Genomic DNA, 57,671 nt, shown 5'->3' with positions numbered 1-57,671 from the left:
CCAATTATACTAATAATATCTTTTGTTTCTGCGAAGTTCATGAAAAACTGTTATGTAAAAGAATTTATTAGTATAATAGGGAAATTCTAAAGGATAATAATGGAGGAAATATTATGAATAAAGAGATACCACTAATCGTACCCATTGCAGCAAGTTATTTTAAAAAGGCGATGAATTCACAAAATGATTTGTATTATAGAACTATAGATATTAGATTATGTCTTGAGAGAATTGCTGATTCGATGATATATGAATTTGTTGCGTCAGATATTAAAGAGAAATGGAATGGATATACGTTACATAAAAAGTTATTGATAGCCACAGAGTTTCTCGATAACAAAGTTGTATCCGACCTAATTGATGCAAAGAAAATTGGAAATATGGGTGCTCATGAAGGTTCGGAAGCCAATATTACTGAAAATAATATTGAGTTTTCATTAGAGGCTGTATCGAATTTCTCAGTGGAGATGTTCGTATCATATTTCAAGGTATATGGTTTTCATAATAATGGACCAAGTAAATGGGCGCCAACAATATTAAGTGTATTACCACCTAAATATCGAATACAAATACTGAATAAATATTTAGAATATGATAAATCATACTTAGTTATAAGAAAGCTAACAATGGCATACTTGAAGAATGGTCAAAACAATGAGTGCTTTCAGGTTATAGAAAGAAGTTATAGTGATAATTTGATTTCTAGAGAGGAAGCAGAATTACTTAATGATGATATGGAACTGTTAATGCGTAATATTAGATTATTACCTATATCAGAAAATCTAGAGATGGCAAAAGATAGTTTTAAGGAGTTAGTGTCTGCGATTCCAGATAATGAGATTAATAAATTTGCTCTATTGGTTTCTATGATATTGGGAAGTGAGTTGGTTGCTTCCACAGATTCGATCGCATAACACCACATTCACTCTGCGGGCTGCCCGATGGTTCTCAAGGAAGAGGAACTAGGCGGACAACCCTTCACTCCCTAACCGCATCGTGGCTGTTCCCTTCGGTCACTTAAGATCATTGCGCTAACGGGAAACGATACTTGAATACCACACATTGATGAGCAGGCACTGAGGTTGCCTGCTCATTTTATTAAGTTAAAGGATAGGCTTGCGGAAATTTGTCTTGAGTAGCCCAGCTTCCTACATAAAAATCTCCAGCATGGAAATGTTAACCAGAGAGGTGATTGTGTATGAATATGAAAAAATTGCTAATTTTTCTAGTGGTGTTTGCTGGAATATTTTCCTCGCTACCATTAGTAATGGCTTATGACGATTCAGATACTTCAGTAAAATTTGTACAAGCTATTGTAAGAAAGGAAAATGCTCTAGCTCAAAAATACCTTGCGAAAGGAGTCACAATACCAGAGATTAGTGAAAATTCCCTAATAAAGAGTTATCAATTGGTCACATCTCCGACTGAAAATATAAAGGTCTTTTTGGGATGAAGTGTTGGGTGGTGAACGACTCGCACTAATTTGGGAACTAACGGTCGAAGATAATAAAATCACAAAAATAAGAACTCTGTTTGATGGTGCAAACCCATTAATGGACGAAGTGAGGCTTCTCAAAGATTATCATAATTTGTATCAAAGAAAAGTGCTTGTACCAACAGAATATCCGTTTGAAATTACCCATTTTGATGGACATATTGAGTATGAACATGAGCGGTTGGTACTATTATATCGAAACGAGTCTATAAAGGGTTTCCTTCAGATTCAAATCAAACCTGTAACTTGGGGGTTGGAGAGGTACAAAGGGACAAACGGCCAATTTCATACACTGAAAGATGGAACAAAAATTCTATATAGAACAAAGTTCGACTTAGGTTATGAAATAAGATTTCAAAAAGAAGGAATGCACTACACTGTGGCAATCGGTAATAAGAAATATTTAAAGAAAAAATTTACAGTTAACGATTTAATTAAAATTGCGGAATCCATGAAATGAAGTGATTAAACTAACWGGTACATTAGTTCAGTGAGCTATGCAGCAGTACTATATTTCTAACATGAGAATGCACTGAGAAAAAATTCTGTATATAAAGGGGGGCGATCCCCCTCGCCTCCACCAATACCATGAAGAAACCCGACCTCGTGAGGTCGGGTTTTTTGATTTTTTAGTTATGTTAAGAGCACGTCTTTTATTAAACTAACCGGTAGAATAACACAATGGGACTAGGGACCACAGTTGCAATAAAGGACAGAATTGCTAGATTAACGACACCAATGGCCATCAAGTGGGAGACCTTGCATTGCTTCATCTGGCCAGGTTATAGTCCGATTCAGTTGGCATTTTCGATTTTTTCGCGTGGTTCGCCGGAGATGAATTCATCGTACTGGCATGAGATTGTGCCCAGGCTAGCAGTCTCATCACGATCCTGCTTCGGCTTGAATCGGATGTAGAAAGATGCTATGCCGAATACGTAAAAAAAGGTCGACCATCGCGTGGTCGACCTCTAATTATTCTATTGTGCGGTCAGGATTTGTGGACCTTCAGCCGTGATGGCGATCGTATGCTCGTATTGGGCGGCGAGCTTGCGGTCCAGCGTCCGTGCGGTCCAGTTGTCCGAATCGATTGTCATGTGGTAGGTGCCTTCGGTGATCATTGGCTCGATCGTGAACACCATGCCTTCCTTGATGCGGAGGCCTTTGCCGGGCTTGCCGACATGCATATAGTTCGGCTCCTCGTGCAGATCCCGGCCGATGCCATGCGCGAGAAGGTCGCGCACGACGCCGAAGCCGTTCGATTCGGCATGCCGCTGGATGGCGCTCGTCACGTCGCCGAGCCGATTGCCGGGCTGCGCCTGCGAGATGCCGATGTCAAGGCATTCCTTCGTGACACGCATCAGCTTCTCGGCCGTCGGCGAGATGTTCCCGACTGCATAGCTCCAGGCCGAATCGCCGAGCCAGCCGTCGAGCTCTGCGACCGTGTCGATCGTCACGATATCGCCCTCCTCAAGAGGCTTATCGCTAGGGAAGCCATGCGCGATCACGTCGTTGACGGATGCACAGGTCGCATATTGATAGCCCTTGTAGCCCTTTGTGTAGGGCTTGGCGCCATGCTTCAAGATAATGTCCTCGAAGATGCGCTCAATCTCGTTTGTTGTGATTCCCGGTTTGATGAGCGAGGCGATCGTGCGATGGCATTCGGCCACCACTTGGCATGCCTTGCGGATGGCCTCGATTTCATGTTTGCTTTTTAATATGACCATGTTCGTATCAGGACTCCTTCGTAATAGCTTGCATCGCTAGCTTGGCGATTCGATCGACGTCCAGCTCGGAAGTGCCCGCATAGTAGTGCAGTCCACAGCAGCCGACCAGCACGGCAAGCATATGGTCGACGCTGTCGTCTTCACGCTGGGCGATCGATTGGAGCGGAACATACAGCCGTTCCATGAATCGTCTCTTTGTGGGGTGCTGATCCTTCGCGGGCAAACCTGTATAATGTTCCGCCGCCATTTTGTAGACAAGATATGCGCGGGCGTCCGACTGCCACAGCCGGAGCAGTGCCTTGCAATAAGTCAACAGCTRCCTATTATCCGGGCTGTCGACACAGGTGTTTGCCCATTCTGTCAGGGCTTGCTCGCATCGCTCGAAGCCGCTGCCCAACACATCTTCTATTAATAAATGCCGGTTGGGGTAATAATGGTATACCGTGCCGTAACCGAGCTCGGCTTCGCGGGCRACGTCGCGAATATCAAAGCTGCCACCCGTGTGGAAGTAGGTGCGCGCGGCGGCGTCCAGGATTTGTTCCTTGCGCTGCATGCGGATGAGCTCGTTTTGTTCTTTGGTGCGGGGGCACATGGGTGTGTGAACCTCCTTGTATAGACCTGCAAATTTGTCGATATAAACATAGTAACGCAATTGGCACTTATTCGCAACATTTTTATATTCATAACGTCCATATACTTACAGTTAAAAAAATTCGGTTTTTTGATTTTTTAGTCATGTTAACGGCAAGTCTTTTATTAAACTAATGGGAACGTTAGTGCAACAAAAGAGATTTACAAGCCGTATACTTAGTGAGTCAGCGAAATGAGATTAAGAGGAAAGAATAAAATATTTCACTAAAGAATTGTACGAAGAAATGCAGATAAGAGGATATATGGAGTATTGTACAAGGATAAGGTGTGATGCGGATGACTGATTTTGCAATGATTAAAAAGCTGTTTCATATTACGAAACGAAATGGGTTTAGTCATGGCGAGATACAAACGATTAACAATAATTTTGGTGAATTGCCTCAGGTGTTAATTGATTATTATTTGGAACTCGGTAAAGACGAGCGGCTGAGTCATACGCAAGATCATTTGATCAAACCCGAGCAACTTCAATACTTCAAACATAGCGAATATTTAATTTTTTATTACGAGAATCAACGTGTCTGTGTTTGGGGAATCCATAAGAACGATTTATTCAAGTCCAATCCCCCTGTTTATATGAGTTACGATGAAAAGGTATGGGAAAAGGATTTTGAAACATTGACCGATTTTTTTCATGCTATGGCCTATTTGCAAAGCGTATTCGCTCTTGAATACGGCTGTGAATCGTTCTATTCTATTGAACAAACCGACTTGGATTTTATTCGTGAACATTTTAATAATAAAGKTATTTCCTTTCGGCATTGGATTGGCATCGAATTTTATGGGAATGACAATGACAGCATAATAACAGTGTTGAAAAATAACGATAGTTTTGATTTGATTTATGCTTCAAGCGACAAAGAACATTTTGATGAAATGGATCGGGTTCTCTCAAAACTGGCAGTAGAAAAATAATTTGTTGGGATTGTGATGAGGATATGGTTAAAGCAGTGGATCAAACCTCCTAAAACGAAAAAAGTAATCATTTTAGGAGGTTATAATAAATGAAATTCAATCCGATTGTCATTGATAACTGGAGTAGAAAACCCTATTTTGAGCATTATTTAAACAATGTCAGATGCACTTTTAGCATGACGGCAAATATCGACATTTCCCGGCTGCTGAAAGAACTTAAGAGTCGGGAGATTAAGCTGTATCCAGCACTAATCCACATGATAACTACGGTGGTAAACCGCCACGATGAATTTCGCACATGTTTTCATGCAGATGGGACTTTAGGTTATTGGGATAGTTTATCTCCTAGCTTTACAATTTTCCATGATGGTGATAAGACTTTTTCAAGCATATGGACTTTGTACAGTGAAGATTTTAATGATTTCTACAGTCGTTATCTTGATGATATGAAAAAGTATGGAAGTGTTAAACAATTTGCCGCTAAAACAAACGAACCACCGGGCACTTTCCCTATTTCCAGCATTCCTTGGGTCAGTTTCACTGGATTTAACCTGAACATCTATAATGAGGGAACCTATTTACTACCCATCTTTACAATGGGGAAATATTTTCAGTTTGACGAAAAAATACTGTTGCCATTATCAGGACAATTCCACCATGCCGTTTGTGACGGTTACCATGCCGGGATACTGTATAATGAGCTACAATTACGTGCAGATGCTTGTACGGAATGGTTGCCAAACTATACCGCATTCAGCTAACGGGTAACTATAGCTTATTTTTTTACTTGCAAGTGGTGGTGGAAATATTCTGTATAAGAGGTATCCAGTGCCGGTAGCCTTTCCGGTCAGTTGTGCGGTTGTGAAGCTCTTGTTTTTGGAGCGGCGCATTAAAATCGTTGGGGTAATCGTAACCGACTACAGCGAGCTAAAAGCCCATTAGGTAAAATTTACCTAATGGGCTTTTTAGGGTTCGAATTTTTAATAATAAAAAATAGTGTTTTATGTAATTTTTTGCTGCGGCAATATATGTTTTTACAACTTCATCTGCTAACATAAGAGAAACATAACGAGAGAGTACATAAAGCACGGGGGCTAACATCTATGAGCTACAATTTATATTTATCAGCATTGCTGATGGCGGCTACCTGCTGCTCGCTAATGCTGTGTTATCTCTCTTGGAAAAGAAGAGAGCTGCCTATTGCAATTAGTTATGGGCTAGGCATGTTGACGGGTTCATTGTACACTTTCGGATATGCTTTTGAAATTGTTAGCACCGATTTAGAGCATATACGCTTCTGGCTTCGAATTGAATATCTAGGCATCCCATTCGGCACTATTCTATGGATTATAATGGTGCTGCAATATACGGGAAGGCAAGCGCTCGTTCGAAAATGGGTAGTAGCGCTGCTGATGATTGTTCCTTCCATTACCTTTGTAGCTCATTATACGAACGATTGGCATCATTTATTTTATAAAAGCATGACTTTGAATTACTCAGAGGGCTTTCCGCTGGTAACGACGGAGAAAGGACCTTTATACAAGCTGCATGTCTACTATTCGTATTCCTTCTTTGTAGTAGGCATGGGATTAATGGTTGAAATGTTTCTAAAAGCGACATCTCGCATGAAGAAACAAATCGCTTTTATGATCATTGGATCATGGGGGCCTTTTGGATTTACGCTTATTTATTTAAGCAATGTCATTTATATGCCAATTGATATCTCCCCATTTGGTTTTATTTTCTCAGGAATCTTCTACATGTGGGGGATTTATCAATTTAACATGCTTAGACTAGCGCCCTTAGCGCTGCAAAAGGTGTTCGCATCCATGCAGGATGCGGTAATTATTTTTGATTTGGAAAATACACTAACTAGCTTTAACCAATCCAGCAAGCAGGTTATTAAAGGGATAAATAATAAGTGGATCGGGTTGCCGGCAACGCAAGTCTTTTTGCAATATCCATTGCTGTTGGAGAAAATCATGCAAGGGCCTTCTTTGAACAGCAAGGTTCAAATTTCGGGTCAAGCGGATGAACCCTATTATAATGTGCATATGTCCTTGATTAGTGATAAGAACCAGAAGCCTGCCGGCAAAATGTTTTTGTTAAGCGATGTTACGGAAATGGTGCGTTCAGAGGAGCGGCTGCTTGATAATGCCCGTCAGCTAAGCGAGCTAAACATGTTCAAGGATCGAATGTTTAACGTAGTCGCTCATGATATTCGTGATCCGCTGGCGGTGCTCATCAATTTGATGGAGCTCATGGAGGACGAGTTGCAAGGCTACGGCGGAGAGCATGAGGAAATCGTCCATGAAATGGGACAGCAAATTGAAAATACTTTTGCACTGGTAGAGAGCTTGCTGGAATGGTTCCGAAGCCAACGCGAAGGCATGGTATTTAACCCAGTGGAGAGAGACATAAACCATACCGTACAGGTCTGCATCCGGTTATTGGCGGTTCGCTGCGAGAGTAAAAAAATCCAATTGATATCGGAAATACCGAAGGATACGTTTGTGCTAGCCGACAAAGAAATGCTGGATTTGATCGTCCGAAATTTATTGTCCAATGCCGTTAAATTTACCAACATCGGCGGCACGATCCGGTTAAAAGCAGAACATCAAGCCGATAAACTAATTATTTCTGTAAGTGATTCTGGAGACGGCATATCGCCACAACAGGCCAGCTCACTGCTACTAGAAGGTTATCCGGTGTCATCAACAGGAACAGCAGGAGAACGGGGCGTCGGTTTGGGACTTACGTTATGCAGGGAATTTGTTCGTTTAAATGGTGGAGACATTTGGTTCGATAGTTCTGAGCAAGGAAGTACCTTCTACTTCTCCGTTCCTACGCCATCTGCACATGCATTCAGACGAAGCAGCTTGGAGGCGAGCGCAGGTTGAAGGTTATCCTTATTGATGACGAGAAGGCGATGCATTTAATTATGAAACGGATGCTTGCAAAGACATCTGTGGAAGTGGAAATTACAGGCAGCTTCACGGAGACAGAAACAGCATTTTCTTACCTGATGAATCATGATGTAGACTTGGTGTTTCTGGATATAAGCATGCCGAGGGAAACTGGGCTCGAGCTTGCCGAACGATTAAGAGAGGTCGGAAGAGAGATAAAGATCGTGTTCCTGACCTCCCACAAAGAATATGCTTTGCCTGCCTTTGATGTTTATGCCTTCGACTACATCGTAAAGCCGGTTGTGCTGGAAAGACTTAAAAAAACGCTGCAAAGAGCGTTTGCTGAGTTGCGTAAAGAGCACTTGCGACAAGGGGAGTGGGCGGCGCCTTTAAATGAGACGAGGTTTAACTGCTTAGGTGTTATAGATATTCAAAGCACGCAGGGTATAAGGGCGAAATGGAAATCAAGCAAAAGCGCGGAACTGTTTGGCTATTTGCTTATGCATAAAGGAAGGCTGATATCCAGAGCAAGACTGATCGAAGAGCTGTTTGGCGACATGCCACAAAAGAATGCTGAGGTTTACTTGAATACGACCGTCTATCAGCTGCGGAAGGTATTAGATCCATTTGGCCTGAGAGAGAATTTGCATTCTGACAGCAACCACTACGCCCTTAGTCTGAGTGAGGTGAGTGTAGACCTTGTAAGCTTTGAAGAAGGCTGTAGAAAAATGTCAGTCGTGGATGAGACGAATCTGGAAGAGGCGATTGCACTAGAGCAGTTGTACGCAGGGGACTTATTTGGGGATCACACTTTTGCATGGGCTTGGAACGAGATTGAGCGTCTTTCGTTGCTGTACACCTCCTTTACCCAGCGATTATGCATGGCTTTGTTAAATAAGAGCGAGACGAATGCTGCTATTAGGTTGTTAATGAAGCTCGTGTCGCGCAATGAACTAGACGAACAATCCTTTTTGCTGCTTATGAAAGCTTTGGCTTTGCAAGAGAACAAGGAAGCGTTGACCCGGCAATATAGGCAATACGAAGACACGCTGCATAGAGAGATCGGTATAAAACCCTCCCGCGAGGTTGCTGATTTATATTTCAGTCTGCTGTCCGAGCTGGATAAATAAGAATGAGTAGATATGAAAGGCTCCTAAAATAATAGGGGCTTTTTTTGCTTTTGTCGAAGTTTGTCATTTTGCCGTCATTGGGCTTGGATATAATGGATCTAACTATAGAGATGAGGAGATAAGTTAACATGAAACGATTTTCAATACGCAATTTATTTTTAGTTTCGGTTTTAATTCTGAGTCTGTTAAGCGGATGTGTGATCAAAACAAGCCAAGTCACCATTAATTTTAACTCGGAAAGGTTAAGTGAGGCAGAGTATGCATACATCAGATATTCGAATGGCGATGTCGTTCAGGCACCCAACCTATTGCCGAACCAAAACGACGTTACTGTTGCTACGAATAGCACGCAATCCATTGTAGGTGGATACGTAAGCGACGGTGTGGTGAGCTGGGTTCCAAACATGAGTTATGGCGGAGGAGGTTATGTTACTGTTAGTGGTATTTCGGCAAGTAAACCCAAGCTTCCCGTAGGCTATGTCAAGTTAAATAATTCACCAGTAGTTGTTCAGAGTCAACCCGAGTATATAAGCGTAACCTTTGCTGTTTATGATACCGATGGCAAGCCTGTGGATGATCGCACGGAAATTTTTGCATATTCCGCAGATACAGCTTTAACCTTCTATAACATAGACCCAAGCGACCAGAATAATGGTAATTTTTATACGAGGACGAATACGGTAGACGAGGGTTACTCGTGGTACACCGTTAACGGATTGGTCACTTTCCAAATTAAATCGGGCATTAGTGAAATTTATAATGCACCTCTTTCTTTATATTCAGGTTCTCAATTCATAACGAATGATCCTTTTCACAAAAAATCTACACCTGTGGCAGCAATCAATGTAGGCAGCGCAGGGGATGCTTCTTCCTTACTTATTGGCGATACTTTGGCTATGCACGCGGATATATTGCCAGTAGACGCCTCTTACAAAAAGGTGAAATGGTCAGTTGAGAACGGAACAGGCTCAGCGACAATCAGCACTAGCGGTGTATTGGCGGGTATTTCGGCAGGTACGGTTACCGTTAAAGCTACGGCTATTGACGGCAACACCGTTTATGGAACAACAACGATTAAAATCCATGGACCTGTCATACCTGTTCAAAAAATATCTGTAACAGCGGAAGATGAGGTTTCTACAATCGAATCAGGCAAGACACTTCAAATGTATGCTGTTGTAGCCCCAAGCGATGCAACATACCGAGAGGTTGCTTGGTCTGTTATTGATGGGACGGGTACAGCTGTTATTGACGAAGAAACGGGTGAGCTTACTGCAGGCAATCCAGGTACAGTAACGGTTCAAGCAACAGCTACCGATGAAAGTGAAGTTGTTGGCAGTACTATTGTTACGATAACAGCCGCCCAAGTCCCTGTATCCTCGATTACGTTAACAGGTGATTCCAGCGTGCTGGTTGGTCAGACGTTAACGGTTGACGCGACCGTTGCTCCTGCAAATGCAACGGACAAATCAATCGAGTGGTCTGTTGAAAACGGAACAGGCAYAGCAACAATCAGCAAAAGCGGAGTATTGACGGGTGTTTCAGCAGGTACAGTTACCGTTAAAGCAACGGCTGCTGACGGCAGTGCCGTATTTGGAACCAAAACGATTGAAATTAATGAGCCTGCCATCCCTGTTCAAGTGATTTCCGTAACGGCGGATGGTGAAGTTACTACAATCGAATCAGGTAAGAAGCTGCAAATGAATGCTGTGGCTGCTCCTAGCAACGCAACAAACAAAGCGGTCGCTTGGTCCGTAATAGATGGAACAGGTACGGCTGTTATTGATAAAACAACGGGTGAGCTTACTGCCGGCAATCCAGGYACAGTAACRGTCCAAGCAACAGCTGCCGATGAAAGCGGAGTTGTAGGCAGCACGATYCTTACGATTACGGCAGTCCAAGTCCCTGTTGCTTCGATTACGTTAACAGGTGATTCCAGCGTGCTGGTTGGTCAGACGTTAACCGTTGACGCGACCGTTGCTCCTACTAATGCGACGGACAAATCAATCGAGTGGTCTGTTGAAAACGCAACAGGCACAGCGACAATTAGCAAAAGCGGAGTATTGACGGGTGTTTCAGCAGGAACGGTTACCGTTAAAGCAACGGCTGCTGACGGCAGTACCGTTTTTGGAACAAAAATAGTTGAGGTTAAAGTAAGCTCTGGCAGCGGTGGCGATCATGGTAATCCGACACCTACTCCAGCGCCAACAACAAAGCCTGAAAAAACACCTGAACCAAAACCGACAGCAACGCCTGAAGTGAAATTTGATCAAAATGTGATTCAAGTGGAAAAAGTGATATCCAGCTTAAACAAGAAAGTAGAGGAAGCGAAAGCTAATCCTACTGATGTTGAGTTCAAAGACACAAAATCTCACTGGGCTGGGGCAACCGTTCATATTTTCGTGAAATTGGGGATTGTAAACGGATATGAGGATGGTTCCTTCCAACCTAACGCAAGTATTACCCGCGCCGAATTTGCTACCATTATTGCAAAGGTATTTGACCTCTCTGCGATGGGTGATAAAAATAAGCTAAGTGACGTTTCCGACCACTGGGCTTCAGCATCAATTGCTGCTTTAACTGAAAGCGGCATTATCTCAGGGTACGAAGATGGCACATTTAAACCAAACAAAGAAATCAGCCGTGCAGAAATTATTTCCATTATTTCTAAAATCATTGATCTTAAAGCTGTAAACACAGCTTCAGTGCCTGCTTTCACAGATATTGATGGAGCTTGGAACAAAGAGCAAATCAAGCAAGCAGCAGCGGCAGGAATTATTAACGGAGCGGGTAATGGACAATTTGCGCCAAACAAACCATCATCCCGCGCTGAAGCATTAACGATTATTTTACACACGCTTCAAACCAATGCGGACCTAAAAGCAATATTGGAAGCTTTAAAATAATAAATGCATAGTGCTTTCATACAAAAAGCCTGCCGTATGGCAGGCTCAGGCTGTCGAGAAAGTCTCGACAGCTCTTTTTATGTTGAGTTAATTTAATTCGACACAGATCTCGTTAAATTACTGACTGAAAGAATGATAAAGAATTGCTTTGTTTTATGGAAAATTATTCTCTTTTTCATTGGCTTTCCATAGCTGCAGACCAATCATATTTACATCAATAAAATCACTTTGCGCAATTCTTTGAACGCATCAAAGGACCCCTAAAATTTATAGGAACCTCATCAACTAAAAAGATTAACATTTGATGGGTTTTCTGTCGATAGAATAGGAGGGTATTATATAATAATTTGGAGGAATGTATCATGGATAAAAGTCCTAAATCATTTGTAGCTGCATTACTATTTTGTTTTTTCTTGGGAGGATTTTCCATACATCGGTTTTATGTCGGGAAAATAGGCACAGCTATCTTACAAATTATCACTTTAGGTGGATTGGGAATTTGGTTGCTGATTGACCTAATTATGATTATTGTAGGAAAGTTTACGGATAGTGAAGGCAGAAGAATCTCGGCATAATTTAATTACATAAAAAACTAGAGGGCTCCACCTGTTAAGGTAGAGCCTTTTTTTTCACTCAGTCGTTTGGGTGAAATTGAATATAAGAGGTATCCATTCCCCTCGTCTCCGCCATCATTAACACCATCCGCATGAGGATGGTTTTTTTTACATACATAAATAAAACATCGCAGCTGTATTTTGTTAATTTTGATATGAGCTTCGCAATTCATAACTGCAAATTCTTTCTMCCTATTCACTTTACTCAAATGCGATGCGGCCATAATATATGTATTGGAGTTTCAATTGCAAGCTAAGCGGGGATGCTAACGCTATTGAAATTATCGTAAAATAGTGGTTAGTGATACCATAGAAGTAGATTGGAAATAAAGAGGACGCGATTTTAATRTGGGTAAAGACAGGAGATGATCGATTGAACGCTTCTTATTGGTTAACGAATGTAAGATTAGAACAGGGTTATGATATGGAAGATGGACAGGTCTCTGGTACGAAAACGAAAATTTGTCATTTACGAATTGAAAACGGTATTATTGCTGAAATTATAGGAACAGAACGGGATATTCAAAGTGAAACTGTTAAATATGATTGTAAAGAGTTATTGATGCTGCCTTCGTTCGAAGAGGCTCATATTCATTTGGATAAAACGTATTTCGATGGACCGTGGAAAGCGGTAAAGCCTGTATCAAGCATCTTCGAGAGGATTGAGGAAGAGAAAGTATTATTGCCTAAGCTCCTTCCAACGGCAAGACAACAAGCCGAAAGCATCTTAACTCTTATACAGGGATATGGGGCTACTCATGTTCGTACCCATTGTAATATCGAGCCTACCAGTGGACTGCAACGGTTAGAGGCGACTAAGCAGGCGCTAGATACATTTTCAGGTAAAATTTCATCGGAAATTGTCGCTTTCCCTCAGCATGGGCTTCTGCTATCGGATTCTGTTCAACTCGTAAAGCAATCTTTGGCAGAGGGAGCAACTCATGTTGGTGGAGTAGATCCATTCTCAGTGGATGGAAATATAGAGAAGTCACTGCAGACCATTGTAGAATTAGCGGTTTTGAATAATGCTGGTATCGATATTCACTTACATGATAGGAACGAAGCGGGCAAGCAAGCTCTGATGCGTTTAGTTGATCTGACCGAAGAGGCTGGTTTGCAAGGAAAAGTAACGGTTAGTCATGCGTTCTGGTTTGCAGGTGCGCAGCCACAAGAGGCGGAGGAAGTTGCTAAACGGATGGGATCGCTTGGCATGTCCGTTGCTTCGACGGTTCCGATTGGCAAGATGACGATGCCGCTCCCGATGTTAACTAAAAATGGAGTAGCGGTAAAATTGGCAACGGATAGCCTTACAGATCACTGGTCTCCCTTCGGGAATGGAGATCAATTAGATAAAGCAGGGCGATTCGCAGAATTGTATGGGTATAACGATGAATTATCACTATCTCAAGCCATCAGTTTCATTACTGGGGGGATAACGCCACTTGATTCAAAAGGTCAGCAGGTGTGGCCTAAGATCGGAGACGACGCGAGTTTTGTACTGTTGCACGCAAGCTGCACGGCTGAAGCGGTAGCGCGAAGAGCGGCGCGTCAAGCGGTATGGTACCAAGGGCGGCTTGTGAGTGGATCGTTGTAGGCATATTGTAGAGATATACGACGGCGAATTGTGATTTGCAAAATCGCAGTTTACCTCCACCATGCAAACCCACAACCTCAGCAGGTTGTGGGTTTTTGCTTTTTCTCAGATCGCTATGTGTCTGTGCAACACAGCGCTCTCCCTACAAGGAAGGATAAACCTGTAAAACAGCGAATATTGATTCATACTTGTTGTGAGGTGATGGAGGTGGACGGTAATCGCTCTATGAAGTCTACAAGTAGGAAAATAAGCTTCGTGTCTATGCTGCGCAATCGGTTTGTTTTCACCTCTCTTCGCAAACGAATCATGGTGTTTCTGACCGTTGGATTTGTAGGATATGCCATCCTAATGGCGTCTGTTTCCTATAATGCGATCTACACGATGCAGCGCGATAAAATCAAGACCTCTATGGCTTTTGATCTATACCAGCAAACGACAAAGTTGAATCAGATGTACAGTAACTTGCTTCAGGTTACACAGCAGATGACGCCGGAAGGTACGGTGGGCAACCTGATGGAGACGTATATCTCCACCGCGGACACGTATAGTCAGCGTCTTCTCTCTCGCGATATCGCCTACAACATTGGATTAATTACTTTTTCGAATCCGGCTATGGAGCTGGTGATGTATTATAATCCCGCAAGCGGAAATGCTTCTTATTCGAATTTGCCGCTGCGCGGTGACTTTACGCTGCAATCTTTGCCGAGTGTCGCCGGTACCGGGGAGCTGAAATACCAGTCCCCGCATAAATCCCTATGCCGATTCAGCGATGATTTGGTTATGTCGGTGACAAGAGAGGTTGAATTTTCAGACGGAACGAAATTAGTTGTTTATGTGGAAGCAAAGTCGGATATCTCCACCGTTATGAATTCGCTTACAGAAAGTTTGAGTATGCCCTATATGCTTGTTTTCACTGATACGGCGGGCTTGGTGACTTATAGCAGCAATTCAACTGCTTTTAGTGCTGGCCAGCGTCTCAGTCTAAGCGGGCAATCGGGAGTGACGGGCGGGTATGTATGGAACCGAATGACAGGTGACTATGGCTACGGCATCACGTTGCTGCTTCCTGTCTCCTTCTACAATCACGAGCTCTATACGTGGAAAAATCATATGTACTGGATTCTCGCTATTGCTCTTCTAATGATGTTTATGCTCACACTATTATTGCGGAGGATCATTAACAAGCCATTTCGACTAATCGAGAAGGAAATGAGGACGTTTGGCAAGGGATATATGGGTACCAGCCAATATCATACGGGGATCGATGAATTCGACCGGCTACTCGATCAATTTAATATTATGAAGCGTCAAATTCAGCAGCTGATTATGGATGTGGAGCAAAAGGAAAAGCGCCGTCATCAGCTGGAGATAGAGAAGCTAGCCTACCAAATCAACCCGCATTTTCTGATGAATACGCTCAATTCGGTACGGTGGCTGGCGGTTATGCATAAGCAGGCGGAGATTGAGAAGTTTGTTTCCTCGTTAATTTTTTTGCTGAACTATAACTTGGGTAAATCAGAGGATACGGCTACCTTCAGGTCGGAAATAGAGGTCATGCGAACCTATCTGGAACTGCAGCAGATGAGGCATGATTTTGAGGTGAAGCTGGATATTGCGGAAGGGGTTTATCTCGATAGTCCTGTCGCGAGGTTCATTCTGCAGCCCATTGTGGAAAATGCCGTCTGTCATGGCCTTGACGATAACGGCAAGCTGGAGATCAACATCTCGGCTGATGAAAAGGCGCAGATGGTGCGCATTATAATCCGTGATGATGGCAAAGGGCTGAGTCTTGAGACGCTTGCTTTGCTGCAGCGCGACACGCCGGATCAGCAGCAGACGGGTTGGGGAATTGGACTTCGTTATGTCAGGTCTATGCTGGAATCATCTTATGGCTATAAAGCTCGTATGAGTATAGAAAGCACTCCAAATCAAGGCACAACGGTTACTTTAACCCTTCCTTTTCTCCATCATAGAAAGGAGAGAGCGATTTGATTCGTGTATTAATTGTTGATGATGACAAGCTAGCGCGCAAAGGTTTGATTTCGATTATGCCTTGGTCCAATCACGATATGGTTGTTGTTGGAGAAGCGGCGAACGGCGCGAAGGCGCTGGAGTTTATGGAAAGTTATGAGGTGGACCTCATATTCGTAGATCTCTCGATGCCTGTCATGTCAGGTATGGAGCTGCTTCAAGTCACACGGCAAAGATTTCCGGAGCTGCGTTCTGTTATTTTATCTTTTCACGAGGAGTTTGAGATTGTGCAAACGGCTTATCGCATGGGTGTGCTCGATTATATTTCCAAGGTGCGCCTGGAATCAGAGGATGATGAGCAAATATTGAAACGAATCCAGCAGAAAATGACAGGAGAAATGATACCTCTTTCTGCCAAGACTCCTGCGCAACCAGCGCCTACGCATGGCCCTGAGCAAAACCTGGAGGAAGAAGAGTGGTGCAGGCTGGAGCAGGAGTGGCGCTCACACTACTGGCTCTATAATGAATCGGTTTTTCAGCGGTTATGTAAACAGACCATAGAAGCTAAGGTTTCTTTTCGCCGTCTGGAAGGGTTATTTATGCGTGTGCTGTCTCAAATTGAGCCCGTTATTCTACTCGCTGCAGAGCTCCGGTCTGATGCAGATGACGTCCGGTCTGCGGTTGAATGGATGCGCGATTACAGGAAACGTGTTTATGCGCAGGTTGCTTCATCCTCCGATTTTACCAATACGACAACCAGCATCCTAAAGGCTGTGTTATTCATTTGCGAGAAGGCTTCAAATACGCTGCATGCCGAGGACGTCGCTGATCATGTGCACATGAGCCGAAGTTATTTTAGTCAATGCTTTAAGAAGCTGACGGGTTCAACGTTTAATGAATACTTAAGACAAGAGCGGATAAGAGCGGCAGAGCGTCTGCTGTGCGAAACCAATCAGTCGATTGCCTGGGTTGCTCATGCCGTAGGCTATAACGACTCCAAATATTTCTCCCAGCTGTTCCATGAACAGACCCGTCTTTTACCCTCCGAATTTCGGGCCCAGTTCCACAAGGGGGAGGAATGACTACAACGGATCGAACAAATATCTACCTTGGCCTTGTACCTGGCGCAAAACACGGCACATCTGTCTGACTTTTTTTCCTAACTTCCAATGTACAATGAGAAGGCAAGAAACTAAGCAGTTGCTTACGAAGTAAGAATTGCTTGGCCATTCTTTTGAGGAGGGATTAGATGAAAAAGAATATGGCATTGATGCTTTCCGTCGTATTACTTGCTCTAAGTTTGACAGCATGTTCTTCTTCCAACAATTCATCGAATAATTTGAAAGCGTCTTCAAATCCAGACTCAAACGCTGCAAGCCCAGCACTATCGGGAGATGACCTGGCCTTCTCCAAATTTCCGAACCCTGTTGATGTCCACATCGGCATGGTGGTGGATCCGACAGACAAAACGCTGCCGGAAGGCGACAGTGTAAGCAACAACCAGTACACGCGCTATCTTAAGGAAAAGTACAACATCAATGTAATTGTGGATTGGACTGCGGCCACCGGCAACGATTTTAAGCAGAAGGTCAGCTTGACGATCGCATCGGGTAAGCTGCCGGACGGTATGGTCGTCGACGACCGCTCCTTCATGACCAAAGCGGCTAGCTCGGGACTGTTGTATGATATCACCGACATCTTCCAGCAATATCAGTCTTCACAGGTGAAGGATATTATGGCAAGCACTGATGGCCGTGCATTGGAAAATGCCAGCTACAAGGGCAAGATGGTTTCGCTCCCGAACATTACGGTGGATACCGACGGCGTTCATGTCTTATGGATTCGCAAGGACTGGCTTGATAAGCTGCAGCTGCCGGTGCCGAAGACGGTGTCCGATGTCGAAAAAACGGCAAAAGCGTTTGTTGATAGCAAGCTTGGCGGGGACAAAATGATTGGTATTGCCGGTCCTTCCAAAAATACGTTCCCTTATTCTACCTTCCTCGTCTCCTCTAACAATATGGGAGGATTCGATCCGATTTTTGGCGCGATGGATGCGTATCCGGGTTACTGGCTTGACAATGGTGACGGATCGGTAACATACGGAACGACGACGGACAATACGAAAAAAACGTTGGCTTTGCTGGCTGACTGGTACAAAAAAGGGCTTATTGATCCTGAAGTAGGTACCCGTGACAACGTAGGGGATCCGATTAATGCCAATCAGGCGGGGATTTTCTTCGGTCCATGGTGGAATGGCGGCTATGGCAACGGGGACTCCTTCAAAAACGATCCGACGGCTAACTGGCAGGCCTATCCGGTCTATTCTGACGATAACAAATGGAATGTGCATATGAAAACGACGGGCAGCACCTACACTGTTATTAGCAAAAATGCCAAACCGGATGTCGTCAAAGCCATTATGATCATGAATAATGCGCTTGTACGTGATGAAGCGACCTTTGATTTGTCGGTTAATGTGGCTTGGTATCCGCTTCGCAACGTTATGGCCGCGGCCAATGAGACGGAATATGAGTATGCAGAGCTTCTGAAAGTACTGAAAGGCGAGACCAATCCAGAGGATTATAATAAGCCGAACAGCTTGTACAAGCTGATGTATGCGGATGCGAAAAAGGTAAAAGACGTCATTAAGCCTCCGTACGACGATCTAAATGTCAGCAATTTCAGTACAGCTAACTTCGGAGATTTCCAGCGCTTGTACTCCATCATGATTGGTGATCGTCCGTTCACAACAATTCCAATTGATAAAAAGATCTTTAGCGTTACCTATAACCAAACTTCAACGATGGAAACGAAATGGGCTAACCTGAAGAAGATGGAGGATGAGACCGTTATGAAAATCATCCTTGGCCAAGCGTCCATCGACTCTTTCGATAAATTCGTGAAGGACTGGAAGTCTCAAGGCGGAGATGAGATCACAGCGGAAGTCGCCGAGCTCTTGAAGAAGTAACCGAGCATACTCTTGCAGAAGGCGCTGTCGGTTTTAAGTGCCTTTTGCAAGCTTTGTTATCCTGATAGGGAGACGGGAGGCTAGCCTTAGTGAGAAAATTAGGCCATCAGAAACACTATTATTTGATGCTGTTGCCGGGTATGGTCTGGCTTGTGATGTTCAGTATTGTGCCTATGTTTGGAATTCTGATGGCCTTTCAGGATTTCAATCCGGGAGCGGGGCTGCTTAAATCCGAGTGGGTGGGGCTCGAAAACTTCAAGTATATGTTTCAGCTTAATGACAGCAAGACGGTTATTGTTAATACCTTTATCATCGCAATCGGCAAAATCGTGCTTAATCTGCTCATTCCGCTCATCTTTGCCATATTGCTGAACGAGCTTCGCAGCATGCGCTACAAAAAGCTGGTGCAGACTGTCGTTTACCTGCCGCACTTTCTATCGTGGGTTATTATGTCAACGATTGTAATCGGAATTTTTGGCTATTATGGCGTTGTTAATACGGTTTTTGGAATGTTCGGCTTCGATCCTAAACTATTTATGGCGGATGCGGGGATATTCCGGCAGCTCATCATCGGTACTGATGTGTGGAAGGAATTTGGCTTTAACGCAATTATATATCTTGCGGCGTTAACAGGCATTAATCTCAATCTATATGAGGCGGCCGCCATTGACGGTGCCAATCGCTGGCAGTTGATTAGGCACGTCACGCTGCCTGCACTGTCAACCACGGTTGTCTTGCTGGGCGTCTTAAGTCTAGGCAACGTGCTGAACGCCGGATTCGATCAAGTGTATAACCTTTATAACCCGCTTGTGTATTCAACTGGAGATATTTTGGATACATGGGTGTACCGACTGGGTTTGCAAAATCTTCAATTCTCGCTCGCGACGGCGGCAGGTTTGTTCAAGTCGGTCATTAGCTTTGTGCTGATATTCATATCCTATCGTCTGGCGTATCGCTATGCCGATTACACGGTATTCTGAGGGAGGGCGCTGCATTGGTCAGAAATACAACGTTAGGCTCACGGACGTTTGAAATTGCCAATATCGTCGTCCTCGGCCTTTTGCTTATTAGCTGTATTTACCCGCTTTGGTACACCTTCTGTGTATCGATTTCCGAAAAATCCGCTGCTAATGCAGGCTTGGTTACGCTTTATCCCATTGGCTTCTCCTTGACGCCGTATAAGGAAATTATTAATGACGCCCTCTTCTTTAACGCGTTCTGGATTTCCATTCAGCGCACCGTGCTCGGTACAGGTTTTGCCTTGCTGATGACGGTATTAATGGCTTACCCACTGGCAAGGCCTAAGAGGGATTTTAAAATGCGCAATACCTTTATGTGGATTCTTGTCTTTTGCATGCTGTTTAACGGGGGCTTGATTCCGTGGTATCTCACTATTCAAAACTATCATTTGATCGATTCGATTTGGGCGTTAGTACTTGGCGGAGGAGTGCCGGTATTCGACGTGATCCTGATTATGAACTTCTTCCGCAATTTGCCGAAGGAGCTGAATGAGGCGGCGGTAGTCGACGGTGCTGGTCCTTGGTCAGTGCTGTTTCGGGTATATATTCCATGCTCCTTTCCTGTACTTGCTGCAGTAGCGTTATTCCTTAGCGTTTATCATTGGAACGAGTTTTTTAATGGGTTAGTGCTAATGAACACTGCGGCTAAATATCCGCTTCAAACCTATATCCAGCAGCTGGTCGTAAACATTCCAGTTGGCACCAATCTGACTCCTGAACAATATAAGAAGCTGTCCGAGCTGTCTAATCGAACGCTAAATGCGGCCAAGGTTTTTATAGCTATGGTACCAATGCTGATCGTATATCCTTTCCTGCAAAAGTACTTTGTTTCCGGTATTATGCTGGGCGCGGTAAAAGAGTAAGGCTGTGCCTGTGAGGAGGACGTGCCACTGGTCATTCCACTCATCAAACAGTTTTAGCAGCACACTTCGGCGAATTATGGCTTTGCACAGTCATGGCTCGCCACCATTACCATGAAAAAATCCGACCTCGTGAGGTCGGATTTTTTGATTTTTCTGTTCATGCTAGTAGGGTAAATCTGTTATTATAAGCTCTGCTTGCGCAGCTTGAGCACGTGAAACCCGACGACCAAAAGCCACCCAAGGTAGGATACGATTAAGATTCGTCCGAATAAACCTGCAAGTACGTCAGGAGTGAACTGTCCATCTTGCGGAATTTGAATTATAAATAGCGCCATTAAAACAAACATAATTCCGCTGGTGGTTAACAGTCGTCCGCGAATGGGTCTCCAAGCTTCATTGCGTGCCAATGCAAAGCTGATCAAGAGGGCGGCGACAGGCGAATAGTCGAGCGTGGCGCCAATGGCATGTATTTTACCGCTGAACGTTGCAGCATCCGGACTCACCGATATAGGGTCGGTCACAAAAATGCCTGCTATTAAGATACCTGAGACACTTAGTCCAAGGATAACGAGCCCGATATACCCCAAGACGCTACGAATTTGTGAGAAGATTGCAATTCCGGCGCTTATAATACTTGCAGCGAGCAATATAAATGCAAAATGCATCATCCAGCCGAAGTTACCTAATGCATACTCGCTGATAAAACGCCAAGTCGGATCGAATTCAGGCTCTAAGAGGTGTAGACAACCCAAGATCAAGATGAAGAGTGATCCAGAGACGATAGACAATCGTGCGGCATTAGATGACATCGAGGAAATAGGTTTTGCAATCAATAGTGGTTTAGCTGATTTCGTATTCTCTAATGGCAATAATCTCGTCATTTTTCTTCTCGGACGATGTCATAATCGACAATCGTCTTCACTAGAATGCTCGGAGCCATCACGACTGCCGAATGATCCTGTCCGGGCAGCGTTTGGGATTCAACAAAAGGCAGCAGTTCGGTAAGTGCTTTGGCTGACTCGTGAAAGAGCGGCTCGCTGTTCTCTCCTGTCATAATTAACGTGGGAACATTTACTTTCCATCGGTCGGTTGGAAGCGGTTTGCCGGCTTGCGTGTCACCCATAATCATGCCATCGTAGGCAATTGTGTGAGACATGCTTTCCATCGCCTGCCAAGAAGGATCGGCTTTCATGTAGCCAATATATTCTTCCGGAATACCGAGAGCCTCCGACATGAAGTATTCGACCGCTTCGCTGCGTCTGCCTGCTTGGTTTAGCGTGTTCAAATGGTGAACATATTCTGTAGGCAAGGGTTTACGGCTGTCATTAATAATGAACGGCGGTTCGTAAAGATACAGCTTCGACACCAGTTCTCCTAATCGACTCGCTGCTTCAAGGGCTAACACAGCGCCGGACGAGCTTCCAAACAGGCAAGCATTGCCGCCGGCCTTATGGATTAGAGCCTCAATATCCTCGATTTCACGTTGGACGGAATAAGGCGCGACATCAGAGCTTTGACCGCGGCCACGGCGATCATAGTTGTAAACGGTGTAATGAGTTGCAAGCAGCTGGGCAAGCTGGGCTGCATCGCTATGGTCGGCAACGGCCGATGATATTAGGATAACGGCAGGTCCATTTCCTAGCTTTTCATATGCGATCTTTGTTCCATCCTTTGAAGTAACTGTATCCATAATTCCTCCCGTCGACGTTTCTAAGTATTCTTCAAGTCGGTCAAATGCATCATTGAAGCCTTCAATCATACCCATTGCTTCGGCATTTTCCAATTCCTCGGCACTTGCGAATCGTGTGACGATACTAAGCTTTGTGCCATTTGTTGTTTGCTCGAATTGAACAGTCGTTAGCATCTCGCTGTTCTCTACGACATTCCAGTCTTTGTCGGTAAACGAGTCGGTATATACTAGTGTAAAGGGTTCAGTAACCTCTTGATAAACAGCTTTGCAGAAAGCCTCTTCCCCGATAATGTCATCTGATTTGAGGCTATAACGCCAAATACCGCCGGGTCTTACATCCATTTCAAAGACGGTGGTTGTCCATAATTTAGGGCCCCACCAACGCGTAATATGTTCCGGTTTTGTCCAACCTTCCCAAGCAAGCTTGGGAGGCAATGCTAATATCCGTTCGATGGTAAGCTCACGAAGTTCCCGGTTTTTATGGATTTTTGTTTTTGATCGCATCTTCATTCATCCTTTTTAGATCATTTTCTAGTGCGTCAAATCGATTATTCCAAATGGCTTGGTGATTTCGAACATTGCTGCGATAACGCTTGAGATAAAAGGCTAGCATTAATCCTCCTTTTTTTTGTAGTCGAGCATATAATCCTCAAAATGATCGAGACGCTCTTCCCAAAGGATACTAAATGAGTCAAACCACGCATCCAGATCCTGAAAGGGCTTTGCTTCGAGGCTATATATTCGCTGTTGTGCCTTGTTGCGGGAGCGCACCAACCCAGCCTCGCTCAAAATTCGTAGATGGCGAGACACTTGCGGTTGACCGATATTGAGCGCTTGGACGATCTCGCTCACCGATCGTGGTGCTTTTTTTAATAACTCAACAATGTTAAAGCGGTTCGGCTCGGCGAGTGTAAGTAATGTTAATTGCATAGTGTTTGTGTTCATGCATTCAATATATACTTAAGTGTATATACGTGTCAACGTATATAATAAATTTAAAAACTCATACATTGGTTGGTAAGTCGTAATACATGTCGAATAATTCAATCTACCGTTACACTATTGGAGATTTATATTGGAGGAGATAGCATTTTAACTGGAAGGATATTGAAGTCGCCAAAGCGAATTATTTAACGTTGCATGTTTTGAATCGGGGTTTAAAAACAAGAGATATACTCGTGGCTGGTGATATGAGTTTGCACCGCCTATCCCATCTGCGATTTTAAAATAGGGGGTCGTTTGAACTAACGGATAGGTTAGCGGAGCAAATCGTAGTGCATTATTTCGTGGTAATTGTTTAAAGTGAGGTGTCTAAACAATGGAACTGGTAAATAAAATTGAAGTCGTAACGATGAAGAGTGAGTATTGTAAAGTTGAACATCACACTATTGTCATTGATGGTACTCCTCTGGATTTATTGCTTCATAATTACTATCCTTCAAATAACCTTCTAGGCATGGTCCCAACAATTATTGAATGGGTCTACAATTTGAAAGAGAAAGAATGTATTAAAGAAAGGTTCAATTCAGTAAGCAAAGAGGTTGTTTTACCAGTACTAATGTGCCCAGATGATTGCGATTTAACGTGTACAGTAATTGTTGCAAATGTAATTAAAGCGGATGGGTACATTATCTGGAAGAAACTTGGTATTGATATGAGTACAAGGGAGGATATGCTTCAGGGATGCGAAGGAATTGGTTCAAAAGTTAATTGGCTTGATGAGATCCCTATTATGACTTTTGAGGAAGCGCAATATAGCTCTCATCTCAGAAAAATTTACGACTAAGCTAACAGGCAGAATAATCTAACTATCTGACGAAAATATAGAAAAAGAGATCGTTTCTAAGGGGATTAGTATGTGCGAACAGAAGAAATGACGGTCAAGAAACTAGTATTAGTGGTAGTTGTCCTTAACATAATCGTGGGCATACTGAGTGGATGTGGCGATAGACCCAATCCCCCTGAGAATATACAGAAGGCAGGAAAGCAAGTGGATATTTACGTTGATGGGAATGAAATTCTTATTACTAACAAACCTTTTATAGAGGGACGAAGATTGTATCTTCCTCTTGATTCGGTACTTACTGCCATGGGTTGGACTTATAATCACGAAAAAGATGGATCATTAGCTATCTCTTACAAAACATTAAATGGAAGTGGTACGACCTATATGCATGATGAGTGGGAAGATACGCTTCGACTAGTTGATGGGCATATTTATATTCACTCCAAACGATTAAGTGGTTTAACAGATTCAGAAATCGTTTTTAATGCTGGGACAGGTAAAGTTATGATTACAACATCTCCAAACCCTGGCGAGGTCACAGATGAAGACAGGGAGGAATTGCTCGCATGGCAAGCGAAGCAAGAAACTGTAGCAGAGAATACAATGAGTGCAGAAGAAAGTGAGCAGATCAATTACGGAAAATATTCTGATCTGGATATATTCAGCGACCTGTACTCCTTAGATAAGGAACTTGAAGAAGAAGGACTATCGTTATGGGACGAGCTCGGCTTTTACGGCGGTTATTACCAGAGCGAGTATGGGAATACTCCTTGGGATATCATTTCGTTTGGGTGGACGGGTGGAGATGGCGAACACTACGGCTTCTTAACGGAATTCGGATCTGTTCCGGATTTAAATAATGCCCCTATTGTAAGAGTTTCCCCAATGGGTGGGGATGAAGCTGGAGAAGTCATTGCCAACAATATTAGGGAGTTTTTGAGCGTAATTGCTATTGACAGTACTTTTATATATATGTCGTTTGAAAGTGATGAGGCCTACCAAAACTACTTACAAGAGGAAGAGGAAGCGCAATATGAATGGGCACCAACCGAGGAAGATCAAGAAAATCGCCGTAAGGTCATGTCCAGACTGGTAGATGCGCTAAACCTACCAAAAATCGATCATCCATATACATACCTTGATCGAGTGAAAGCAGCGAGGGAAAAACGAATCGTTGTCGCTACTCCTGATGGACTAGGGGTAACCAATGTACATCCTGGGGATGAAGGTCGGCAACACGAAACACTTCTGGTGGATGATGATTTGGAAGCTGAAGAATTGCAGGGTTATTTAAAGCGGGCTACCTATGCTGGCAAACTAGCATTGATACGTACATTTAACGCAATGGGCTTTCATAGCGAGGAAGTCGAAAAAGTAATGGTAGAAGAAATGACCAGACTGGGACTAACCGATGAGATTGCCAGAATGAACGCATCAGCTTGGTAGATGTTACAGTGTCATAGAATTAACGGGACACAATAGTTCAATAAAAAAATAGAAGCAGCCGATTGTAATGATCGGCTGCTTCATTACGCTATGCAGTTACTTGAAACACAAAACAAGAAAATGGTCTATTTATGATGAATACCTTCATATCTAAGTTAGTGAAAAAATAAACTGTAAGTTACACGGAGGGAATTATGAAAAATAATGTTGAAATATTTCTGGAACATATCGAAGCAACATTCGGAGATGAATATCAAATAAAAAGGATAAATTCAATTGGTGATGGTAATCCAATACACTTATTTATATATAACGACTTACCAGAAGAAGGTATGATGACATTTATTACCTACGGGCTTTCGGAAGCAGACCATTCAGAATGGGTAGGGGGAAAGCCTGAATTAATATTGAGTTTAGAGACAAACGACCCTTCATGGGGATTTGCTATAGCTCACTTAGTTGCAGAGAGAAGAGGTATTAAGAGATTTTCATTTGGCGATTTATTTATATTTGATGAACCAGTAAGCGAAGAATCTGATATGGTTGGATTTTTTGCGTTTGCACCTTCAATAATAGACAATGTAACCTCAAGAATTGAAACAACTGACAAGCCTATATTTTTAACTGGGATGTACCCGATTTACCGAGAAGAGATTGAATTGTATAACGAAGTAGGTTTACAGGAATTTTGGTTTACTGAAGGATTCGATTTATACAATGTTAAGAGAAAGAACTTAGCCTTTAAATGATTTTTTTATTACGAGGGTGGGTAAAGTTAGTTGAATAGAACATATTAATGAGCAGGCGCTGCGGAACCTGCTCTCATTTTATATGAAGCTTACTAGCAGACTAATTAAAAGAACTGAAATAAGTTACTACGAAATGGGTTGATTCTGATATACCAATTTGTTATGAGGGGTAAACAGGGTTGTTTCATACAAATCTCTTTAGATGAAGTATTCGGGTTTCCGAATATGACAAGCCCTTTTGGTGGTTATGATGTAAAGGGAATCGCAGAAATTAAGAGCGGAAACTATTACGTAAAGGGTGAGTTATGGTTTACAACTGGTGAAACATATGAGTTCTACAATCAGTTGGTTAAATGTTGGGCGGAGTTAAAGGGATTGGCAACATTTTGTTCTACTGAAGCAAACCTAGAGCTCAAAGTTAAATTTATTAATAGAAGGCAAATCTCAATAGTAGGTTATTTCAAGGAATTTGCACATCAAGATAATGAGATGAAATTTGAAATCGAAAGCGAGCAAATTTTTTTCGGAGAGACGGTCGAAGGACTAGAAGAAATAGTGAATCATCATGGTGGTTTAAAAGGGATACAACATGAATGTTGAACCGAGTGGCAATAGTGATTAAGTATGAAATATGATGACGTATTGATAAATCAGCGGAAACAAAAGCTTGAAATTGTATTCGTTCGTAACATTTCACTTGCATTTTCGTCTAAAGGTTATACTGAATAGGGGTGAAAATGTTGAAAAAGTTAGTATTAGGAGTAGCCTTAGCAATTTTCGTATGTGTATTTGCTGGTTGCAGTTCCTCGTCAGACGACAAAAAGGGGAATTACATTATTGCAAAGGAAGAGCAAAAAATCTTAGTAGCGAAGGACATCTCTTGGAAAGATGCAGAAAGTATGGACTTTGAAACATTTAAAAAGAATGATATTGAATTAATAAATTATATTGTTGAGGATACTCTGCTCTACAACGAGCTGGCGATAGGTGAATCAGTTAATGTAACTCCCAAAACGAATGATAATGGTGAATATGTTGTAATGCAATCTTATCCCCCACAAATTATAGCTGGTAAAATAGAAAGGCAGAACACTAGGCAGATTATAGGTCATTAAGTTTTTGCTATCTGTAGGATAAAATACAGGTAGAAATCTTTTATAATTATTTAGTAAATTGAAAATAGGCATTCTCGTTGGTAATATAGGCAAATAAGCATGCGATAGGAGTGAATGGTGTCGTGATTATTGTTGTTCTTAATCAGTTGAAAAAATAACTGAATATATGAGGTTTGGCTTAATTGGAGGTGATCGCAGTTATGATCTGCATACCTGCTATTTGGCTGAACTCGTACATTAAGAACAATAGCAATATCATACGCCCTTACTCTAACGCGACTTATGTGCGCGGTAATTGTATTCTTATATCAGGTATAATGAAATTCATTCCTGTGAATAGGGATCGCTTAGGAGATTAGAGGCTGCAGATGAAGCTATGTTCATCTGTGGTCTTTTTGTCGTTCTCGGATGTCTTGTGGAGAGGTATCAAACGGCAGTAATTCGTGTTTTCATTCTATTATTTTGAGAATTTACAAGGAGGTATGGAGTATGCAATTAAACAATTGGTCTATGGATACCATTAGTTATGATTTATCGAAGGAATATTCTATTCGGAAGGCGGAGCCAGAAGAATGGGGATTGTATTGTTCTGTATATTATAATATGCAATATAATGGTTTTTTTAGAGAAGAAAGCTATGCAGCATCGCGAAGAAATTCATTTTGGATTTATAAGGGAGAGAATAAAATCGGTGGTGTAAGAATGGCGCCCAACGTAATCTACCATTTGTTTTTTATTCCTCCTTTTAATGATGCATTCAAGATATTGAAGCTGCTTAAAAAAATAGTAATGCATTGGTCTGACAGAACGCAGCCAATTAAGACTTTTGAGGTTCTTCCAGATCAAGTTCAATTATTTGCGAGGGCAGGCTTCTGGGCGGATGAATTCAGATGCCGTTGGATGCAGCGTCCTACAGATCATTTCGAAGTGATCTGGGATGATAATCTAATTATTAAAAGTCCCCAAATTGAAGAAAACGAGATGGGAGCTAAGCGATTCATCAATGAAGATGACATTGCTCATTGTGACTATGAAAGCTTTAAAGGCGGATTTGAAGCAGTAAGGAGAAAAAAGTTTTCTTTAGAAGATTTTATTCCAAATGAAGATCCTAATTATTCGAATGACATATTAGTTCAGGCTTCAACACTAATCTATGATAAGAACTCTGGTCAGCTCATTGCCAATTGTCGTCTTTGTCTACAAGATAACATGGCAGCAGTATATAGTATCGGTGTAATACCTGCTCATAGAGGAAGAGGGCTGGCTACACTTATGCTGCAAAGAGCGCTGAGTATGCTGAAAAATAAATATTCAATTCTACGATTGTATGTGATGGAAGGTAATGATGCAGAATCTGTTTATTTTAATCTCGGGTTCGTGCCCGGAGTACAGGAGATACAAAATATGTATATACCTGCGCAACCATAGCGGGGTGACCGTTTGATTGTTTCGATTTTTCTGATTTTTTAAAGTAAATACTTGAAATGTATGGTATGGTATTTTGTGGTGAATGTCATACCATAGGGGCTGTGTAAGAATGATAGGGGATACGACGGAAAAAGAGCGGACAATATTTGATCATGCTGGAAATACAATTAAGACAGAAGATCGAGAGATTCGTATTCTTGCCAAGTATGAGGAGCCATTGGTTGTCGTACTAGGAAATGTGCTTAGCGATGAGGAATGCGATGAGCTAATTAGACATTCTAGGGAACAATTGCAGCGTTCAAAAATAAGTGGAGATCGTGCAGAGAACCAAATTAGAACGAGCAGTGGAGTATTTTGTGAGGAGAATGAGACGATTACAAAAATCGAAAAAAGATTCTCTCAAATTATGAATATTCCCATTGAGCATGGCGACGGCTTGCAAGTTTTGCTATATACCCCTGGCCAAGAGTATCAGCCACATTATGATTTTTTCGCAGAAACAAATCGAGCAAGTGCTAACAATCGAATTAGTACGCTTATAATGTATTTGAATGATGTGGAGGAAGGCGGAGAAACGGCGTTCCCTCTGCTTAATATTTCAGTTTTTCCTAACAAAGGCATGGCTGTTTACTTTGAATATTTTTATAACAATAATGAAATAAATGATTTCACCTTGCATGCAGGTACACCGGTGATTAAAGGTGAAAAGTGGGTCGCGACGATGTGGATGAGAAGACAGGCGCTGCGCATTTCATAAAGAGTGATTTGGAAGCAATGAATATAAGGAATCATACTACTCACAGCAATCAAATCATTGCGCTGAGGCGAATTGTCGTTGTACTTTGGCGCAGTTCGCTTCCACAATGTGAAACCCCGACCATAAGAGGTCGGGGTTTTTGCTTTTTCACTTATTAAGCAGCCATTTTAATTTTTAATGAATAGGTTGATTACATCACTTAATACCCTCGTAAGTCACTTTAAACAGGTATTACAGCTTCAGCTTTCTAATGCCTCTAGGCAGCAGATCATTGTGGGTTCGGGCAAAAAGAATTTAACTTTCTCCTACTTATAAATCCAATAACAAAGAGACCTTCAGGCATCTCTTTTTTCCATTTATAAATTCAAACGGATAAATTAGTAAGATTTAGGAGCTTGTTCGGTTATTCTCTGATAAAATTAAGCATAAGGAGTTTAATATCTATATTTTAACGATGTAGCTGTGTTGATAACGATGCTTCTTAAAAAGTTGAATTGGAGTAAGTTACTGTAATAGCAGGGGAAGTGTGAACGTTGGATAACGGGAGATTTTTGAAGCTGTTTGGGCTTATTGGCGGTGTTGCGATTCTGAATATTGTTGTGTTGTCACCTGGGCTTCTAGGTGTGGAAATAGGAGGTGAAAGTGTACTTGAAACGGCTTCAGGCGTAACGTTATTGGTTGTAAGCCTTCTTGTTATGTTATATGGGAGTTATAGTTTGCTTTTTAAACCGCCAGTTGCGCTGCCTGTAAAAAACATTACAACGCGTGAGGATTATATTGCAGCGCTTCAACCGTATCGACATGCAAAAGATCTTAAAAATGATATGGCTCTTGCTTTGGATCAGCTGGAACGCATAGATAAGAAGAAGACCGCCTTGACCGAGGTTCTGAGCCAGCGATTTGATCAGACGGAATTAAGCTATAAGAAGTTCGATTCGGTTATTTATGAGGTTGAGAAGCTGTTCTATCTTAATATTAGAGGTATTCTCAATAAGCTTAGTGTATTCAATGCCTCTGGATACGCCAACTTCACAGGCCAACAACAACCCGCGGGGCTATCTAACAAGCTAGTACAGGAAAAAACAAATTTATACAAGGAGTACTTATCCTACGTGACGGGTTATCTTCGTGCGAATGAAGAAATTTTGCTTAAGCTAGATAAATTATTATTGGAAATATCGCTGTTAAACAGTACCGACTACAGAGATGTTGAGGAAATGTCATGCATGAAGGAAATCGATATATTAATCAAGCAGACTAAATTATATAAGCATGGAGAGGGAGACGGATATGGCAGGTAAGGGGAAAGCTTTTGTAGTGATAGGAGCTATTGCAGTGTCTGTTTTTTTGCTTGTTTATTTGGGCATTAGCTTAACTTCAAATTTAGGTAAAACAAAGACGCAGATCACGACGGAAGATGCAGCAAAAAAGCTTGATAAATTATATAAAGATGTGTCTGTGAAAACGATAGAGCCAATCAAGGGTCAAATCGATCTCGATCCCGCGTCAATTGGTGATTCCTTACCCGATATTTCGAAGTTTCCGGTTTCAGTAACGAATACAACGGACAGCTTTGTAGAGATTTTCTCATCCACAGAGAAATCAGGAACGGGTGTTGATGGCTGGTTAAACGAGGTGGCTAAAGAATTCAATAAATCCAATACGACGGTAAATGGAAAGCCGGTTTCGGTCATGATCCGTAATATTGCTTCGGGAACTGCTACCGATTATATCAGATCAGGCAAATATATACCGGATGCTTTTACTCCTTCCAACGAGCTGTGGGGAGAAATGGTGAAAGTGGATGGCATCCAAGCTGAGCTGGTCTCTAAGCGTCTTGTTGGCAATGTTACTGGCATTGTAGCAACGAAGGCGAAATATGATGAGCTGGTCGATAAATACGGTTCTCTGAATTTAAAAACAGTAACTGATGCTATCGCGGATAATGAGCTGGCTATGGGGTATACAGATCCATTTGCCAGTTCTACAGGGCTAAACTTTCTGGTGACTGCCCTCGGAACCTTTGACAGCTCCAATCTGCTTGGGGAGAAAGCGGTTCAAGGCTTTGAGAAGTTCCAGGCAAATGTACCTTTTATTGCTTCTACCACGCTGCAAATGCGTGAGGCAGCTAAGACAGGTATGCTTGATGCTTTTGTTCTTGAGTATCAAACCTTTGTGAACGCAACAGATTTCAAAGCGGGTTATGTTTTCACCCCTTTCGGTGTCAGGCATGACAGCCCGCTTTATGCTTTAGGTGATTTGCCAAAGGATAAGCTCGACATTATTCAGAAGTTTGCCGATTTTGTGGAACAAGAAAAATATCAGAAATTAGCGGAGCAAAAGGGTTTTAATGGCCTCAATGACTATAAGTCTGAGCTTGAAGCGGTGGATGGCAGTATTCTGTCTGCTGCCCAGAAGCTGTGGAAGGAGAAGAAGAACGGGAGTAAACCGATTGCGGCTGTGTTTGTAGCAGACGTATCAGGGAGTATGGGTGGTGAGCCATTAAACCGTTTGAAGGAATCGCTGCTGAAAGGACAAAAGTTTTTGGGACGGGACAACAGTATTGGATTCGTTTCTTACTCCAGTGATGTGGCCATTAATCTTCCTATAGGGAAGTATGACACGAATCAGCAGTCGATGTTCGTTGGGGCCATAGACAGCCTTCAAGCCAGTGGAGGAACAGCTACTTTTGACGGTATTGTGGTGGCAATGAAAATGCTTCAGGATGAGATAGCCTTGAATCCGGATGTGAAGCCGCTAATCTTTGTGCTCAGCGACGGGGAAACGAATGAAGGGCATTCGCTTAAAGATATTAGAGGACTGATTGAGACGTACAAGATCCCGATCTACACGATAGGTTACAATGCGAACATCAAGGCGCTTCAAAGTATTTCGAGCATCAATGAGGCGGCCAGCATTAACGCAGATACAGAGGATGTTGTTTATAAAATCAGCAATTTGCTCAACGTTCAAATGTAAGGATTATCAATGAGGAGGGGCTTCAATGTCATTTTCTATGGAAGTGATTAGTGAGGAAAAACTGAAATCAGCAATGGAGGAGCAGGTTAAGCCCGAGCCAGAGGAATTAACGCAGCTGAAGGAGCTGGCTTTAAATAATGTTTCTACGATTTTGGCATTGGATATCGAGTCATTGGAGAAACGGAGGGCGGTCTTGCAATCCATCGATAGCTTCGGGATGAGCTCCATGCGGTCATCCTCGGAGAAAAATGCTCTTTTGCAGGTTTCTGTAGGGAACTTATCAAAAACAGGGGATGAAGGCGGGCAGGTAGCCAAGGGCTTGGCGGAGCTGCATCTTCAGTTAAAAGATCTAGATCCCAGCGTCATAGATTTTGCGAAAAGTGGCGTTTTAGGCATGTTGTTTAACCCTTTGCGGCGTTATTTTGTAAAGTACCAGAAAGCAGATGCTGTCATTTCGGACATCATAATTTCTTTGGATAAGGGAAAAACGGTATTGAAAAATGATAATACAACCTTGGAAATTGAGCAGCATGCTCTCAGGGAGCTCACTAAAAAGCTTCAAAAGGAGATCCAACTGGGTGTGTTAATGGATTCGGAAATTGAATCGCAGATCGAAGCAGCTAAACTGCGTCAAGAATCTGAAGACAAAATCCTGTTCATCACAGAGGAAGTTTTGTTTCCTTTGCGCCAGCGTCTCATGGATTTGCAGCAAATGCTGGTCGTTAATCAACAAGGGATTATGGCAATTGAAGTTGTCATGAGAAATAATAAGGAGCTTATGAGAGGGGTAGACAGAGCAAGGAACGTTACCGTTTCTGCCCTGAAAATTTCAGTCACAGTGGCCAGCGCACTCTACAATCAAAGGATTGTACTAAAAAAGATTGAGCTTCTCAATCAAACCACGGACACTCTCATCAGCGGCACTTCAAAAATGCTGAAAGACCAAGGCGCAGCGATCCATAAGCAATCACTTGAAACAAATATTTCAGTCGACACGATGAAACAGGCTTTTGTTGATGTGCTGTCGGCGTTAGATTCAATTAGCACCTATAAGCAGGAGGCGCTTCCTCGTATGCGTGAAACCATTAGTCAGTTCAGAGAACTGGCAAATGAGGGAGAGAGCAGAATTTTGCGGCTGGAGAAGGGGCAAAAGTTAGGCTTGTAAATTGCACGATGAGGAGGGGAGACGCCCCTCTAATTAAAAGAGTTGATATACTAGTAAATGCATCAATTAATTTGCAAATACGTACAAACACCCCCGGCGATAACCGCCGGGGGTGTTTAGCTGCTTATTATTCTATTCAAAACTGACAGCAACGACTCCGCCGATTTGTTTCATTTCGGCTACGATTTCCTTCGGCTCCATGGTTCTTGGAACGACGATATCAAGCTTTACTTCCCAGCATAGCGGCATATCAAGTGATGGACGTATCCGCTGCAGCATCATTTTTTGCGTCATAATCGAGCGGCTGGCAAGCCTCTGGGTGACGATGTCCAGCAGTTCCTCTTCTGTCTCCGCCTGAATGGTAAGCTTTCTAACCTTCTTGCTCTTCAGAAAACGGTGCTCCACTTTATTGAAAACCCATAATGTGATGAACACAAGAATCGTTCYTGCCGCTGCGCTGAAATAAAAGCCCGCACCGATCTGCAGCCCAATGGCTGCGACGACCCATAAGGAAGCGGCTGTTGTCAGTCCCGTAATAGACTTGCCTGTGAATAGAATCGTGCCGGCTCCGAGAAAGCCGACGCCGGTAATGACAGCCGTTGCTAGCCGCGCCGGGTCAATCCGTACGTTGGGCTCTCCCGCAAATTCAGCGAAGCCGTAAATGGACAGCAGCATGATCATCGAAGAGCCGAGGCAAACCAGAATATGCGTGCGGAGCCCAGCCGGATGATTTTGCTGCTCCCGTTCGAAGCCGATGAGACCGCCATGAAATACGGCTAGAGACAACCGGATTAGGATGGTGGCATGGTCAATAACCCACGGGTTATCCAAGGCGATCACCGACTAATTGGAACCATCAACCGTTCGCGTTTGCGGAATATGGCCCATTCTCGATACCCAATTTCATATAAATGGCTGCCGATGGCCGAGAAATGCTCGCCTACACGTTCGGGCTGGTGCGCATCGGAGCCGAAGGTCACCTTAACCCCATAATGGAGCGCGCGTTCTAGGAAATAGCCATCCGGCACCCAATTGTTGTCGGAAGAATTGATTTCGATGACGACGTCGCTAGCAGCGATTGCTTTCAACGTGACGTCGGCAGCTTCTGTGCGGAGCTCTGGATAACCGTAGAAGTAGCGGTTCAATGAATCGACATGACCTAAAATATCATATAATCCACACTTGGCGGACTGAGCGATATAATCATAAAATAAATTTTTCACTTCCAATTTACGTGCTGCAGTCAAGCCTTCCCAATACTCTGAATCGTATATGCCGATACCGGCGAATTCATGCACAGAGCCAATAACATAATCAAAAGGATAAGAAGCGATAACCGAGCGGTATAAATCCAGATGTTCAGGTAAAAAATCAGCTTCGATGCCGAGCAGCACCTCTATTTTTTCTTCATAGTCTTTCTTTAGCTCCAAGACCTCTTTAATATAAGCTGGAAACTCGCTTTTTGCCATGCTGCCAGTTAAGGAAGGACGATCCTCAGCAATTGCAAAAAATGGCGTATGATCCGAGATGCCGATAATATCTAATCCCTGTGTTATTGCTGCTTCGATATATTCCTTGACCGAACCAACTGCGTGTCCGCAGCGTTCATGATGCGTATGATAGTCAAACTTCATGTAGTACCTCCGATGAATGCGTGATGAATACTAGATTAATTTAGCCTTTAGAGCCGGATACAACGATTCCTTGAATGAAATACTTTTGAGCAAAAAAGAAAATGAACAGCAGCGGCAAAATCGCGACCAGCGAAGCTGCCATCAACAGATGCCACGGTGTTGCCCCGTATGCAGCTGTAAAATTAGCGAGCCCGAGTGAAACCGGGTATTTCGTCATATCGTTCAAATAAATGAGCGGTCCGAATAGATCATTCCATCTCGATATCAGCTCCAAAATAGCCGCTGTTGCAAACGCAGGCATGGAGAGGGGAATTAGGATGCGGAAATACATCGTGAAATGGCTTCCTCCATCGATTTTGACGGCTTCATCMAATTCTTTGGTAATGCCCAAATAAAATTGGCGCATTAGAAAAATGGTGAAGGAGCTTGCTGTAAAAGCTGGGATCACGAGCGGCAGATACGTGCCTGTCCAGTGCAGCTTTGTAAACAGCAAATATTGCGGAATCAAGGTGACTTGGGACGGAATCATCATCGTACTGAGGACAAGCCCGAATAAAAGCATACTTCCGCGCGCCCGCAATCTTGCAAAAGCGAAGGCGGCCATCGACGAGGAGAATACGACTGCACCTACCGTCACGGCTGAGTACCACACCGAGTTCCATAGGAAACGAGCCATAGGGGCATCGATGAAAATCTGCTTAAAGTTGATCCACTGCAAATGGGCTGGAAACCACGTCATCGGAACGCGATGAATTTCGCCGATGGTCTTAAGCGAAGTGGAGAGCATCCAAAACAGAGGAAATGCGAACAATAGAACGCCTCCGTATAGAAGGATATAGATGATTGTTTTGTCCATCAGACGCAAATCGCCGTGATTGTACGATTTTTTTCGCTTCATAATAAAGGAACCTCCTTTACTTCGAGTCATATTCATAGTGGACGAATTTTTTGGAGCCCCACAGCGATACGAGAGTCAGCGCGAAAATAAGCAGGAATAATATCCAGGCCTGAGCGGAGGCATACCCCATCCGGAACTGCTTGAATGCAGTATCAAATAAATAATACACGTAGAAATAGGAGTTCCAGTCCGGCCCTCCCTTCGTGATAACGTAGGCTTCCGTAAAGATTTGCAGCGATCCGATCATGCTAATAATGGTATTGAATAAAATGACAGGTGAAATAAGCGGAATCGTAATTTTACGGAACTTTGCGAAACCGCTCGCCCCTTCCATAGATGCGGCTTCAAACAGATCTGCCGGCAGCGATTGCAGCGCGGCAAGAAAGATCACCATCGTGCTGCCTGATGCCGTCAATTGCATGAGTACCATGGACGGAACGACCGTACCCGGGCTCGTAAACCAACCTGGTCCTTGAATGCCAAACCAATCATAAAGGACTGAGTTCACGACACCGAACTGCGGGTTAAGCAGCCATGACCACAAAAAGGAGACGGCTACACCAGATATAATGCTTGGTGCGTAATACAGCGTGCGTAGGAGCGATTGCCCCTTGATTTTTTGATTAAGCAGAACGGCAACAATCAAAGATGTCAGTATCGTAAACGGTACGGCCATAACGCTGTAATAGAGAGTCACGGACAATGACTTGTAAAACAGCCGGTCTCCGAACAGCGTGCTGTAATTGCTTGTTCCTGCGAATGTCGGGGACGAGATGACATTGTAATCAGTGAAGCTGAGCAGCAGCGAGACGAGAATCGGTCCCCCGGTGAAGCATATAAAACCGATAAACCAAGGGGCTATGAAAAACCAAAACGACCGTTCCTCGCGCTTCATGGCCAGCGAAAGCTTTCTCATGGGCTACCTCCGTTGGGCCGGCGGATGCCTTCTAATGAAGGGCATCCGCTCGGCTGAAATTTACTTAAAGCTCTGGCTGCTATTGATTCAAATTCAACGATAGGAGGTTATCATTCAACACTTTCAAACCGTCGGCTATGCTCTTCTTGCCTCCCCATACCAGATAGAGCGATTGGTTCATCGTTTCTAGAACCGTATTGAATTTGACGATCAAATGGTTTTCAGCTTCCCGGCCATACTTGATCGAGCCTTCGTGAACCTGCTTGAATGCCTCAGGGTCCATGCCGATTTCTGCACCCATTTTGTCATACCAAAGCTTGAATAGGCTCGCGTCTGCCGGCGTTCTCCCTACTTCATTCATGTAACGGTAGGCGCCGCCGCCTTCAGCTGGATTAGCTAAATGCCGGACGAATTCCCAAGCCTCGTCGGGATGCTTGCTTGTTGCTGAGATGCTCCAAGGGTCAACATAAAGGGTAACCTTGCGTCCATCATGATAGGGAACAGCCGCAACGCCCCATTTGAAATCCGCTTGCTTGTAAGAGCCGAGTCCCCAGCCGCCGGAGATGTACATTCCGACTTTGCCGGTAAGGAAAGGATCGCCCAGCTGCGCGGATGCGGCTACTGTCTCTGCGTCCGGCGCTACTTTGTATTTATTGATCAAATCCACATTGAACTGCAGCGCTTCGACGTTAATCGGTTTCATTAGATCAGGCTCACCCATTACGCCAGATGTATAAGCTTCGGGCTTGAATAGATCTCCTCCGAATAGCCATGTCATTGCATTTGCGCTTAATGCGCTGGAGAAACCAAAAACCTGCTTGCGAGCGTCACCTACGTCATGAGACAACTTTTGTGCGGTTTCGAGCATCGCATCAAAATTCCAAGACTTATCATCCCAGTCGGTCGTCGGGTAAGAAAGGCCAGCAGCATCAAATAAGTCCTTGTTGTAATAAAGATAAGTAGCGTTGCTTACGAGCGGAACGCCGTAATTTTTGCCGTTGATTTTATAAATATCGAGCAGGTTAGGGTCCATTGTATCGAGCTCGGGAGCCCCTTTCTCAATATAAGGAGTAAGGTCCTTCAATGCGCCCATCTTCATATAAGTAGCAAATCCGCTATCCGCCTGATTAGGATTCCAAACATCTGGCGCATTGCCGCTGGCAATCAAGGTAGTCAGCTTTTGATCGAATTGATCGTACGGGATATTCTCAAGCCGCACTTTAACATTCGGATGGCTTTCTTCGAAGGTCGAAACCATTGCGTCCTGCCATGCCTTTTTGTCTGGGTCTGCTGCCATTACCCAAACGATCTCAACCTTATCCTTGCCGTTGTTCTTTACCCCTCCGTTGCTGTTATTTTTTGACCCGGCTTCACCGCCGCAAGCAGACAACGTGGTAGAAAGGGAAAACAAAAGAAGTGCACTCATCACTAAACGATTTTTCGTTATTAGATTTTTCATGACAACCCCCGTATTCGTTTTTTTGAACCCACATTTACAAAATGTTAATAAAACTAACTCGAATTATTGATATTTCATTCCAAAAGCATGTTCTACTATGCATCACCCACTGTTGTTATGCCTTATTGCTAACCAATATAGCATATGATAATATGAATTATAAGCACATATCTTATCTAATTTATCATTTTTCTACGTATATTACTTTGAATATAAACTCATTACTTTACATGGTGGTGTAATGTTTGTGGAGTCAAATTTTTATGAAGCTGCGAAGTTTGATATTAGTCGTGAGAGAAAAACTGACACAAGCATGCCATCACGTCATTATCATAATGGCTATGAAATCTTCTATCTCGTCTCTGGTGATATCAGCTACTTTATCGAGGATAAAAGCTATCAGGTGGTTGGCGGCGCGTTATTGATCATCAATGTGAATGAGATTCATAAGCTGGTCAATTCAAGCAGAGAATCATTTGAGCGGATTACGCTGTTGTTTCAAGAGGAATTCCTTGAGGATATGTTTCCTTACAATGACAGCTTTCATGTGCTATCCAGCTTTTCAAGCGGCAAAAATTTCATGCCCTTAAACGGCCAAGAACAAAGCATGATCGAGAAGCTTTTCGATAAAATGATTGCGGAATTTATTAAGCAGCCTCCCGGCTATGAATATTATTTAAAAACACTGCTGTTCGAGCTGCTTATTTTCCTTTACCGCAAGACGTCAACGCTTCCTGCAGCTGAACATGATGGAAGCAATCCGATCAATAAAAAGATTTTCGAAATCGTTGACTATTTGAACCAGCATTATCATGAAAACCAAACGATTCAGGGCATATCCAGCAGGTTTTTCATCAGCTCCTCTTACTTTTGCAAAATGTTTCGGGAGAACACAGGCTTCACCTTCACAGAGTACTTGAACAATGTTCGAATCAAGGAGGCACGCCAGCTCTTAACGGGGAGCACCTTGAAAATAGCTGATATTGCTGAAAAGGTAGGCTTTGAGAGCATGACGCATTTTGGACGTATTTTCAAAGATATTACTGGCCATTCACCGCTCAAATACCGCCAAGCCTATAAGTTTGAATTGAATTAATCCAATAAAAAAAAGCCAACTCCGACGCAAATCATGCGCGGTTGTTGGCTTTTTTAGATTAAGCTAGTTATAGTTCAACCTTATTTCTGCGACTGCTCTACCTGTGCGATTAACGCATCTACCGCTTCATCCACGAGGTCAGGACCATAATTCCATTTATTACGGGTTATGTTTAAGACACGATTATTTTTTACTGCGGGAATGGCTTTATAGAGAGGCTCTTGGAATAGCTTTGTCATCTCTTCCAGCTCTTCATCCTTCATTTGTGTGAAGAAATAGTCTGCAGGCCGATCAGCCAAAGATTCCATCGACAACGCAGCGCCGCCGTCTGCAAATTTCTCAAATTGCTCTGGCATTTGGAAGCCTAGATCCTCATAGATCAGCTTGCCCAAAGTACCGCCTTTGCCTCCCAATAGAACCTCGCCCTTATAAAGAATGAACGTGATGGCGGTTGTACCTTCTTTAATATTAATATTGATCTCATCTCGGATACGCTCAAGCTTCTCCTCGAATGTAGAAATCCATGCTTCCGCCTCTGGCTTCCGGTTCATGACATCGCCCATCGCTCGGAGCGTATTGATGACATCTGGATCGCCGCCCCATGCTACGGCAACCGTTGGAGCTATTTTCTGATAAGTTTCGTAGATTTCAGCGCTATGATAGTCTGGCAGTATAATGATGTCTGGTTGCAGGGCAGATATAGCCTCTGCATTGCCAAGTCCATCACCAATACTTTCAGCCTCTGTCATGGTGTCTGGATATTGTTCAAGTGTACCTTGATCGACCCCAACTGGCTCTAGTCCTAGCGGCAGCAAATAACCACCGTATGTAATGACGACAGCCTTGCTCGGCTTAACGGGGATAGTCACTTCTCGCCCTAATGCATCCTTATAAAGCCTAGTCTCTGCCGGCAATGTATCTGTACTTTCACTTTGCTGCTTATTATCGCCCTCCGTAGACTGCTGCACATTTGAATCTGAACCACCACAAGCAGCAAGCAGCAACGATAGGCTAAACAATAGCGTTACAGCAAAAGAAGGCTTAAAACCAAAACTCATTTCATCCACTCTCCAAGTATCTTGTTGATAATGATTATCACTTTTAACAATATAACCTTCTTCTAGGGAGGGAGCAATGAACGATTCGGGCATAAAATTTGTGCGAACTGAACTTTTTAAACCGAGGTTATGCATTTTGAACTGAGCTGGTGTTTCGCCAGTTTGCTTTTTGAAAAGGCGGCTAAAATAATACATATCTGCATATCCGACACTGTAGGCGATATCACGAATGGTCACCTCTGTTTCATTTAGCAAAAACTTAGCTTGATTCATACGTGTCTGAACGAGATACTCCATAGGGCTGCATCCATATTTTCGTTTAAACACTCTGGAGAGGTAGTGTGTGCTGTAATGAAATATATTCGCGATCATCTCCATGGAGATCGTTTCGTGATAATGCGCATGAATATAATTAGCGATCTGTACAGCCAGATCTGGCGGGGCAGCTTCAGTATCAGCGATACGCAGCTGGCGGAACTGCTCATGCACGAATTGGTAGAAGAGGCCTGTCACCTGCAGCCGGTCCAGCTCTTCACTCAGCTTCCAATGCTGCTGCATAGACTCAAGCAGAGCAAGCAGAGACAAGGGGTGTTTTGCTTTAAAAGTATATTGCTGCCCAAATGGAGCATGCTGTTCAGCTTGTCTTTGGGTAGATTGAGGAGATAAGCCGCGCAAAGGTTTATATAAAATAAGATAGTAGTCAAAAGGACGGCTCAGACAGCTGATATTCAGCGATGCGCCTTTGCCGCCGTGCAGCAGCTGGGAATTTGCGGATTCGACAGCCATTCCATCAAGACTTATTTTAGCCTCACCTTGGTTAGTGAAGATAAAAGCATTTGCTGGAAGGCGGTAAGCTTGCAATCCCTCACCTGTCTTCATTGCCAAATGCCGAATATCAAGCACTTTAACCGGCGTTTGGCTCCATATTGTGATGGTCTCATGCCATTCCATAACCACACCCCGTGACGGATTACATAGAATTATTTTACTAGTGAGAATACATATCATTTATAATATATAATCATATCGTACCCCATTAAGCGCGTATAGAGAAAGCAGGTTTCTGAAAATGGAATTGCATGATCATTTGGTGTCATGGAATCATGCTTTTTGCACCATTTTTGATGTCCGTCACATCAATATGAAAGCCGAAGAATCGTTAACTGCCTACTCCGTACCTGCCAGCATATTTGTGATGTCTATTCAAGGAAGTGCGCAAGTTTGTCTGGATGGTGTCGATCACCATGCCAAACGATTCAAAATATTTCATACTGGCAAAGGATCAGTTTTGGATATTCGTGCTGGTGCGGAGGGGTTTGAATATTATGTTATTTATTATAAAGCACGTATTCCATCGCCTGTTCGGCAGGAAATGATCGATCTGGTAGAGCGCGCCCAACCTTTTCATGCCCAATACGGCTTTGTGCCTGCTTTTCCGGTAGCATTATATCGCAGCATGACAGACATGCATAAGGAATGGGGAAGGGCAGAACCACTGGGGAGATTGCGTGTGAAGGCTTTGCTCCATCAATTTGTATATGATTTATTAAATCAAATGCAGGTACAGGGTGTGCGACCGGAAAAACGCGATTTGGCAGCTCAAATCATTTCGATTATTCATGAACGTTATGCAGAGTCCATTACTTTGGAATCCTTATCTGAAACTTTGAATTACAGTGTTCCCCATTTGTCTACTTATTTCAAAAGCCGGACAGGCCTCAGTCCGATCGATTATTTGATCAAGGTACGCATCGATAAGGCAGCAGAGCTGCTGCTCAGTACCGATGCCACGCTAAGAGAAATCGCTATCGGTATTGGTTATCAGGACCCTTATTATTTAGGCAGAATGTTCAAAAAAAATAAAGGCATGTCACCGACACAATATAAATTGAAGTACTCATCCAAGCACAAGATAGAAGATTATCCTTCCATAAGCATGAGATCGTCCATTGTCTCCCCCAATCTACTCGGCTATACTGATTTAAATGATAATCATTATCAACGAAGTGAAGAGGGAGAAATACCCATGATTAAACCATTCAAACCGTCCATGGTGGCGGGATTGCTATTAAGTTTTATTTTATTATTGAGTGCCTGTGGGGTAGAAAGTGCAGTGGAGACGACTAATCCATCAACAGCGACAGCGTCGCCCCCTGCCGAGGAATCCCAGACCAAAACCATCTCTACGATTGCTGGAGATATAGAAGTTCCCACGCATCCGAAACGAATCGTAGCAGGTGAATATTTAGGAAGCCTCATTGCGCTTGGTGTTGTCCCTATCGGTACTTCTAACCATCATATTAAAAACCCTTATTTCGGTGATGCTTTAAAGGGCGTTGAAGATATAGGAGACGGGAATGGCAATATCGAGAAAATTTTGGAGATGGAACCTGATCTTATAATTATGGATGATACCTACGCTGAAATGAATGAACAACTGCCAAAAATCGCACCTACGGTTATCATACCTTATGCATCATTGAAAACCGTTCATGAGGAAATTACCTATTTCGGCAAGCTGCTCGGTAAGGAACAGGAAGCAGAGAAGTGGCTCAATGATTATGATCGAAGAATAGCCGAAGCCAAGCAAAAAGTATTGCAGGTCGTTCCGGCTGACAGTACCTTCTCCATTCTAGAAATAATGGATAAAAATATTTCTGTGGTAGGCGCAAACTTTGGCAAGGGTGGGCAAGCCGTTTACGGAGGATTTGGCTTCAAGCCGCCAGCTGCCGTTGTTGATGAAATGAAMGATCCGGGCTGGGCATCGATATCCAATGAGGTATTGCCGAAATATGTGGGGGACTATATAATACTGACTTCCGATTCGCATACCCTTGCAGATCTCAAGGCTGATCCGATTTGGAATACGCTTGATGCGGTCAAGAACGATAGGGTGTACATATGGGGAAGCGACCGGTCATGGTACTGGGACCCCATAGCGATCCTACTCCAGACTGAAGAAATAGCAGAATGGTTAGTTGGTAAGTGACTGTAGTTAATGTGAGTTGCCTGTGGAATAGGGTACAGCAATAATGGGTTATTCAAAAACGAAGATAACAGTGGATATGCAGCTGTTGTCTTCGTTTTATTGATTTCAATTGATTGAACTCATGTGTTTAAATTGTAGCAGGGCTAAAAAGCTATTGCATTCCTTCAAGCGATAAGTTATGATCAACTCAGTTAGTGATTGATCAATTACTAACAAGTGAGTACTTAAAGGTGGAAGATACGATGGAAAAAAATACAGCAGCGTCCGTTAATCGCCGTACAGATATTATTGCTGCTGCGATTGAAGTTTTCGCTGAAATTGGATATTATCGCGCGACAACCGCAAAGGTTGCTGAACGTGCTCAAATATCACAGCCGTATGTTTTTCGTTTTTTTGCAACGAAGGAAATTCTGTTGAAAGAAGCTTTGGAGGTTTCATGGACACGCATCGTAGATGCATTTCGCAGCGTGATTGAGACAGCGGGACCAGAGCAGCTTGAGAAGGAGCTTGTTGAAGCTTATATAGAAGTCATGAAATCGTATCAGAATGAAACGCTGCTGTTAATGCAGGCTCAGACGATAAAAGACGAAGCGATTGTCGAGGTTATGCGAAATGGATATCGTGAAGTGCAGCAGTTAGTGTTACATGCATTCCAGCAAGCTGGGCTTGAGAATCCGAAAGATAAAACGGTTATATTTTTGGCTAGAGGCATGCTGTGTAATGTCTCGATGGCGCTAGCCTTGCCGGAGTTAATGTATTAGAGCTGATTTTTGGCTCTTTAACCTATTGATGTAATTGATCAATCAATAAATGTTTTACATCAATAAAATACATTTAAAATACTTGGCATATTAGGGGCTACCGTGGCTATTTAGATACAGACCGTGTTAGAAGTTTGCCAAGGTAATTGATTTGTTGTTTGTTTTTGAAGTCAATGCATTGCTCGTACGCCAACGTGTTAGTGATTGATCAATCACAAATTTGAGGAGTGAATAATAATGAAAAAAGCTATTGTATTAGGTGCTACCGGAGGTACAGGTGCTCCCATTGTTGAGGAGCTTCTAAAGAGAGGAATCGAGACTACGGCATTCGGGCGGTCTCATCAAAAGCTGAAACAGCTTGCGATGGAATTGGGTAATCCTAAGCATCTATCGCTTAAAGTTGGAGATGTTCTTAATACCAAAGAGCTGATATCAGCTTGCGAAGGTCATGAGGTTATTTTTAGCTGCGCGAATGTGCCGTACAATGACATGCATACGAAGCTGATCCCTATGGGAGAGGCAGTTATGGAGGCTGCTAATCAGCTTGGTGCAAAAATCGTCGTTGTGGATGGCATTTATCCTTATGGGAGAAAAACGACTAATCAGGCAACTGAGGATCATCCTAAAAATCCGCACACTAAAAAAGGAAAGATTCGACTGCAGTACGAGCAAATGGTGTTTAGCCCACGGTGGAATAAGGCGCATAAAATGATTGTTCGTTTACCTGACTATTATGGCCCATCTGCTAACCAAGCATCCTATTTGGGATCCACTTTAGAGGGAATTGCAGCTGGCAAACCTTCCGTATTTATTGGAACGATGAAGGTTGCTCGTGAATTTGTTTATTTGCCGGATGCGGCAATTATGATCGTGGAGCTGGCCATTAGGGAGGATGCTTATGAGCAGAACTGGCATATTCCAGCGTCAGGCGTCATCTCTGGCCGCGATTTTGTAAAGATAGCCCAGAGGGCAGCAGGTACGTCAAAACCAGTCATACCGCTTGGCAAAATGGGCTTATCGCTGCTCGGTTTATTTTCCCCAGTTATGAAAGAGGTCGTTGAGATGCTGTATTTAACTGAGGAACCATTCTTATTAAGCGGTGAAAAATATATGCGGCTTGTCGGACCGATCCCTGCCACTCCATACGAGATAGGGATTAAGGCTACAATTAATACACTTATGAAACGGAATGAAGTAAAAGAGGCAATATCGCGTTGAGGCTAAAAAAGTACGGATTGAAATACGGCGAATTGTGGTTTTAAACAACCACAGTTCGCGGTATTTTGTTAAAAAACAGAAGGGATAGTGGGTTTGATTTAAAAAAAGGAGGGAAGATTAGTGGTAAATGAGGCGTGTTGCCATTTTGCAAGCATTGACTACAGGCATATAAAAGGTGATGTATTGCCGAGGTTTATTACGGGATTTAACAGGAGTTGAAGTGAAAGCTACAGCTCTAAGGCTTCCTTTGTAATCTTTTGAATATCGACAGGACAATTGGAGCTTTCTTTCACGATGTCTGGTAAAATGTTCTCTAAAAAATAATCTACACAATGCAGCTTTATTTTTTTGATTTTGACGAGCGCTTCACGGTACATAACGACAAATTCCTTTTCGGTGTTGCCTCTTTGCAATTCCGTAAGCGCCTCGTAAACTTGATCAAGCTTATCAGCTACTTCAAGAATTAGACCTTCGACGGATTCATCCTTGCCCTCGCGCAGTTGTCTGCGGAAAATAGGCTTAAATTCTTCAGGAATATTTTCCTCGATAAAAAGAGCGATCATGCCTTCCTCAACCTTTTGCAGCATGCCACGCAGTTCTAAGGAGTAATGCTTCACTGGTGTTTTAATGTCTCCAATAAATATTTCACCATAATCATGGCTGCTCGTAATTTCGTAAAGCTTCTTCCAGTCTATTGTGACGCCGTTCGTTTCTTCAATATCTGCTAATGTTTTGGCGTATTGAACAACCTTCCAAGAATGAGCGGATACGCTGTGCTCTTCAAACTTAAATTTACCTGGACAACGAATGATACGTTCGAGATCGTTAAGTGATTGAAAGTACGTATGAATTCCCATAGCATGCAATTCCTTTCTTTTTCCCAAAGATGATGTACAATGCGAGGCATTAGAGTTAGTATAAAGCTCATTTGTTAATGGACGATAAAATGAATTAGGTAATATATGTAATAACTAATAGGGCAAGCATTGATTTATTCTCTTGTCAGTATGACGTAATCCTGCTATTATCATAATGACTTATTAAAGATCTTTAATAAGTCGGCATGAACCTTCTTAAACAAATGGATGACGAACACCAAGGAGATCAGATAACGATGGCAACGTTCTTTTTAATTATTATTTATTTGGCTTTTATTAGTTTAGGATTGCCGGATTCCTTGCTCGGATCGGCATGGCCTGTGATGAGAATGGATTTGAATGCGTCATTAGGAACGGCTGGAAGCATTTCCATGGTTATTGCAGCTAGCACGATCGTTTCGAGCTTGATAAGTGGTACCGTACTGCACCGTTTTGGCACGGGGAAGGTAACGCTTGTGAGCTGCATCCTGACAGCAGGAGCTCTACTTGGTTTTGCATGGTCTCCTTCAATTATATGGTTAATTATTTTTGCGATTCCTTTAGGTATTGGCGCGGGCAGTGTAGATGCAGGATTAAACAACTATGTGGCTACCCATTACAAAGCTCATCATATGAGCTGGCTGCACTGTTTTTGGGGAGTAGGAGCTACGTTAGGTCCAATCATTATGGCTTCGTCTATCTCAGGTCAAAATCTTTGGAGAGATGGTTATCTCACGGTTGCAGTTATTCAGTTTATTTTAGTCGTCATTTTATTTGTTTCTCTTCCTTTATGGGATAAAGTTGCAAAAAACAGCCATGTCATAAATGCTGATGCTCAAAACGAGCTGCATGATCAGAAGTTGGAGCAGGCCGCTGAAAATAAGAAGCCATGGCAAATAAAAGGGGTCAAATTAGCGATGCTAACCTTTTTATTTTACTGCGGCATTGAAGCCAGCATGGGATTATGGGGAAGCAGCTTTCTTGTAAATATTAAAGATTTGCCTGCAGCGACAGCTGCGCAATGGGTATCATGGTTCTTTGTCGGAATTACAGTTGGTCGAATGATTACTGGATTTATAACATTTAAAATGAGCAGTCGCATGCTGATTAGGTACGGCCAGCTGATCGCATTAATCGGAACAGTAGTGCTAGTGCTGCCGTTGCCATCTATCGTCTCGCTTGTCGGATTTATGATTGTAGGGCTTGGATTAGCTCCGATATTTCCGTGTATGCTGCATGAAACACCTGCGCGATTCGGGAAAAAGAACGCACAGTCTATTATGGGTTTTCAGATGGCTGCTGCCTATACGGGCAGTACGCTAGTGCCCCCTTTTCTAGGATTGCTTGCAACGAATACAACGATTAGTATTTTTCCATGGTTTATTATTATATTTGCGATTGCTATGCTCTTGTGTACGGAAAAATTAAACAACTTTTTGAAAAGATTGCATGTAGGAATAGCAGTGAAATAAGTCCCAGCATTAGCTGAGGCTTAAAGGAAGAAAAGAATGAATAAATAAGAGAATATACTTAGAAGCCACAACCGTATCTGGTTGTGGTTTTTTTTGCATTATGCGATATTAGCCAGCATTTTTCTATTATTATCATTCTACAACCGATTGTATTTAATGAAGCCATACTGTAATATCTTTATTAATTATATGGATTTTTATTACAATAATATGAAGCTATCATTTTAATTTATGGGTAGAACGGGCTAAAGGCGGGAGAAAATGAAGAGATTCATTCCGAATAAAATGTATATTCCGTTTACGTACAAGATGATGATTCCGTATCTTATTCTTGTGCTGCTGACTGACGCTGTAATCGGATACATCTCCTATACGATGCTCATTGAGTCGAGAACAGAGATGGCAGAAACGAATATTCGGACGGCTATGAAGCAGACGAGGAGCAATATTGAATATCAGCTGGATGAGATCCAGCGAATGTCCAGTACACTTTTCAGCAGCATTACTTTCCAGAACGCTCTTCAATTTGAAGGAGACCAGCTCGATATGATGCTTAAAATGAGGGATGATATTATTCCGCAAATGAAGGCGCCTCTCCTGCTGTATGGAAACAATATTAGACTGGCGCTCTATACGGTAAACGAAAATATGCTTGAAGTTTCGGGCGATGATATGGCCACCCCGATTGGCAGGCGTGACTATTATGTTCTATCTCATCACAGTATAGAGAATACGGATTGGTTTAAATCCATTTCCTCTACATTCCAAGACCATCTATGGATTCAGGTCGATTCGGACCAAAAACTAAACAACATCTCTCATTTCCGTAGATTAGTCACATCCAGCGGCATTTCGTCTACGATCGGCTATTTGCGCGTTACGGCTCGCTTCGATGAATTGTTAGGCAACTTTGATACATTCCCAATCGAAGAGGGCATTAGCCTGCGATTAATTGATATGGCTTCTGGACTTAATCTATATGAACGAGGAAGCATAGATGAGAAGGCTAGCATGAAATCATATTTGAGTGTGAGGGAAGAGATTCCAGGAACAAATTTTGTGATCGAGACGTTGGTTCCTCATTCCTATCTAAATAAAGATGCGACCAGAATGAAAAAAGCGATAAGTACCGTTTGCTTCATCAGTTTCTTGGTTATGGCGTTTATCGGAGTGATTGTTGCCCGTCTGTCAGGGAAAAAGATGAAGCGTATTGTAACGCTCGTGCAATCGTTCCAAGAAGGGAATTTTTATAAGCGGATTGGTTTTACAGGAAATGATGAATTTGTTCATATTGCAGATTCTTTTAATCAGATGGCAACCAGCATTCAGGACCTCATCAAAAATGTATATGTGCAGGGCATTCAGAAAAAACAGGCAGAGCTTGATGTGCTCCAAGCGCAAATTAGCCCTCATTTTTTATACAATACACTCTCAACGATCGGCAGTCTGGCTAACTTAGGGGAAGTAGATAAAGTAACAAAGATGGTGCAGGCGCTGTCCAAGTTTTATCGGCTTACGCTAAACGGAGGCAATGTTTATATCACGCTTGAGAAAGAGCTTGAACAGGTGGAATCCTATCTAGACATTCAAAGAGTGAAGTATGCAGATACCTTTAAGGTGTATTTCGATATTGAGCCTGAAATTGCACATATCCCGGTTATTAAGCTGATTCTTCAGCCGTTTGTCGAAAATATTTTCAAACATGCTTGGTTTGGGGAAACGATCGCTATTCGTATTACTGGGAAACGTCTCGGGAGCCATATTGAGCTGAAAATTATTGATAACGGGATCGGGATGAGACCGGAAACGCTGAAAAGAATGCTGGCAAGCACGATCCATTCAGACCGATACGGTCTGAAAAATGTGGAGGAACGTATCAAGCTAAGATACGGTAAGGACTTTGGCATTCATATCGGCAGCATATATGGAGCAGGAACGACGGTGCAAATTATTCTTCCGATCGATGAAGAAATCATTGAAGATTTGGAACCGCTGTCATAATGATGCGCCAGAGGAGGAGAGTACCGACATGGATATCAGCATCCTATTGGTAGACGATGAAGCAATAGATTTGGAGTGGTTAAGGCGCCGGGTAGCGGGCAATGAACAGCTATCCCTCCAAGATGTAGGAACGGCAATCAGTGGATTTGCAGCTTTGAAGATAATGGAACAGAAGCGCATCGATCTTATTTTGTCCGACATTCGAATGCCGATCATGTCTGGAATGGAGTTTGCTCGCAAGGCAAAGGAAATTAATCCTCAGGTTCATATTATTTTTATAAGCGGACATCAGGATTTCAGTTATGCCAAAGAGGCCATTCAACTGAATGCCAGCGGTTATTTGCTTAAGCCTGTAGATGATAGTGAGCTCAATGATATGCTCGTTCTCATTTGCTCTAAGATTGAGAACGAACGGCAGCAGAATATGGCCTTGTCTGAAACCTTATCGCTAGTAAATCAGGAGCTGCTGYTTCGGTGGTTTAATGAAGCRACGCCAGGTCAGGTTGAAGCACATATTCATACGATTTTATCGCCTCTGTTACAGCAGGGAGCTTCTGTCTCGATTATTGAGATTGATGATCTCGCATGGAAGCTTAAGGAGAAAAGTGAGGAAGAGCGGCGATTGTTTATGAATCAGATCACCCTCTTTATTCGCAATTTTGCATTGGACAACAACTTGGGCAGTATGATGACAAGCTATGATTACCATTATGTTCTGCTGGCTGCTGTTCAAGAGGAGTATATGACGGCGTTGCTGGAACAACTCGYTCGGCAATTTAATGAGACGTTCTCTTGCTCCATTACGATTGGGATGGGCATGTACACGAATGATATCGCTAAGCTTCATGACTCCTATCGGCAGGCGAAAGCAGGATTAAGCATCAAATGGATCATGGGTAAAAATCGAATCATTCAAGGCGCTTTCCAGTGGAGCCCCAAACAATCAGCCGCATCAAATTTTGAAGAGGTTGTTGATGTTATGCTTCGAGCGATGCTGGAGTATGACCTGACGACTATTGACGACTGTTTGCTTCAGCTCTTAAACGGTGAAAAACCGTTGACCCAGAAAAACGATATTTATGATCTCATTATTCGTATTACCTCCAAGCTTCATGCTGATTTGCAGCAAATGAATGAACATATGTACGAAATGCTGAAATGGGAATCTCATCATCCGATTATTTTATTTGAATTTGAAACGGTGCATGATATCCTCTCTTGGCTGAGGAGACGGTTCTTTGAACTGTCTGAACTGCTGTATTTAAAGAAGCAGCGGCAGAAGCGCAAGCTGATTGATCAAATTACAGCCTATATCGAGCAGCGATTGGATCATAAAATAACGCTCAATGAGGTTGCTGCCCACTTTGACTTCACACCAAATTATTTGGGACAGCTATTTAAAACAGAGACGAACATACTATTCAGCGATTATCTCAATCAATTGCGGATGGAGCGGGTGTGCGAGCTATTAAAGGACCCGGCAAAGAAGGTTTATGAAATTGCCGAGCAGGTCGGCTATAAAAATATTATTTATTTCAATAGACAATTCAAACAAGCGATGGGGCTGTCACCTGGAGAATATCGAAAAAAGCATAAAATCTAAAAAATGTAGTGCAAGGCTCAAGTCAAAAACAGGCGTTGGGCTATTTTTTTTGCAAAAGATATTCAAATCGTTGATTTAGTATTGGTTTTAGTTGTTTCACATAATTAATTTATTTACCGCTGCTTTTTATAATATGTGTACATAGAGAAGAGAGGGGCAGTGTTGATGATTCGACATCGATTTTGGAATGATCTGAACAAGTATAAAGTAATCCTTTTCATGCTGGCGCCTGCCGTTCTATTTTATCTCCTGTTTGCCTACATTCCGATGGTCGGCATCATTCTTGCTTTTAAGCATTATGATTATGCGGGCGGTGTGTTTGGAAGTCCGTGGAATGGCCTCGACAACATTCGCTTTTTCTTCGAATCGGGCGATGCTTGGCGGGTGACAAGAAACACGGCGTTGTACAACATAGCTTTTATAGTCGTAAACAACTTACTGCAAATGTTCGCGGCCATATTTTTGTTTGAGGTTGGCGGCAAATGGTTCCGTAAAATTACGCAAACGGTTATTTTTCTCCCATACTTTATCTCTTGGGTCGTAGTTGGAGCGATTGCCTACAATTTATTGAATAGTGACATTGGTACGGTGAACGTCCTGCTGAAGAGCTTTGGGATGGAGCCGGTCGACATTTATAATACACCTGAATATTGGCCGTTTATACTTGTATTTGTCTCCGCTTGGAAGATGCTTGGTTATGGAACGGTAATGTACTTGGCCGCTATTACGAGCATTGACACGGAAATGTATGAAGCTGCTGAAATTGATGGGGCTAATATTTTCCAAAGAATGATGCGAGTCACGATTCCGAACCTGTATCCGACCATTATTATTTTAGTCTTATTGGCAGTCGGCAACATCTTCCGCGGTGATTTCGGCATGTTCTACAACATGGTTGGCAATAACGGGGTGTTGTTCTCCTCCACAGATGTCATCGATACCTTCGTATTTAGGTCACTTATCACAACCAACGAGATCGGAATGTCAGCGGCGGCAGGCGTGTATCAGTCTATACTTGGCTTCACGACAATCATGCTAGTCAACTATGCTGTTCGTAAATATGATAAGGATCGCGCTTTATTCTGAATGGGGGTCAAGACATGAATGCATCCGGCTTGAGTTTAAATAAGAAAGCAGTCAAGGCTGCTAAAATAAAAAAAGTGGATCAACGGTTATTTTATGCGATTGGCTATACCGCGCTTGTGATGCTGGCCTTGTTATGTATCGTTCCATTTATTTTGATCTTATCGTCATCCCTAACGGATGAGAGCAAAATTGTTGTGGACGGGTTTCAGCTTTTCCCAAGCGAATTTTCATTGGAAGCTTACAAAATACTTTTCAAATACCCGGATCAAATGATTAATGCTTACATCGTAACAATAGCTGTTACCGCGATTGGCACGATAGCTGGTTTGTTTCTAACGTCGATGACTGCTTATTGTCTAAGTAGAAAGGATTTTAAATGGCGTAATCACTTTTCGTTTTATTTCTTCTTCACCACATTGTTCAGCGGCGGACTTGTTCCTTGGTATTTGCTCATCGTCAACTATCTCCATATGAAGGATACCGCGCTAGCTTTAATTGTCCCGCTGTTGTTCAATGTTTTCTATATTATCGTGATGAAGTCATTCATGAGCGGTATACCGGAAGCGATTACGGAGTCAGCAAAAATAGATGGTGCAGGCGATTTTCTAATCTTTATGCGACTTATTCTTCCACTGTCCAAGCCAGCTTTGGCTACAATAGGTTTGTTCTTGGCACTCGGATACTGGAATGATTGGTATAATGCGCTGTTATTTATTTCGAATGAGAAATTAATGCCGCTTCAGTATTATTTGTACAAAATGTTAGGCAATATGGACGGCATGCGCAAGGCGATGATGGGATCAGGCGCGGTTGTTACGACAAGCCTTCCGACRGAGGGTTTAAAGATGGCGATGACGATCGTAGCAAGCGGACCCATTCTAATCGCTTATCCATTCGTTCAAAAATATTTTGTTAGAGGATTAACGATTGGCGCTGTAAAAGGATAGTTCCAGGCAATCCTGGTTTATCAATATATGAATTGGGGGTCTCCAGCATGTTTAAGAAAAAATCGCTTTGGCTGGCATTTGTACTAACATTCGTTTTCATTTTAAGTGCATGCTCAGGCAACAGCAACAAAGAAGCCGCATCTCCGAAACCAGCGAACGAAGGAACCGAGACCGCTACGGAACAGCCAGCTACTGAGCAGCCTGCCGCTGCAGAAGAGGGGATCGATACTTCCAAGGAAGTTAAGCTTAAAATGATTTTTGTAGGTCCGAAGCCGGTAGATTATGATACGGTGTTTGCTGAAATTAATAAGAAGCTGAAGGAAAAAATTAATGCGACAATTGATGGCGAATTTCTAGATTGGTCCGATTGGGCTCAAAAGTATCCATTGAAACTAGCAGCCAATGAAGAATTTGACTTAATTTATTCCGCGAACTGGGCTGGATATAATGATCAGGCGTTGAAGGGCGGATTTTTAGAGCTAACGGAAGATATGCTGTCTAAATACATGCCGGAAACTTGGGAAATCATGCCGAAATCCAGCTGGGATCAAGCAAAGGTTGACGGCAAGCTATACATGGTACCACAGAACAGCGGAGAGTCCGTTGAGAAGCTCATCTTGTACCGTGAAGATTTGCGTGTAAAATATAATCTTCCTGCGATCGACAGTCCTGAAGCTTACGCGAATTACTTAAAGGCGGTTTCTGAAAATGAGAAGGGTATCGTACCCTTTACTCCAGAAACAGGTGATTGGAAGCTGCACAATTTAGATCGTATTTTGCTTAAGCAGCAAAGTGAGTGGAATATGCTTGATTTCGATCTTCCGATCGGATTTAAGCTGACAGATGAGACGGGCAAAATCTTCAATGTGTATGAAACAGAAGAGTTCAAGCAGTTGCTCTACTACTATAAGGATCTTGCAGATCATAATGCTTGGTCAAAAAACGTATTGAACAACAAAAACGATCACCAGCAGGATTTTAAAGAAGGCAAAACGGCTTCGATTACTCATAATATGGGTACGCTCGGTTCCTTGAAGGCGGCGATGGAAAGAGAAAACTCTCCATATAAAGCTGCACTTGCTGATATTACGCCTGCTAAGAAAAAGTCTCAAGCCGTTGCTACGCAAAATGGAACATCGGTTCATGCGACTTCGAAAAATCCAGAACGTGCGCTCATGTTCATTAACTTGATGCAAAATGATAAAGAACTTCATAATCTCGTGATGTACGGTATTGATGGCGTGAATTATGTAGCTGATGGCGACGATAAACTTAAGTCGACAGACAAGACTGCCAATTATACGGGCTTCTCCAACTGGAGCTTTAACTCGCCTCTCAATCGTACGGATGCGGCATTCCCAGAAGAGGCATCTGCCATGAGCAAAGCATGGGAAGCAACGGTATATCACTACCCGCTTGAAACCTTTGTATTCGACAACAGCAAAGTGAAAACAGAAGTGGCTAATGTGAGCAACGTCATGCTCCGTTATGCGATTCCACTCGAATACGGTGCGATTAAAGATGTAGATAAAGGCTTGGAAGATTTGCAGAAAAAAATCAAGGCTGCTGGAATCGATAAGATTATTGCAGAGGTACAAAGCCAAGTTGATGCATTCCTTGCAGCGCGGAAATAATTGAAAAAAAAATCAGCCCCCAGATTGTATCTGAGGGCTGATTTTCTGTTTGAAATATAAGATTGTATAAGTTTTCATCTTATAAGCCACTTATATTTAACGGTCAAAGCTGCTTTAGCGTCAAATAGACGCCGAAGGCGTTTTTGCTGCGGCAGCCGTTTTTTTCTCGCGAAATAACATAAAAAATAGCATAGATGCCGTGACATAGAGTGCTCCAGTTATGCTGAACGTGATGGCGTATCCCCAGTAGTAGCCATAGGTAGCAATGAGATGAGAATGAATGGGTCCCATCGTAGCCCATCCAAGCATAAAAGCTGTCTGCATACAGGAGTTGGCTAGGCTTTGCTTTTTTGCAGAAACCCGGTCGATCAAAATAGCCGATTGCAGCGGATTGGCCGCATTCATAAGCGCTTGTCTGAATAGAAAGCTTATAGAAGCGACGAGTAACAGGTTTGTAAAACCCGTTAATAGCAGGAATGGCAGCGATAAAGTTTGAAAAATAACGATCGCTTTCACTTGTCCAACTCGATTGGCGAGCGACGGGCCAATGAGCATAGAGATAATGGTCATGACTTGACCTAATGAAAGCAATAAGCTCATCGCACTAAGCGATATCGAGAACCGATTGGTGAAATACAAATTCAAATAAGGAACAACAAGACCCGATCCGATACCAATCAAAAGCTGTATGGAGGCGAACTTAATAATAAATGACATTTCTTTATTAGGATGTGCTGTTTGGTTTGAAGCAGGCTGCTCGCTTGTTGCTTCAACACTTTCCTTCTGGCTGCGCGCAGATTCCCTAATGGCTTGCAAAGGTAGAAATGCTGCCATTGTCGCTATACTGCCTGCAAGTAAAACGATTTTAAAAGAGAGCAGCTTACTTAGTCCTGCCGCCTGCATAATATCTGCAATGACGCCTCCGCCCAGGCTGCCGCCGACCTGCGAGGCGAGTACAAATGCTGAAAAAATACTGAAAATGCGCAGTCGATCTGCTTTTGCTACGTTTGTGGCAAGAAAGGGAATGGCAAGCACCTGAAAGATCGCAGCAAATAAGCCGGTCAGAACGGCCATTGTAAGTAAGCTGCTTTCTGTTTCAAATAATGAGCGTCCAGCGAGTACCACACCGCTGCAAAGAGCGCCAATGACGAGCAAACGCTTACGGCTGGCGCGATCGCCGAATAAGCCAATGGGAATGAAACATAACGCGGTTGCGAGTGATTGCATACTGACGATTTTTCCGCTCATGGCATCGGGGTAACCGAGCTCGTGGATGTACAAATTGTAGAGTACCGAGAACATGCCCGTACCGATTTGATATAACATGTTTGCTAGAAAAAATAAACGAATATTGCGGGACCAGCCCTGCCACTCTGTGGCGGTAGATTGAAAGAATTTCACGTAGATGCCTCCTGATGCTATACCAAACTACATTACTCCTCTGGCAACAGTAAATCAATCGGAAATTATTATGTAAGGAAAAATAAATAGAGTGCTGTTGTCTAATAGGTTGAAACCTAGGAGAGCAATTCCCTCCCTCGATCAATCATGATATGCTAAATGTACGACTTTAAAGATGAGGTGGGAGTTTTCTATGCAAACATTTGTAATGCTCGGCAGTATTTTGATGGTGCTGGCGGTTGCTATTGGTGCATTCGGCGCACACGCGCTGAAAAGCAAAATAACAGCGGATAAGCTAAAGGTATATGAGGTAGGCGTGCAGTACCATATTGCGCATGCATTAGGCTTGATATTAATTGGACTGCTGGTAGGACAGTATCCAGATGTTCAGCTTATCGTTACCGGAGGCTGGTTTTTGGTAGCGGGCATTATTTTGTTCTCGGGAAGCTTATATGTGCTGAGTGTTGCCAAAGCCCGGTTTCTTGGTCCAATTACACCGCTAGGCGGACTTTCATTTATGATTGGCTGGGTGCTTGTCGTTGTGGGTGTTCTTTAGGAGCATCTCTAACGAAATTGGATTTGGAATGAGTAAAGAGAGAATATCAAAAGAGTTAGGATCAAAAAAATGACACCAGCCCTATAGTGAAGTGCACCCCTTAGAATAGACATTGGAAAAACCCCTAGGTTATTCCGATGAAATTCTAGGGGGTGTATTTTTGTGGCGGTTAAAGGGCAAAAGTTTAAGCATTATGAAGATACAACGAAAGTGG

The 57,671-nt window shown here is 42.9% G+C and carries 50 protein-coding genes; 36 read left to right on the top strand and 14 right to left on the bottom strand.

The window, feature by feature from the left end; genetic code table 11:
* Positions 1–113: 113 nt before the first annotated feature.
* The 3 genes from AC1DSE_RS02120 to AC1DSE_RS02110 all read left to right on the top strand — a co-directional run bounded on the left by AC1DSE_RS02120 (position 114) and on the right by AC1DSE_RS02110 (position 1,955).
* Entirely contained in the window at positions 114–914 is an 801-nt protein-coding gene (locus AC1DSE_RS02120) for a hypothetical protein (RefSeq protein ID WP_477512928.1), read from the top strand.
* Between the two features lie 284 nt (positions 915–1,198).
* Positions 1,199–1,453 carry a hypothetical protein gene (locus tag AC1DSE_RS02115; protein WP_477512927.1) on the top strand — a complete coding sequence of 85 codons (255 nt, stop codon included), beginning with the start codon at positions 1,199–1,201 and terminating at the stop codon, positions 1,451–1,453.
* Positions 1,454–1,457: 4 nt separating this feature from the next.
* Entirely contained in the window at positions 1,458–1,955 is a 498-nt protein-coding gene (locus AC1DSE_RS02110; RefSeq protein WP_477512926.1) for a hypothetical protein, read from the top strand.
* A gap of 517 nt (positions 1,956–2,472) precedes the next feature.
* Here the strand turns inward: AC1DSE_RS02110 and map are convergent.
* Both map and AC1DSE_RS02100 read right to left on the bottom strand, forming a co-directional pair.
* Positions 2,473–3,219 (bottom strand): type I methionyl aminopeptidase, encoded by a 747-nt coding sequence (gene map, locus AC1DSE_RS02105; RefSeq protein ID WP_430063759.1) that lies wholly within the window; start codon positions 3,217–3,219, stop codon positions 2,473–2,475.
* Positions 3,220–3,226: 7 nt separating this feature from the next.
* Positions 3,227–3,811 carry a TetR/AcrR family transcriptional regulator gene (locus AC1DSE_RS02100; RefSeq protein ID WP_477527357.1) on the bottom strand — a complete coding sequence of 195 codons (585 nt, stop codon included), beginning with the start codon at positions 3,809–3,811 and terminating at the stop codon, positions 3,227–3,229.
* 335 nt (positions 3,812–4,146) lie between these two features.
* Here AC1DSE_RS02100 and AC1DSE_RS02095 point away from each other — a divergent pair, with 335 nt between their 5' ends.
* The 12 genes from AC1DSE_RS02095 to AC1DSE_RS02040 all read left to right on the top strand — a co-directional run bounded on the left by AC1DSE_RS02095 (position 4,147) and on the right by AC1DSE_RS02040 (position 20,756).
* Positions 4,147–4,785 carry a hypothetical protein gene (locus AC1DSE_RS02095; protein WP_477527356.1) on the top strand — a complete coding sequence of 213 codons (639 nt, stop codon included), beginning with the start codon at positions 4,147–4,149 and terminating at the stop codon, positions 4,783–4,785.
* An 89-nt stretch (positions 4,786–4,874) separates the two neighbouring features.
* Complete coding sequence (gene catA, locus AC1DSE_RS02090; protein WP_477512924.1) at positions 4,875–5,546, top strand: type A chloramphenicol O-acetyltransferase; 672 nt, start codon at positions 4,875–4,877, stop codon at positions 5,544–5,546.
* 342 nt (positions 5,547–5,888) lie between these two features.
* The gene (locus AC1DSE_RS02085) at positions 5,889–7,685 is read left to right on the top strand and encodes a sensor histidine kinase (RefSeq protein WP_477512923.1); all 1,797 of its coding nucleotides are present in this window, start codon (positions 5,889–5,891) and stop codon (positions 7,683–7,685) included.
* Complete coding sequence (locus tag AC1DSE_RS02080) at positions 7,682–8,821, top strand: response regulator (protein ID WP_477512922.1); 1,140 nt, start codon at positions 7,682–7,684, stop codon at positions 8,819–8,821. Before AC1DSE_RS02085 ends, AC1DSE_RS02080 begins: the two co-directional genes overlap by 4 nt.
* Before the next feature lie 128 nt (positions 8,822–8,949).
* Positions 8,950–11,727, top strand: a complete 2,778-nt coding sequence (locus AC1DSE_RS02075; RefSeq protein ID WP_477527355.1) for an Ig-like domain-containing protein — start codon at positions 8,950–8,952, stop codon at positions 11,725–11,727.
* A 362-nt stretch (positions 11,728–12,089) separates the two neighbouring features.
* Positions 12,090–12,302, top strand: a complete 213-nt coding sequence (locus tag AC1DSE_RS02070; RefSeq protein WP_339206070.1) for a TM2 domain-containing protein — start codon at positions 12,090–12,092, stop codon at positions 12,300–12,302.
* Between the two features lie 412 nt (positions 12,303–12,714).
* A complete protein-coding gene (locus AC1DSE_RS02065; RefSeq protein ID WP_477512485.1) occupies positions 12,715–13,935 on the top strand; it encodes an amidohydrolase in 1,221 nt (406 codons plus the stop codon).
* A gap of 225 nt (positions 13,936–14,160) precedes the next feature.
* Positions 14,161–15,927 carry a sensor histidine kinase gene (locus tag AC1DSE_RS02060; RefSeq protein WP_477527354.1) on the top strand — a complete coding sequence of 589 codons (1,767 nt, stop codon included), beginning with the start codon at positions 14,161–14,163 and terminating at the stop codon, positions 15,925–15,927.
* The gene (locus AC1DSE_RS02055; RefSeq protein ID WP_477512483.1) at positions 15,924–16,988 is read left to right on the top strand and encodes a helix-turn-helix domain-containing protein; all 1,065 of its coding nucleotides are present in this window, start codon (positions 15,924–15,926) and stop codon (positions 16,986–16,988) included. The genes AC1DSE_RS02060 and AC1DSE_RS02055 overlap by 4 nt, the downstream gene beginning before the upstream one ends.
* 167 nt (positions 16,989–17,155) lie before the next feature.
* Entirely contained in the window at positions 17,156–18,874 is a 1,719-nt protein-coding gene (locus AC1DSE_RS02050; RefSeq protein ID WP_477512482.1) for an extracellular solute-binding protein, read from the top strand.
* Positions 18,875–18,963: 89 nt separating this feature from the next.
* Positions 18,964–19,854 (top strand): ABC transporter permease, encoded by an 891-nt coding sequence (locus tag AC1DSE_RS02045; RefSeq protein WP_076270718.1) that lies wholly within the window; start codon positions 18,964–18,966, stop codon positions 19,852–19,854.
* Between the two features lie 14 nt (positions 19,855–19,868).
* On the top strand, positions 19,869–20,756 hold the full coding sequence (locus AC1DSE_RS02040; protein ID WP_076270717.1) for a carbohydrate ABC transporter permease: 888 nt from the start codon (positions 19,869–19,871) through the stop codon (positions 20,754–20,756).
* Between the two features lie 182 nt (positions 20,757–20,938).
* Here the strand turns inward: AC1DSE_RS02040 and AC1DSE_RS02035 are convergent, their stop codons facing one another.
* Genes AC1DSE_RS02035 through AC1DSE_RS02020 form a run of 4 tightly spaced genes read right to left on the bottom strand, consistent with a single transcriptional unit; the run spans position 20,939 to position 23,376 of the window.
* On the bottom strand, positions 20,939–21,637 hold the full coding sequence (locus tag AC1DSE_RS02035) for a DUF998 domain-containing protein (RefSeq protein WP_477512481.1): 699 nt from the start codon (positions 21,635–21,637) through the stop codon (positions 20,939–20,941).
* The gene (locus tag AC1DSE_RS02030; protein ID WP_477512480.1) at positions 21,634–22,950 is read right to left on the bottom strand and encodes an alpha/beta fold hydrolase; all 1,317 of its coding nucleotides are present in this window, start codon (positions 22,948–22,950) and stop codon (positions 21,634–21,636) included. The genes AC1DSE_RS02035 and AC1DSE_RS02030 overlap by 4 nt, the downstream gene beginning before the upstream one ends.
* Positions 22,925–23,059: a hypothetical protein gene (locus tag AC1DSE_RS02025; protein ID WP_430056137.1), complete on the bottom strand. Its 135-nt coding sequence runs from the start codon at positions 23,057–23,059 to the stop codon at positions 22,925–22,927. The genes AC1DSE_RS02030 and AC1DSE_RS02025 overlap by 26 nt, the downstream gene beginning before the upstream one ends.
* Positions 23,059–23,376, bottom strand: a complete 318-nt coding sequence (locus tag AC1DSE_RS02020) for an ArsR/SmtB family transcription factor (RefSeq protein WP_430056135.1) — start codon at positions 23,374–23,376, stop codon at positions 23,059–23,061. Before AC1DSE_RS02020 ends, AC1DSE_RS02025 begins: the two co-directional genes overlap by 1 nt.
* A gap of 388 nt (positions 23,377–23,764) precedes the next feature.
* On the opposite strand from AC1DSE_RS02020, the gene AC1DSE_RS02015 reads away from it, so the two are divergent.
* The 10 genes from AC1DSE_RS02015 (at position 23,765) to AC1DSE_RS01970 (ending at position 33,871) form a co-directional block, all read left to right on the top strand.
* Positions 23,765–24,232 carry a hypothetical protein gene (locus AC1DSE_RS02015; RefSeq protein WP_477512478.1) on the top strand — a complete coding sequence of 156 codons (468 nt, stop codon included), beginning with the start codon at positions 23,765–23,767 and terminating at the stop codon, positions 24,230–24,232.
* Between the two features lie 204 nt (positions 24,233–24,436).
* Positions 24,437–25,678, top strand: coding sequence for a hypothetical protein (locus tag AC1DSE_RS02010; RefSeq protein WP_477512477.1), 1,242 nt, complete (start codon positions 24,437–24,439; stop codon positions 25,676–25,678).
* Positions 25,679–25,872: 194 nt separating this feature from the next.
* Complete coding sequence (locus tag AC1DSE_RS02005; RefSeq protein ID WP_477512476.1) at positions 25,873–26,427, top strand: suppressor of fused domain protein; 555 nt, start codon at positions 25,873–25,875, stop codon at positions 26,425–26,427.
* A gap of 162 nt (positions 26,428–26,589) precedes the next feature.
* Positions 26,590–27,027 (top strand): WapI family immunity protein, encoded by a 438-nt coding sequence (locus tag AC1DSE_RS02000; protein ID WP_477512475.1) that lies wholly within the window; start codon positions 26,590–26,592, stop codon positions 27,025–27,027.
* A 140-nt stretch (positions 27,028–27,167) separates the two neighbouring features.
* Positions 27,168–27,542 carry a DUF3221 domain-containing protein gene (locus tag AC1DSE_RS01995; protein ID WP_441881190.1) on the top strand — a complete coding sequence of 125 codons (375 nt, stop codon included), beginning with the start codon at positions 27,168–27,170 and terminating at the stop codon, positions 27,540–27,542.
* Positions 27,543–28,031: 489 nt separating this feature from the next.
* Positions 28,032–28,970: a GNAT family N-acetyltransferase gene (locus AC1DSE_RS01990; RefSeq protein WP_441881189.1), complete on the top strand. Its 939-nt coding sequence runs from the start codon at positions 28,032–28,034 to the stop codon at positions 28,968–28,970.
* Between the two features lie 109 nt (positions 28,971–29,079).
* A complete protein-coding gene (locus tag AC1DSE_RS01985) occupies positions 29,080–29,727 on the top strand; it encodes a 2OG-Fe(II) oxygenase (RefSeq protein ID WP_339206093.1) in 648 nt (215 codons plus the stop codon).
* A gap of 533 nt (positions 29,728–30,260) precedes the next feature.
* Complete coding sequence (locus AC1DSE_RS01980; protein ID WP_477512472.1) at positions 30,261–31,028, top strand: hypothetical protein; 768 nt, start codon at positions 30,261–30,263, stop codon at positions 31,026–31,028.
* Entirely contained in the window at positions 31,018–32,706 is a 1,689-nt protein-coding gene (locus tag AC1DSE_RS01975) for a vWA domain-containing protein (protein WP_477512471.1), read from the top strand. Before AC1DSE_RS01980 ends, AC1DSE_RS01975 begins: the two co-directional genes overlap by 11 nt.
* Positions 32,707–32,731: 25 nt before the next feature.
* A complete protein-coding gene (locus tag AC1DSE_RS01970) occupies positions 32,732–33,871 on the top strand; it encodes a toxic anion resistance protein (protein WP_339206099.1) in 1,140 nt (379 codons plus the stop codon).
* Positions 33,872–34,003: 132 nt separating this feature from the next.
* On the opposite strand, the gene AC1DSE_RS01965 is transcribed toward AC1DSE_RS01970, so the two are convergent.
* The 5 genes from AC1DSE_RS01965 to AC1DSE_RS01945 form a co-directional block, all read right to left on the bottom strand.
* Entirely contained in the window at positions 34,004–34,702 is a 699-nt protein-coding gene (locus AC1DSE_RS01965; RefSeq protein WP_477527353.1) for an MgtC/SapB family protein, read from the bottom strand.
* A 5-nt stretch (positions 34,703–34,707) separates the two neighbouring features.
* Entirely contained in the window at positions 34,708–35,505 is a 798-nt protein-coding gene (locus AC1DSE_RS01960) for a histidinol-phosphatase (RefSeq protein WP_441881185.1), read from the bottom strand.
* Between the two features lie 40 nt (positions 35,506–35,545).
* Positions 35,546–36,403, bottom strand: coding sequence for a carbohydrate ABC transporter permease (locus AC1DSE_RS01955; protein ID WP_477527352.1), 858 nt, complete (start codon positions 36,401–36,403; stop codon positions 35,546–35,548).
* Between the two features lie 16 nt (positions 36,404–36,419).
* Complete coding sequence (locus AC1DSE_RS01950) at positions 36,420–37,319, bottom strand: carbohydrate ABC transporter permease (RefSeq protein ID WP_076270705.1); 900 nt, start codon at positions 37,317–37,319, stop codon at positions 36,420–36,422.
* Between the two features lie 79 nt (positions 37,320–37,398).
* Positions 37,399–38,778 (bottom strand): ABC transporter substrate-binding protein, encoded by a 1,380-nt coding sequence (locus AC1DSE_RS01945; protein ID WP_441881183.1) that lies wholly within the window; start codon positions 38,776–38,778, stop codon positions 37,399–37,401.
* Positions 38,779–39,025: 247 nt separating this feature from the next.
* On the opposite strand from AC1DSE_RS01945, the gene AC1DSE_RS01940 reads away from it, so the two are divergent.
* Positions 39,026–39,874 (top strand): helix-turn-helix transcriptional regulator, encoded by an 849-nt coding sequence (locus AC1DSE_RS01940; RefSeq protein ID WP_339206102.1) that lies wholly within the window; start codon positions 39,026–39,028, stop codon positions 39,872–39,874.
* 80 nt (positions 39,875–39,954) lie between these two features.
* Here the strand turns inward: AC1DSE_RS01940 and AC1DSE_RS01935 are convergent, their stop codons facing one another.
* Entirely contained in the window at positions 39,955–41,883 is a 1,929-nt protein-coding gene (locus AC1DSE_RS01935) for an ABC transporter substrate-binding protein (RefSeq protein ID WP_477512469.1), read from the bottom strand.
* A 118-nt stretch (positions 41,884–42,001) separates the two neighbouring features.
* On the opposite strand from AC1DSE_RS01935, the gene AC1DSE_RS01930 reads away from it, so the two are divergent.
* From AC1DSE_RS01930 to AC1DSE_RS01920, 3 genes are all read left to right on the top strand, one after another.
* On the top strand, positions 42,002–43,921 hold the full coding sequence (locus AC1DSE_RS01930) for an AraC family transcriptional regulator (protein WP_477527351.1): 1,920 nt from the start codon (positions 42,002–42,004) through the stop codon (positions 43,919–43,921).
* Positions 43,922–44,163: 242 nt separating this feature from the next.
* Positions 44,164–44,682: a TetR/AcrR family transcriptional regulator gene (locus AC1DSE_RS01925; RefSeq protein WP_477512467.1), complete on the top strand. Its 519-nt coding sequence runs from the start codon at positions 44,164–44,166 to the stop codon at positions 44,680–44,682.
* Positions 44,683–44,919: 237 nt separating this feature from the next.
* Positions 44,920–45,900 carry an NAD(P)H-binding protein gene (locus tag AC1DSE_RS01920; protein WP_477512466.1) on the top strand — a complete coding sequence of 327 codons (981 nt, stop codon included), beginning with the start codon at positions 44,920–44,922 and terminating at the stop codon, positions 45,898–45,900.
* A 227-nt stretch (positions 45,901–46,127) separates the two neighbouring features.
* Here AC1DSE_RS01920 and AC1DSE_RS01915 read toward each other — a convergent pair whose 3' ends face one another.
* The gene (locus AC1DSE_RS01915; protein WP_477512465.1) at positions 46,128–46,757 is read right to left on the bottom strand and encodes a YfbR-like 5'-deoxynucleotidase; all 630 of its coding nucleotides are present in this window, start codon (positions 46,755–46,757) and stop codon (positions 46,128–46,130) included.
* A gap of 257 nt (positions 46,758–47,014) precedes the next feature.
* On the opposite strand from AC1DSE_RS01915, the gene AC1DSE_RS01910 reads away from it, so the two are divergent.
* The 6 genes from AC1DSE_RS01910 (at position 47,015) to AC1DSE_RS01885 (ending at position 55,500) form a co-directional block, all read left to right on the top strand.
* The gene (locus tag AC1DSE_RS01910; RefSeq protein ID WP_441881178.1) at positions 47,015–48,229 is read left to right on the top strand and encodes an MFS transporter; all 1,215 of its coding nucleotides are present in this window, start codon (positions 47,015–47,017) and stop codon (positions 48,227–48,229) included.
* A 261-nt stretch (positions 48,230–48,490) separates the two neighbouring features.
* A complete protein-coding gene (locus AC1DSE_RS01905) occupies positions 48,491–50,230 on the top strand; it encodes a sensor histidine kinase (RefSeq protein WP_441881177.1) in 1,740 nt (579 codons plus the stop codon).
* Positions 50,231–50,258: 28 nt separating this feature from the next.
* Entirely contained in the window at positions 50,259–51,833 is a 1,575-nt protein-coding gene (locus tag AC1DSE_RS01900) for a response regulator (protein WP_477527350.1), read from the top strand.
* Between the two features lie 165 nt (positions 51,834–51,998).
* Entirely contained in the window at positions 51,999–52,919 is a 921-nt protein-coding gene (locus AC1DSE_RS01895; protein WP_339206112.1) for an ABC transporter permease, read from the top strand.
* A gap of 14 nt (positions 52,920–52,933) precedes the next feature.
* Positions 52,934–53,866: a carbohydrate ABC transporter permease gene (locus AC1DSE_RS01890; RefSeq protein ID WP_076270694.1), complete on the top strand. Its 933-nt coding sequence runs from the start codon at positions 52,934–52,936 to the stop codon at positions 53,864–53,866.
* A 47-nt stretch (positions 53,867–53,913) separates the two neighbouring features.
* The gene (locus tag AC1DSE_RS01885) at positions 53,914–55,500 is read left to right on the top strand and encodes an ABC transporter substrate-binding protein (protein ID WP_477512463.1); all 1,587 of its coding nucleotides are present in this window, start codon (positions 53,914–53,916) and stop codon (positions 55,498–55,500) included.
* Positions 55,501–55,620: 120 nt separating this feature from the next.
* On the opposite strand, the gene AC1DSE_RS01880 is transcribed toward AC1DSE_RS01885, so the two are convergent.
* Entirely contained in the window at positions 55,621–56,901 is a 1,281-nt protein-coding gene (locus tag AC1DSE_RS01880) for an MFS transporter (RefSeq protein ID WP_477512462.1), read from the bottom strand.
* A 193-nt stretch (positions 56,902–57,094) separates the two neighbouring features.
* On the opposite strand from AC1DSE_RS01880, the gene AC1DSE_RS01875 reads away from it, so the two are divergent.
* The gene (locus AC1DSE_RS01875) at positions 57,095–57,457 is read left to right on the top strand and encodes a DUF423 domain-containing protein (protein WP_339206118.1); all 363 of its coding nucleotides are present in this window, start codon (positions 57,095–57,097) and stop codon (positions 57,455–57,457) included.
* Positions 57,458–57,671 lie beyond the last annotated feature (214 nt).

It is taken from the genome of Paenibacillus sp. 01L418 (assembly GCF_056400045.1).
This window is presented reverse-complemented; position numbering and strand designations above follow the sequence as displayed.

What these genes read in the sequence shown, in the direction of transcription:
- AC1DSE_RS02120 (WP_477512928.1), top strand. Translation starts at nt 114, where the DNA reads ATGAATAAAGAGATACCACTAATCGTACCCATTGCAGCAAGTTATTTT.
- AC1DSE_RS02115 (WP_477512927.1), top strand. Translation starts at nt 1,199, where the DNA reads ATGAATATGAAAAAATTGCTAATTTTTCTAGTGGTGTTTGCTGGAATA.
- map (WP_430063759.1), bottom strand. Translation starts at nt 3,219, where the DNA reads ATGGTCATATTAAAAAGCAAACATGAAATCGAGGCCATCCGCAAGGCA.
- catA (WP_477512924.1), top strand. Translation starts at nt 4,875, where the DNA reads ATGAAATTCAATCCGATTGTCATTGATAACTGGAGTAGAAAACCCTAT.
- AC1DSE_RS02085 (WP_477512923.1), top strand. Translation starts at nt 5,889, where the DNA reads ATGAGCTACAATTTATATTTATCAGCATTGCTGATGGCGGCTACCTGC.
- AC1DSE_RS02070 (WP_339206070.1), top strand. Translation starts at nt 12,090, where the DNA reads ATGGATAAAAGTCCTAAATCATTTGTAGCTGCATTACTATTTTGTTTT.
- AC1DSE_RS02060 (WP_477527354.1), top strand. Translation starts at nt 14,161, where the DNA reads ATGAAGTCTACAAGTAGGAAAATAAGCTTCGTGTCTATGCTGCGCAAT.
- AC1DSE_RS02050 (WP_477512482.1), top strand. Translation starts at nt 17,156, where the DNA reads ATGAAAAAGAATATGGCATTGATGCTTTCCGTCGTATTACTTGCTCTA.
- AC1DSE_RS02035 (WP_477512481.1), bottom strand. Translation starts at nt 21,637, where the DNA reads ATGACGAGATTATTGCCATTAGAGAATACGAAATCAGCTAAACCACTA.
- AC1DSE_RS02030 (WP_477512480.1), bottom strand. Translation starts at nt 22,950, where the DNA reads ATGCGATCAAAAACAAAAATCCATAAAAACCGGGAACTTCGTGAGCTT.
- AC1DSE_RS02025 (WP_430056137.1), bottom strand. Translation starts at nt 23,059, where the DNA reads ATGCTAGCCTTTTATCTCAAGCGTTATCGCAGCAATGTTCGAAATCAC.
- AC1DSE_RS02020 (WP_430056135.1), bottom strand. Translation starts at nt 23,376, where the DNA reads ATGCAATTAACATTACTTACACTCGCCGAGCCGAACCGCTTTAACATT.
- AC1DSE_RS02015 (WP_477512478.1), top strand. Translation starts at nt 23,765, where the DNA reads ATGGAACTGGTAAATAAAATTGAAGTCGTAACGATGAAGAGTGAGTAT.
- AC1DSE_RS02005 (WP_477512476.1), top strand. Translation starts at nt 25,873, where the DNA reads ATGAAAAATAATGTTGAAATATTTCTGGAACATATCGAAGCAACATTC.
- AC1DSE_RS02000 (WP_477512475.1), top strand. Translation starts at nt 26,590, where the DNA reads ATGAGGGGTAAACAGGGTTGTTTCATACAAATCTCTTTAGATGAAGTA.
- AC1DSE_RS01990 (WP_441881189.1), top strand. Translation starts at nt 28,032, where the DNA reads ATGCAATTAAACAATTGGTCTATGGATACCATTAGTTATGATTTATCG.
- AC1DSE_RS01985 (WP_339206093.1), top strand. Translation starts at nt 29,080, where the DNA reads ATGATAGGGGATACGACGGAAAAAGAGCGGACAATATTTGATCATGCT.
- AC1DSE_RS01975 (WP_477512471.1), top strand. Translation starts at nt 31,018, where the DNA reads ATGGCAGGTAAGGGGAAAGCTTTTGTAGTGATAGGAGCTATTGCAGTG.
- AC1DSE_RS01970 (WP_339206099.1), top strand. Translation starts at nt 32,732, where the DNA reads ATGTCATTTTCTATGGAAGTGATTAGTGAGGAAAAACTGAAATCAGCA.
- AC1DSE_RS01960 (WP_441881185.1), bottom strand. Translation starts at nt 35,505, where the DNA reads ATGAAGTTTGACTATCATACGCATCATGAACGCTGCGGACACGCAGTT.
- AC1DSE_RS01950 (WP_076270705.1), bottom strand. Translation starts at nt 37,319, where the DNA reads ATGAGAAAGCTTTCGCTGGCCATGAAGCGCGAGGAACGGTCGTTTTGG.
- AC1DSE_RS01945 (WP_441881183.1), bottom strand. Translation starts at nt 38,778, where the DNA reads ATGAAAAATCTAATAACGAAAAATCGTTTAGTGATGAGTGCACTTCTT.
- AC1DSE_RS01935 (WP_477512469.1), bottom strand. Translation starts at nt 41,883, where the DNA reads ATGGAATGGCATGAGACCATCACAATATGGAGCCAAACGCCGGTTAAA.
- AC1DSE_RS01925 (WP_477512467.1), top strand. Translation starts at nt 44,164, where the DNA reads ATGGAAAAAAATACAGCAGCGTCCGTTAATCGCCGTACAGATATTATT.
- AC1DSE_RS01920 (WP_477512466.1), top strand. Translation starts at nt 44,920, where the DNA reads ATGAAAAAAGCTATTGTATTAGGTGCTACCGGAGGTACAGGTGCTCCC.
- AC1DSE_RS01915 (WP_477512465.1), bottom strand. Translation starts at nt 46,757, where the DNA reads ATGGGAATTCATACGTACTTTCAATCACTTAACGATCTCGAACGTATC.
- AC1DSE_RS01910 (WP_441881178.1), top strand. Translation starts at nt 47,015, where the DNA reads ATGGCAACGTTCTTTTTAATTATTATTTATTTGGCTTTTATTAGTTTA.
- AC1DSE_RS01905 (WP_441881177.1), top strand. Translation starts at nt 48,491, where the DNA reads ATGAAGAGATTCATTCCGAATAAAATGTATATTCCGTTTACGTACAAG.
- AC1DSE_RS01895 (WP_339206112.1), top strand. Translation starts at nt 51,999, where the DNA reads ATGATTCGACATCGATTTTGGAATGATCTGAACAAGTATAAAGTAATC.
- AC1DSE_RS01885 (WP_477512463.1), top strand. Translation starts at nt 53,914, where the DNA reads ATGTTTAAGAAAAAATCGCTTTGGCTGGCATTTGTACTAACATTCGTT.
- AC1DSE_RS01875 (WP_339206118.1), top strand. Translation starts at nt 57,095, where the DNA reads ATGCAAACATTTGTAATGCTCGGCAGTATTTTGATGGTGCTGGCGGTT.